The organism is Dolichospermum sp. LEGE 00240, from assembly GCF_015207875.1.
Taxonomy (GTDB): domain Bacteria; phylum Cyanobacteriota; class Cyanobacteriia; order Cyanobacteriales; family Nostocaceae; genus Dolichospermum; species Dolichospermum gracile.
In genome coordinates, this window is sequence record NZ_JADEVZ010000044.1 from 1 (window position 1) to 40,722 (window position 40,722).

The 40,722-nt window shown below is 36.8% G+C and carries 39 protein-coding genes, 1 tRNA gene and 3 pseudogenes; 14 read left to right on the top strand and 29 right to left on the bottom strand.

Translation table 11 applies throughout. From position 1 onward, the window contains the following. The coding region (locus tag IQ226_RS15070) for a transposase (RefSeq protein WP_193896637.1) at positions 1-218 on the bottom strand (218 nt) is incomplete at its 3' end. Positions 219-285: 67 nt separating this feature from the next. Beyond that, positions 286-408, bottom strand: coding sequence for a hypothetical protein (locus tag IQ226_RS25600; protein ID WP_255539970.1), 123 nt, complete (start codon positions 406-408; stop codon positions 286-288). 293 nt (positions 409-701) lie between these two features. Here IQ226_RS25600 and IQ226_RS15080 point away from each other — a divergent pair, with 293 nt between their 5' ends. Then, positions 702-956 carry a type II toxin-antitoxin system Phd/YefM family antitoxin gene (locus tag IQ226_RS15080; RefSeq protein ID WP_193896639.1) on the top strand — a complete coding sequence of 85 codons (255 nt, stop codon included), beginning with the start codon at positions 702-704 and terminating at the stop codon, positions 954-956. Next, positions 949-1,209: a Txe/YoeB family addiction module toxin gene (locus IQ226_RS15085; protein WP_027401524.1), complete on the top strand. Its 261-nt coding sequence runs from the start codon at positions 949-951 to the stop codon at positions 1,207-1,209. The genes IQ226_RS15080 and IQ226_RS15085 overlap by 8 nt, the downstream gene beginning before the upstream one ends. Before the next feature lie 630 nt (positions 1,210-1,839). On the opposite strand, the gene IQ226_RS25970 is transcribed toward IQ226_RS15085, so the two are convergent. Next, positions 1,840-1,935, bottom strand: a complete 96-nt coding sequence (locus tag IQ226_RS25970) for a bluetail domain-containing putative surface protein (RefSeq protein ID WP_370567157.1) — start codon at positions 1,933-1,935, stop codon at positions 1,840-1,842. Next, positions 1,932-2,114: a hypothetical protein gene (locus IQ226_RS15090; protein ID WP_193896641.1), complete on the bottom strand. Its 183-nt coding sequence runs from the start codon at positions 2,112-2,114 to the stop codon at positions 1,932-1,934. Before IQ226_RS15090 ends, IQ226_RS25970 begins: the two co-directional genes overlap by 4 nt. A 287-nt stretch (positions 2,115-2,401) precedes the next feature. On the opposite strand from IQ226_RS15090, the gene IQ226_RS15095 reads away from it, so the two are divergent. The 5 genes and pseudogenes from IQ226_RS15095 to psbM all read left to right on the top strand — a co-directional run bounded on the left by IQ226_RS15095 (position 2,402) and on the right by psbM (position 5,167). After that, positions 2,402-3,352, top strand: a complete 951-nt coding sequence (locus IQ226_RS15095; protein ID WP_193896643.1) for an NB-ARC domain-containing protein — start codon at positions 2,402-2,404, stop codon at positions 3,350-3,352. Positions 3,353-3,355: 3 nt separating this feature from the next. Further along, positions 3,356-3,448, top strand: a pseudogene (locus IQ226_RS25180) (dTMP kinase); the annotation flags it as partial. A 958-nt stretch (positions 3,449-4,406) separates the two neighbouring features. Continuing rightward, positions 4,407-4,544 carry a photosystem II reaction center protein K gene (locus IQ226_RS15100; RefSeq protein ID WP_006195022.1) on the top strand — a complete coding sequence of 46 codons (138 nt, stop codon included), beginning with the start codon at positions 4,407-4,409 and terminating at the stop codon, positions 4,542-4,544. A 134-nt stretch (positions 4,545-4,678) separates the two neighbouring features. Beyond that, entirely contained in the window at positions 4,679-4,975 is a 297-nt protein-coding gene (locus IQ226_RS15105; RefSeq protein ID WP_193896645.1) for a 2Fe-2S iron-sulfur cluster-binding protein, read from the top strand. 87 nt (positions 4,976-5,062) lie between these two features. Further along, on the top strand, positions 5,063-5,167 hold the full coding sequence (gene psbM, locus IQ226_RS15110) for a photosystem II reaction center protein PsbM (protein WP_015079946.1): 105 nt from the start codon (positions 5,063-5,065) through the stop codon (positions 5,165-5,167). 365 nt (positions 5,168-5,532) lie between these two features. Here the strand turns inward: psbM and IQ226_RS15115 are convergent, their stop codons facing one another. Beyond that, positions 5,533-6,384, bottom strand: a complete 852-nt coding sequence (locus IQ226_RS15115; protein ID WP_193896647.1) for a universal stress protein — start codon at positions 6,382-6,384, stop codon at positions 5,533-5,535. Here IQ226_RS15115 and IQ226_RS15120 point away from each other — a divergent pair. Further along, positions 6,376-6,516, top strand: a complete 141-nt coding sequence (locus IQ226_RS15120; protein ID WP_193896648.1) for a hypothetical protein — start codon at positions 6,376-6,378, stop codon at positions 6,514-6,516. The two genes, IQ226_RS15115 and IQ226_RS15120, sit on opposite strands and share 9 nt — an antisense overlap. 478 nt (positions 6,517-6,994) lie before the next feature. Continuing rightward, the gene (locus IQ226_RS15125; protein ID WP_193896650.1) at positions 6,995-7,816 is read left to right on the top strand and encodes a polysaccharide deacetylase family protein; all 822 of its coding nucleotides are present in this window, start codon (positions 6,995-6,997) and stop codon (positions 7,814-7,816) included. 59 nt (positions 7,817-7,875) lie between these two features. Here the strand turns inward: IQ226_RS15125 and IQ226_RS15130 are convergent, their stop codons facing one another. Continuing rightward, complete coding sequence (locus IQ226_RS15130; protein WP_193896652.1) at positions 7,876-8,394, bottom strand: HNH endonuclease; 519 nt, start codon at positions 8,392-8,394, stop codon at positions 7,876-7,878. A 328-nt stretch (positions 8,395-8,722) separates the two neighbouring features. Here IQ226_RS15130 and IQ226_RS15135 point away from each other — a divergent pair, with 328 nt between their 5' ends. Together IQ226_RS15135 and IQ226_RS15140 are read left to right on the top strand one after the other, a co-directional pair. Continuing rightward, a complete protein-coding gene (locus tag IQ226_RS15135; protein ID WP_193896654.1) occupies positions 8,723-9,058 on the top strand; it encodes a ribbon-helix-helix domain-containing protein in 336 nt (111 codons plus the stop codon). Positions 9,059-9,438: 380 nt separating this feature from the next. Then, positions 9,439-10,692, top strand: a pseudogene (locus tag IQ226_RS15140) (ATP-binding protein); the annotation flags it as partial. A 129-nt stretch (positions 10,693-10,821) separates the two neighbouring features. Here the strand turns inward: IQ226_RS15140 and IQ226_RS15145 are convergent. Together IQ226_RS15145 and IQ226_RS15150 are read right to left on the bottom strand one after the other, a co-directional pair. Further along, positions 10,822-12,486 (bottom strand): AarF/ABC1/UbiB kinase family protein, encoded by a 1,665-nt coding sequence (locus IQ226_RS15145; RefSeq protein ID WP_193896656.1) that lies wholly within the window; start codon positions 12,484-12,486, stop codon positions 10,822-10,824. Between the two features lie 492 nt (positions 12,487-12,978). Further along, positions 12,979-13,051, bottom strand: a tRNA-Glu gene (locus IQ226_RS15150). 219 nt (positions 13,052-13,270) lie between these two features. Here IQ226_RS15150 and IQ226_RS15155 point away from each other — a divergent pair. Further along, the gene (locus IQ226_RS15155; RefSeq protein ID WP_193896658.1) at positions 13,271-15,157 is read left to right on the top strand and encodes a sodium:proton antiporter; all 1,887 of its coding nucleotides are present in this window, start codon (positions 13,271-13,273) and stop codon (positions 15,155-15,157) included. A gap of 195 nt (positions 15,158-15,352) precedes the next feature. Here IQ226_RS15155 and IQ226_RS15160 read toward each other — a convergent pair whose 3' ends face one another. The 3 genes from IQ226_RS15160 to IQ226_RS15170 all read right to left on the bottom strand — a co-directional run bounded on the left by IQ226_RS15160 (position 15,353) and on the right by IQ226_RS15170 (position 18,734). Then, a complete protein-coding gene (locus IQ226_RS15160; RefSeq protein WP_193896660.1) occupies positions 15,353-16,501 on the bottom strand; it encodes an aldo/keto reductase in 1,149 nt (382 codons plus the stop codon). Between the two features lie 245 nt (positions 16,502-16,746). Then, positions 16,747-17,097, bottom strand: coding sequence for a histidine triad nucleotide-binding protein (locus IQ226_RS15165; protein ID WP_193896662.1), 351 nt, complete (start codon positions 17,095-17,097; stop codon positions 16,747-16,749). A 353-nt stretch (positions 17,098-17,450) separates the two neighbouring features. Then, entirely contained in the window at positions 17,451-18,734 is a 1,284-nt protein-coding gene (locus IQ226_RS15170) for an aspartate aminotransferase family protein (protein WP_193896664.1), read from the bottom strand. A gap of 241 nt (positions 18,735-18,975) precedes the next feature. Here IQ226_RS15170 and IQ226_RS15175 point away from each other — a divergent pair, with 241 nt between their 5' ends. Continuing rightward, positions 18,976-20,040: a TrkA family potassium uptake protein gene (locus IQ226_RS15175; RefSeq protein ID WP_370567155.1), complete on the top strand. Its 1,065-nt coding sequence runs from the start codon at positions 18,976-18,978 to the stop codon at positions 20,038-20,040. An 89-nt stretch (positions 20,041-20,129) separates the two neighbouring features. On the opposite strand, the gene IQ226_RS15180 is transcribed toward IQ226_RS15175, so the two are convergent. The 17 genes from IQ226_RS15180 to IQ226_RS15260 form a co-directional block, all read right to left on the bottom strand. Beyond that, on the bottom strand, positions 20,130-22,250 hold the full coding sequence (locus IQ226_RS15180) for a serine/threonine-protein kinase (RefSeq protein ID WP_193896665.1): 2,121 nt from the start codon (positions 22,248-22,250) through the stop codon (positions 20,130-20,132). 59 nt (positions 22,251-22,309) lie between these two features. Further along, positions 22,310-24,019 carry a PP2C family serine/threonine-protein phosphatase gene (locus IQ226_RS15185; RefSeq protein ID WP_193896667.1) on the bottom strand — a complete coding sequence of 570 codons (1,710 nt, stop codon included), beginning with the start codon at positions 24,017-24,019 and terminating at the stop codon, positions 22,310-22,312. Between the two features lie 71 nt (positions 24,020-24,090). Further along, a complete protein-coding gene (locus tag IQ226_RS15190) occupies positions 24,091-24,609 on the bottom strand; it encodes an FHA domain-containing protein (RefSeq protein ID WP_096667836.1) in 519 nt (172 codons plus the stop codon). 150 nt (positions 24,610-24,759) lie between these two features. Next, positions 24,760-26,151 carry a VWA domain-containing protein gene (locus IQ226_RS15195; RefSeq protein WP_193896669.1) on the bottom strand — a complete coding sequence of 464 codons (1,392 nt, stop codon included), beginning with the start codon at positions 26,149-26,151 and terminating at the stop codon, positions 24,760-24,762. 118 nt (positions 26,152-26,269) lie between these two features. Beyond that, on the bottom strand, positions 26,270-26,653 hold the full coding sequence (locus IQ226_RS15200) for a hypothetical protein (RefSeq protein ID WP_193896671.1): 384 nt from the start codon (positions 26,651-26,653) through the stop codon (positions 26,270-26,272). Then, on the bottom strand, positions 26,646-28,112 hold the full coding sequence (locus IQ226_RS15205) for a VWA domain-containing protein (RefSeq protein WP_193896672.1): 1,467 nt from the start codon (positions 28,110-28,112) through the stop codon (positions 26,646-26,648). The genes IQ226_RS15200 and IQ226_RS15205 overlap by 8 nt, the downstream gene beginning before the upstream one ends. Before the next feature lie 35 nt (positions 28,113-28,147). Continuing rightward, on the bottom strand, positions 28,148-29,122 hold the full coding sequence (locus IQ226_RS15210; protein ID WP_228039464.1) for an ARC6/PARC6 family protein: 975 nt from the start codon (positions 29,120-29,122) through the stop codon (positions 28,148-28,150). A gap of 92 nt (positions 29,123-29,214) precedes the next feature. Beyond that, a complete protein-coding gene (locus IQ226_RS15215; RefSeq protein ID WP_193896674.1) occupies positions 29,215-30,507 on the bottom strand; it encodes a hypothetical protein in 1,293 nt (430 codons plus the stop codon). A 64-nt stretch (positions 30,508-30,571) separates the two neighbouring features. Next, on the bottom strand, positions 30,572-30,754 hold the full coding sequence (locus tag IQ226_RS15220; RefSeq protein ID WP_193896676.1) for a hypothetical protein: 183 nt from the start codon (positions 30,752-30,754) through the stop codon (positions 30,572-30,574). A 4-nt stretch (positions 30,755-30,758) separates the two neighbouring features. After that, positions 30,759-32,039 (bottom strand): vWA domain-containing protein, encoded by a 1,281-nt coding sequence (locus IQ226_RS15225; protein ID WP_193896678.1) that lies wholly within the window; start codon positions 32,037-32,039, stop codon positions 30,759-30,761. Then, positions 31,981-33,132, bottom strand: coding sequence for a hypothetical protein (locus IQ226_RS15230; RefSeq protein ID WP_193896681.1), 1,152 nt, complete (start codon positions 33,130-33,132; stop codon positions 31,981-31,983). The genes IQ226_RS15225 and IQ226_RS15230 overlap by 59 nt, the downstream gene beginning before the upstream one ends. A 36-nt stretch (positions 33,133-33,168) precedes the next feature. Then, positions 33,169-33,558, bottom strand: a complete 390-nt coding sequence (locus IQ226_RS15235) for a type II toxin-antitoxin system VapC family toxin (protein ID WP_193896682.1) — start codon at positions 33,556-33,558, stop codon at positions 33,169-33,171. A 3-nt stretch (positions 33,559-33,561) separates the two neighbouring features. Further along, positions 33,562-33,783, bottom strand: coding sequence for a hypothetical protein (locus IQ226_RS15240; protein WP_104386678.1), 222 nt, complete (start codon positions 33,781-33,783; stop codon positions 33,562-33,564). Between the two features lie 582 nt (positions 33,784-34,365). Further along, on the bottom strand, positions 34,366-36,777 hold the full coding sequence (locus IQ226_RS15245; RefSeq protein ID WP_193896684.1) for a hypothetical protein: 2,412 nt from the start codon (positions 36,775-36,777) through the stop codon (positions 34,366-34,368). 4 nt (positions 36,778-36,781) lie between these two features. Further along, entirely contained in the window at positions 36,782-37,660 is an 879-nt protein-coding gene (locus IQ226_RS15250; RefSeq protein WP_193896686.1) for a GTPase domain-containing protein, read from the bottom strand. Further along, positions 37,653-38,471 carry a hypothetical protein gene (locus tag IQ226_RS15255; RefSeq protein WP_193896688.1) on the bottom strand — a complete coding sequence of 273 codons (819 nt, stop codon included), beginning with the start codon at positions 38,469-38,471 and terminating at the stop codon, positions 37,653-37,655. The genes IQ226_RS15250 and IQ226_RS15255 overlap by 8 nt, the downstream gene beginning before the upstream one ends. Before the next feature lie 315 nt (positions 38,472-38,786). Next, positions 38,787-39,533, bottom strand: a complete 747-nt coding sequence (locus IQ226_RS15260) for a hypothetical protein (protein ID WP_193896690.1) — start codon at positions 39,531-39,533, stop codon at positions 38,787-38,789. A 122-nt stretch (positions 39,534-39,655) separates the two neighbouring features. On the opposite strand from IQ226_RS15260, the gene IQ226_RS15265 reads away from it, so the two are divergent. After that, a complete protein-coding gene (locus IQ226_RS15265) occupies positions 39,656-40,585 on the top strand; it encodes a leucine-rich repeat domain-containing protein (RefSeq protein ID WP_027400844.1) in 930 nt (309 codons plus the stop codon). A gap of 44 nt (positions 40,586-40,629) precedes the next feature. Here the strand turns inward: IQ226_RS15265 and IQ226_RS15270 are convergent. After that, positions 40,630-40,722: pseudogene (locus IQ226_RS15270) on the bottom strand (IS5/IS1182 family transposase); the annotation flags it as partial.

Consider the following 40,722-nt stretch of genomic DNA (forward strand, 5'->3'; position numbering starts at 1 on the left):
CGCCAATTGCGGAAATATGTATATACAGTTTGCCATGGGGGAAAGTCTCCGGGTAAGTTTCGCCATGTACATCCTTGAGTTAATACATAAAAGATGGCATTAAGTACGCACCAAATATCTACTTCTCGTTTTCTACCACCAGTTTTAGCTCTTGGAATTAAAGGTTCTATTAGTTCCCACTGTTCTTTAGTTAGGTTGCTGGAGTATACTTTACTCATTGCTCTCTACGGTTCTGTATTTTTAGTATTTACAGATTATACCCTGAGAGCTTTTTTTACTCAACTTCTAACTTTTCAAACACCCTCTTAGCGCCGCATCACGAAATAAAGCAGGTCCTAAACCTTGACTTTGATAAGAACTATCTATTGCTAATCTTGCTAAAATTACTACCGGAATAGGGTCAGGCATATTTCGCCGAAATTTACCTAACGCTGATTGTACACTAATCGCTCCAGAAGCAAGGGCATAATACCCAACTACTCTATTGCCAAATAGTCATCGGCATTTCTAACATTTTTCATAAAGCTTGTTCTAATTTATGGATTTTTTGTAAGATATCTTTGCGTAGTAGCGATTTCTAATCGCCGGAAACTTTTCAAACATCCTCTTAGGAAGACAAAATACTACATCCGCGTCTGGGGATTGTACAATTTACCCAAACCCGCTATACTTGTACAATAAACAGTACAGGTTCTCCGCCAATGAAAATTATCTCTTTTAGCGAGGCCAGAAATAGTCTGAAAACGGTTTTAGACCAGGTGACGGAAGATGCCGACTATACAATTATCACTAGACGGGATGCTGATGATACGGTGGTGATGTCCCTGGAGTTTTTTAATAGTCTCATGGAGACTGTGTATTTATTGAAGTCTCCGGCAAATGCAGCCCATTTAGAACGTTCCATTGCTCAATTTAAGCAGGGGAAAGTGGTGCAGCGAGATTTGTTAAATGAGTAGAATGTTGGCTTGGACTGATGAGGCTTGGGGTAATTATCTTTACTGGCAAGGGCAAGACAAAAAGACTCTCAAAAGAATCAATAAGTTGATTGAGGAGACGATGCGGATGCCTTTTGAGGGTATTGGTAAACCAGAGCCTCTCAAGGAAAATTTAGCCGGATTTTGGTCACGGCGAATTGATGATACAAATCGTTTGGTTTATGCTGTTGATGATGTCTATGTAACTATTATTTCTTGCCGATATCATTATTAATTTTGCACTAAGTAGGTTGGCGTTAAAAATTGTCGTTATGACAAGGGAACAGGGGACAGGTTTTGAGAGATTTTACTTTTCTTTACACAGTTTGGTTTTATAATGTTGACCTACTTATATTATTCATAATAGCTGTATGATAAGTTTAAATTATAGAAAATCAATAATGCTTTTGATATTTATAACTTTTAGCAATTTGCCTTTAGATTTTCTTAATAATTAATTGAGAATCTTTTCTATTTATCAACGAGGTTGCAATACTTTCCGGGATTTGCTATAATTTCAGATAATTTCATAATTAGGTTACTATTGTCGATTTTGGATCTTTCAGAAGATGTTAGTCTCAAACCCTTTATTGACAGTAGTTTCAGAAATTAATTTCCCAGGCTAATACAAAACTTTACAAAAATTTTAGCCATAAATTTGCTTAAAAATGATCTAATTTGAGCGATCGCAAAAATTCCCTATTGACAAATTGACGAAGAAGTGATAGATAACTTGTCACCCGTTAAGGGGTTTAGCACTGCTAAACCCTTGCATATCGCATCAATTACAGCATGGTTTAATGCTGATGTAGAGACGTTCCATGAAACATCTCTACAATGTGGTTTCCCTAAAGGATACCAGAAGCTACGCTAAGGTAGTTGTAAAGTTATTGAGTCCCAAAGTGCCGGCTAAACCTGTCACTTCAATGATGGCATCTTTAGTAGGATCAAATCCAGCTATAGTATCGAGCGATTAAAATCATTACCAAAAGTGGTTTCCAGCTTCTGGGTGTACCCCGCATCAAATCGGAACTGACGGAGATATTCAGATGTATTCTGTAACGCTTGATTGAGAATGCTATCTAAATTAGGAAAACGGATTTCAAATGAATTGTTCAGTAAAATGTTGAAGTTTTTCATGATACACCCCTTTAAAATTGCAGATATTGTTTTCGTGATATTTTTACGCGCTGCTAATTAGCATTTCCCCAATCTACCCAACCCTGTACCAACTTCCGTACTGAGAAATACTGACTTATTCTGACTTATCCTGACTTATGAATGACTTTTGTTAATACATAGTCTGTAGTTAAAAATATAATCTTCATGCCACATCTTTAACCGGCACAGAGATGAGAATCTACGTAAGATATAATTGGATAATCCAATATATACTAATTAAGTTATACATTAATCCAGGATCAGCAATGTCAAGATCACTATGCGTTCATAATGACCACATTGACAAAGTTAAAATAGCACTCACACAAAGTGGCTATCTCCACCAAAGAGCCTTAGTTTATGATACCGGATTGTCTTTAACTACAATTAGCAACTTCCTGACTGGTAAACCTGTTAGTTATGCAACCTTTGAAGAACTATGTCGGCGATTAAATCTAGATTGGCAAGAAATTACTACCAGCGCTGAAGTAATATTCCCCCCCCGCATACGCACAAATACGCAAAAAAAACCAAATTTAAATCAATTCCCAGACTGGGGAACTGCAATTGATATTTCAGCATTTTACGGATATAGTCAAGAACTGACACAATTGCAGTCATGGATTTTACAAGATGGTTGTCGCTTACTAGGATTATTCGGTATAGGTGGAGTTGGGAAAACAACCTTAGCTACTCAACTTGTAAAACAAATTCAGGATCAATTTGATTACGTTTTTTGGCGTTCAGTACCGACAGTTCCATGTTTTGATAGTATGATGACTGACTTGCTATCTTTGTTCTCCCATCACAAAGAAAACAAACTCAATATCAATCAAATTATCTATTATTTGCGTACCCATCGTTGTCTGATTATTTTGGATCATGTAGATATTGATCATCTAAAATATATGCAATTCATCAAAATAATTGCTGAAACAAATCATCAAAGTTGTGTGATTTTCACCAGTCGAGAACAATATCCAGAATTCACTTTTTTAGAATATTGGCTATCATCAGTACGGTGTTTAAAGTTGTCTAATTCCTCAGAAATAGCTTTGTCTCTGATAGAATCACAACCACTATGGGGAACTGATCAAGAAAAGTATGATTTATGTAATTTCTGTAATAATAATCCTTTGAAAGTTAAACAAATGATTGTTTCTATAATTCATTTATATAATGGGGATATTGGTAAGTTTTTAGAACGAAATACATAATAGATTGAAGAGGAATTAAAACCGAATTTAGCTACAGGTAAATCTACCATTGCTTATCAAGGTTATGGTAGAGGTTTAGATATGAGTCTAATTAATACAGGACTTACGCAACTGGCACATTGGTAGGGTGCGTCAGATATCAACAATCTGTTTATTTGCAGGATTTATGCAGTAGTAAAGCACCCTACAACAGATTTTTGGTGTGACACTTGCGTAAGTCCTATAATAATCTAGTATTAGAACAAGCAGAAACTATTGTATAATAATATGCTCTTAGTTTTATCCCAGATGCTATTTATCAGATATATTATTCATAATGGCTGTATGATAAGCTTGAATTATAGAAAATCAATAATACTTTTGATATTTATAACTTTTAGCAATTTGCCTTTAGATTTTCTTAATAATTAATTGAGAATCTTTTCTATTTATCAACGAGGTTGCTATACTTTCAGCGATTTGCTATAATTTCAGAGAATTTCATAATTGGTTTATTATTGTCAATTTTGGATTTTTCAGAAGATGTTAGTCTCAAACCCTTTATTGACAGTAGTTTCAGAAATTGATTTCCCAGGCTAATACAAAACTTTACAAAAATTTTAGCCATAAATTTGCTCAGAAATGATCTAATTTGAGCGATAGTAGAAATTTACTATTGACAAATTGACAAATAAGTGGTCATTAACCTTTCAACGTTATTAATTTTAGTGATATGAAGTCAATATGAATCACCTTAACTTCGATATATGGTAGGGGTAAAGCAAAAGCTCATTGGTGCCAACTTAACGTAAAACCCTTAATAAATAAGGAGGAGAACAAGAGCGATGGCGAGGAATGAACTGCCATAGGCGATTCCTAGGTCGCCCTTCGCGATCGCATTTGTGGTGCGGGCATCTTGCCCGCTAGAATTTACAAACTAAATGCACAACAGCTTACCCCCACCTGAATCCTTGCCAATCCAAAATCCAAAATCCAAAATTGGATGACCAAACCATGTTAAAATACATCTCGCATATAAAAGCTGTATTTGATTATTAGGTGGATTTAAACAAACATGGAAGCAGCACTATTACTAGCAAAATTGCCTGAAGCTTACCAAATCTTCGACCCCTTGGTAGATGTATTACCTGTGATTCCCGTCTTCTTCTTGTTACTTGCTTTTGTTTGGCAAGCAGCAGTGGGCTTCAGATAAATTACCCATCTCCAACTTTTTGGACAGGTAACATCCACCTGTCCTATTTTTTTGGTAAAATTAATATTTCTTAATATTCTGCAATAAATCAATATAATTAATCCAGTCACATCCTCAATCACCAGCAATCTACTATGGGAAACATCAAATTTGTCAAAGAGAATCGAGAAATAGTCGTCGCCAAAGGTGCTAATCTTCGACTAAAAGCCGTAGAAAATGGCATTGATATTTATAAATTTTTCAGCAAAATCACCAATTGCGGAGGCGCTGGACAATGTACCACTTGTGTTGTCCAAATTGTCGAAGGACTAGAAAACCTATCTCCCCGCACGGACCTAGAAAACCGCAAATTCAAAAACAAGCCTGACAACTACCGTCTAGCTTGTCAAACCCTAGTGAACGGACCTGTTAGCGTCATCACCAAACCTTAAAGCCAATAAAAAATTTGGCTTCACTCTGTCATCTATGATGCTATTCTGGAATAGTTGACTCGAAATTACACAAAAGGCTATCTTGCTATGCAAGTTAATGATTTGGGTTTCGTAGCGAGCATTTTGTTCGTATTAGTACCCGCGGTGTTTTTGATCATGCTTTACATCCAAACCTCCAAGACTGAAGGTTAATTGACAGCTTTGCGAACAGCTATTAGCTTTTGTGAGCAATTTAAAATCGGTGGAAAAGACAGTTAATATCTGGTCTATAAAATAAAAACCCCCCTAAACTAAATATAGTGCAGGGGTTTTTATTTAGGGGTTGGTGATAGCGTAGCGTGGCGTTAGCAATATAAACCTAGAACTGAGATATATCAAGAGTTTGAAAGTAAAAAAGGTGAAACAAGTGCCAGGAATAAGCGTTGAAACTACCAAAACCCTATCACTTGACCAAATTCAAGAGTATTCTTCTCTTCTTCTAATTCTGACTCCTGACTCCTAGCTCTCACAGACAAATTTTTCAGCAAACCCTATTATGGCTTGCTAATACGAAGACACTACCCAGTGGTACGTGCCAAAAGCACCGGGCAGGTAGCATTAACACGAACATAATCAGATAAAGATGAGCCAATTAGCCGATCTATATCAACAAAACTCTTAGCAATAGATGGGCGACGGTCCGGAGAACCAATCAATAATAAGTCTATATTCAACTCATTGGTTAAACGACAAATTTCTTCTCCTGGTTTACCACTGCTAGTAACACAACGCACAGCTACAGATTGTCTCTCAGCTTCTGCTAAAGCCATTCCCAAAACAGAATTCTTCTCTGGTTTGAGGTCAGTAATACCTGATAATTTACCACCTAAATCTGCATTAACATTAGCTAAAACCAATTGTCCACCCGTAACACCCCGGAGTAAGAACAAAGCTAAATTTAAGCAATTTTTAGCAGCATCAGAATTATCCATTGCCACCATAACGCGCTTAATGTTCTTGACATAAATGTCATCTTTCACCAGCAACATGGGACGGGAAGACAATTGGAAAACGTACTGACTGACAGAATTGGAGAAAATTGATTGTAGTCGCTTCATCCCCCGTGAACCCATAATAATCAAATCAGCTGCCATTTCGTCAGCGACTTGACAAACCACATCCTTGGGATCACCTTGACGTAAAATCGAAGAAACTTGGCTGGGGTCTAAGTTTAAATACTGAATAGCCTTAGCCAGAATTTTGCCCCCTTCTTCCCATTTGTCCGTCATTACAGATGCGGTGCTTTGTGGAGTAACAACGTGGAGAACGGTGACTTTTGCGCCTCGAAATGAAGGGAGTTCTTTCAAGTTCTTGAGCATTTCTTCCGCGTGTCCCAAACCGGAGACAGCCAACAAAATTTTTTGGATCATTTTTCCGTCTTTGTCGTGAAGGTTTTTGTGGTTTTTGCTGCTAGTATTGAGCTATGGCTGCGTCAGGCAAGCGATCAGAATATTCTTCATGATGTGCTAAATAACCAAGTTGAGTATTTAGGCATAAATTAACTGATTATCAGCAAAACTAATACCAACAAGCAAAAGAGTTATTAATATTAAGTTTTTGTATGCCTAATTACGTGAAGTGACAACTAGGTTGCCTATCATTAAGCATACAGCTAATTGTGTCCGATAAAATTAATAAAATCTGATGTTGGTTATCATTTGTAATCTATATTAATTTTTTTTAATTTAAGTTAAGTAGGTGGACATTAAAAATTATTGTGATGACAAGGGAACAGGGAACAGAAAAAACTCATGTTTTTAAACTTGAGATATAAATAATAACACTGTTTTTCCGATCTACGCATCTTTGAAAAACATCTTTTTTTTGACTGAAACTCTAAACAATACAAGTAGGTGAACACAATAAAACCAATCTGTGTAAAGAAAAGTAAAATCGCCCAAACCCTCTTCAATCTTGCCTCTTGCATGATTGCCTCTTGCCTTGCCATAACGACGATTTTCCGTAGAGAGCTTTAACTTTATGTCCCCAAATTATAATTCCATAAAAATAATTAGCATTGCCACAATAGTATTATCTTTAAACGCTTGTAGCAGCAACCAAAATACACCTCAACTAAAAATCAATAGCGAGTCTTTAAAAGTTGCCATTCCTAACAATCAAGTGAATCTCAAATCACAACTACCAGCTAAAGTTGAAACCCTGAATTTTACCGTTCCTGCTAAATATCAGGCAAAAACCGTTTCTAAAGTCGCGCCTAGCAACAAAGAGAAAGTCATTGCTTTAACAATTGATGATGGTCCCTGGCCAAAAACCACCGCAGAAATGTTAGATATCCTCAAACAAAATCAGGTAAAAGCTACATTCTTTTGGGTAGGAAGTGCTTTACAAGAAAACCCCGAAATTGGTAAACGAGTTGTCGCTGAAGGTCACGCTATTGGTAATCATACTTGGCATCATTGGTATCGAAAGATGGATGAAGCTACAGCCAAAAGTGAAATTGAAAAAACAAATGAATTAATTTATCAAACTACAGGTGTCAAAACATCTTTTTTTCGTCCCCCAGGAGGCTATTTAAACAACGGATTAGCTGCTTATGCTAAAAGCCAAAAAAACTCCGTTGTCTTATGGTCAGTGACTTCGGCAGACACCGATCCGCGGGCAAAATATCAAGTATTTGTGAAAAATGTTCTCAGAGATGCTAAACCAGGGGCTATTGTCTTAATGCACGATGGTGGCGGGAATCGTGAAAGAACCGTGAAAGCCTTGCCAGAAATCATCAGCGGACTCAAACAGCAAGGCTACCGATTGGTTACAGTTCCTGAACTTTTAGAAATGCATTAATGACGGGGAATTTTGGATTTTAGATGAAAAAAATTTGGCATAAGTCCCCGTCCTTCCTCTTATTCCAGGGTTGCTTGCATATCCATCCAAAACCTCTCAGCAAATGTCACGGTCGGGTGAACAGGTGCTTTAGGTAATTTCCGTAAAAGCATCCCAGCTTCAGCCGGGATTTTATCACCTTTGCGAGAATTACATTTTTCGCAAGCTATGACTACGTTATCCCAAGTATGTCGGCCGCCTTTGGATCGGGGAATGACATGATCTAGGGTGAGATGTTTGTTAGTACCGCAATATTGACAACTACTATGATCTCGTCGTAAAACCTCCCGACGATTGACTGGGGGGATTTTCCACATTCGTTCCGTTGCCGCAACTTTTAAGCGAATGTGTTTGGGTACAGAGAGGACGAATCTGGATGAGTGAATTAACCAACCGCCTTCTGTAGAAAATTCCAATGGTTCAGCTTTATTGCTGACCAGCAACACTATCGCCCGCTTGACATTTACCCGACACAGTGGCAAGTAATTCTGGGAAAACACGACCACAGATTGCTCTAATACTTGGATTGCGCTTGTCACAGCCTGACTCCTTATAAAAAAACCCCCACTTTTTGTCGGAAACATTGCGGGGGTTAACAATTGACCTGATGGTTTTTCGTCTTATTTTGGTACAGCATTTTTCTGCTTGTACCTTTTATTTTTTGCCCTTGATATTGGCTATCCTCGCCCATAAATAAATTCTCCACGTCCCCAGCAGCAAATTCCCAACTGCCGAGGCATTGGGTTGCTTGTGAAGACGTGGAGATGGGATAAATGGATTTCACAGAAAATTTCACTTATTGAACATTCCTTTAAACATACTACACTTGTATTACTATCCTGTCTATACCTATAAGGAGAAAAAATCATGCAGATCATTACACGCACCCCAACAACTGATATGGAAGTTACCAGTATCCGTCTAGAACGGGAACTAAAGGAGAAACTCAAAGATATAGCTGGCAATCAGGGATATCAGTCTTTAATTCGAGATATCCTTTGGAATTATATCCAGCAAAAATCAGGTGAATGGAAACCCCGTTTTTCTAAATCTGATATTCGCGCTAGTATTGCTGCTGTAGCACAACAAGATGACCGCTGTGTACTTACAGGTAAATTAATTGAATCGCAACAGTCAATGTTATTAGGACTGACTAGGAATGGTGATATAGTTCCTCTGAGTCTGAAGAGTTTGGTTGATTAGTCGGCAGTTTTAGTTAATTTTGCCCAGCCGCTACCTTAGTAACTGGGTAAAATACTAATTTTTAGATTTATTTAAGACAATTGTACGGATCAGGTCAGGTTTCCCGTGTTAATTCGGATGTAAAAGTTGATATTTCTAGGTTAATTATAGAGTAATTACGGTTTATATCTAGTTAGAGGCAGGATAAGCTAAATGCCAGACTCGCACAAGATCAAATTTTCAAATATTATTTTCACTATCACTAAGTAGGTTAGCGTTGAAAATCGTCGTTATGGCAAGGCAAAAGGCAAGAGGCAAGAGTGAAGATGGGTTGGGCGATTTGGCTTTTCTTTACACAGATTGGTTTGATTGTGTTCACCTACTTATTAGTTAGTTTGTGAGATCCATTATTTAGAAAACCTCCTCAGCAGCAAATACCCAAGGTTAAGGCAAATTTAGTAGGAGCATGGACAAAAAAACTTCTGTTTACATATCCAGGAAAGCCAATCATGACTAATAATTGTGAAGATGAAAATACTAGTAATTCTGCTTCTTTATCTGCCATTAAGGAGTTTCCTCATGCGATATTAATGCCCTTAGAAAGTCAAGGTAAGGTTTTAGGATTTGTAGTTTTACAGCAAGCAACTACTCGTAATTGGGAAACAGCAGACTTAAATTTAATAGAAATGCTTTGCGCTCAACTAAGTGATGCTGTTATTCAACCCCAAACATTGCCACAAGTGCAAACTTTAGCAGATGAATGGACTGAAGAACTCAAGCGTAGTTTGGAAGTTCAAGCGAAATTGTATGAAAGAACTAGGCAATACGTAGAACAACTACAACAATTAAATGAACTTAAAGATGAATTTGTCAGCAATATTAGCGATCGCTTGCGCTGTCCTCTGACAAATATGCTGATGTCTATCCATAATTTACGTTTACCAGGAATATCCCCAGAACGTCAAGACCGATATTTAAACATCTTGGAGTCAGAATGTACTAAAGAAATTAACTTAATCAACGACCTGTTAACCCTGCAAAAACTAGAATCTCATCAAGAATCACCGCAATTTGAAGGTCTAGACTTAAATGCTAAAATTCACACCCTCCTCATGTCCTTTGATCAGCAACTTACAGATAAAGAATTAAGTATTGCCGTAGAATTACCGAGTCAGCCGATAAAGTTGCCAACAGAAGTCGAGAGTTTCGACCGAATTATACAAGAATTATTAACCAATGCCTGTAAATACTCGGAGCATGATACAATCGTCCGCGTACAAGTCACTCCCCAAATTACAGGGAAACTCGATCAGGTCATTATTAAGGTAACAAATACCGGACAGGGAATATCTGGAGAAGAAGCGGCTTATATATTCGATAAATTTCGGCGTGGTAAAGGGCGCTGGATTCCCGGAACTGGTTTAGGACTGGCTTTGGTGAAGTCTTTAGTGCAACATCTCAATGGTGTAATTACTGTGGAGAGCATTCCTATCCTCAATTCTCAACTCAGTGAAATTACTTTTACGCTCACGTTTCCTTTATCCTTCCCCCAGTTAACTGATATGGGAGGAGTCAGGAGTCAGGAGTCAGGAGTCAGGAGTCGGAAAAAAGAAAAAGAAGAAGGAGAAGGGAAGAAGGAAGAGGGAGGACATTAGACCTAAATCTTTACCTAGTACAACACGGCGTAAATAAATCAACCATTATCAATCGCCAAAAAGCTTGCTCAGTATTAGTTTTGACTTTTGACTTTTGACTTTTGACTTCCGCCTTGCGGTACTAGCTACTTACTTTTTGCCTATTTTCTCGATAATTGTTAATTTTATGAGGGATTTTACCAACAAAAATAGACAAAAAGCACATAGACAAAAAATGGCGATCGCCCAACTATGATACTTGGCGATAATTAAGATTAATCCCGTCAAGAGACTAAATCCTGTTAAACAAGCATAAATTAAGGTTTTGATGGCCAGATAAATTCGTCCTAATAGGCGATCGCTTTCAACATTTTTAACTCTTAGTTGTAACTCTCCCCTTTCAACTCTTTCCTCTAATTTTTTGACTAAAACTGCGGTTTTATTCGGTTTTGTCAGTTGATATTGAATAAAATCCCTAGCTTGATGGCTTAATTGAGCGATAGTGTTTCCTTTACTTTTTGTGACTGCTAGACTTTTGATAAATGTTTGGGATAATACTGTAGGATTATATTCAGGCTCTAAAGTTCTCGCAATACCGTCCAATGTAGTTATGGCTTTTAAAATAAATGTCATTTGAGCAGGTAAGCGAAATGGTTGCTGTTCAAACATTTCATAAAGCTCAATTTTTACCTGACTCAATGCTTTAACATCTAAAGGTTTATCGGTGAATTTATCTAATAAAAATGTGACTAATCTTTTGACTGGAGTCATATCTGGGATCGGTTCAAGTAATCCCATCCTCATTAAAGTATTTACTACTTCACTACTATCCTTTTTTAAAATAGCAAAAAAAGTTTTAATCATCTCCTCCTTATTCAAAGTTCCGACTTCTGCCATCATGCCAAAATCATAGAAGATAATACTCCCATCTGAATTGACAGCCATATTGCCTGGATGGGGATCAACTTGAAAAAAACCATCTTGTAATAGTTGCTTTAGATAACAACAAATCCCCGTTTCATTTACCTGGTGAATATTGATTCCACAAGCTTCTAAAGCCGCCTTATCATTGATTTTAATTCCTGGTTTATATTCTAAAGTTAATATTTTGGTCGTTGTATACTGCCAATAGACTTTAGGAACAATAATTCGCGGATATCCACGAAAATTTTCTCTAAATTTATCAGAATTTTTCCCCTCTTGAATATAATCAATTTCTTGAAACAGCAAATCAAAGAACTCATTGTAAATTGATTGTAAATTATACTTTCTTACTCCAGCAAAATATTTATTGCCAAACTTAATTAACTGTAATAATATTTTAAAATCTAAATTAAATAAAGCATCTAAACCGGGACGTTGGACTTTAACAACCACCTCTTCATTAGAGTATAATGTCGCCTTATGAACTTGACCTAAACTAGCAGCAGCCAAGGGATTAAAATCAAATTCTTTATAGATAAATTGGACAGGTTTACCTAATTCTAATTCAATCATCTTAATTGCTTCTTGACTACTAAAAGCCGGAACCTGATCCTGTAAAGTTCCCAAAGCTTCTATATATTCTAAGGGCAATAAATCGGCACGAGTGGACAAAGTTTGACCAATTTTAATAAAAGTAGGACCTAAATCAATTAAAGTATTCACCAACCAAGTAGCGCGGTTTTTCTTATGTTCTAAAGAATCTTGAGGAAAAATACTATCCCACCACAGAAATAACATAAATTTAGCCGCAGCCCTGAAAATGTCTGTTTTTCGGGCTAAGGTAGAATACTTAGTTTTTTGCCAACGAAACTTTTTAGACCTTGCCATCATAAATATAAACAAAAATTGATGTCTGCATGATTGATTTCCTATAATAACTTTTTTTAAACCGTAGGGACTTCCATTCCATATCACTTAATTTATTCTTATAAGAGTAGGGTGTGTCAGATAGAGGAAATTTGTTTTTTGTCAAATTATCGGGTCTGACGCACCCCCCAACAGATAAAATCCACATTACATATTTGGTAAACTTGGTCAATGCGTAAGCCTATAGTTTAACTATAGTTATTGAATTGTGACATTAGTAGCGATCGCCAAACAAATTTGAATATAATCCTTAATTTTCCCAGACAGCCCGCATGGCAAAGCCATATTCAGTATAAAATTTTCCTAGTTTAATGTTTAAACTCCTTACCTTTGCGTGAGGATAAATTTATTAAGATTGGAAATATTTATTCCTGCGTTTGTATCACTATAAAAGAACTACAGAAATGTTAAAAGGGACAGAAAAAGAATTTTACTCTTTTTCTATCCCTTTGATAGTACCCCCAAGGGAATTCGAATCCCTGTTACCTCCGTGAAAGGGAGGTGTCCTAGGCCTCTAGACGATGGGGGCTTGTTTCTTTTCACTTTCAACAATATAGCGGGTTTTTTTGAGAATGTCAAGAGGTTTTGGAAAGATTTTTTTTAGCCGTAGGATCAAGGGGTAGGACGAATATCTAGCTGTTGCCCCTTGCCTTTTGCCAAAAAAAATAATCAGACTACAATTTTTGTAAACTTAATGTTTATGATTCTTTAGAGAGGATTTTGAAATCAATGGCTCAAAATCTACAACATGGAAGCACCTTTTGAAATCACCCTCCAGATGGTGATCACTGTTTTTGCAGGCATTAGCGCCCAGGTAATGGCTGCATATTTCAAATTACCTAGTATCGTGTTACTACTCCTATTAGGCATCCTGTTAGGGAAAGACGGGCTGGGAATATTACAACCCCATTTACTAGGAACAGGATTAGAAGTGATTGTTTCCCTAGCAACAGCAATCATTTTGTTTGAAGGAGGACTCAAATTAGATCGACAGGAGTTGGGCAAAGTTTCCCTCAGTCTCCAGTTACTCGTCACCTTGGGAACTCTAATCACCCTACTAGGGGGAAGTCTGGCCGCGCACTGGCTAGGGGAGTTTCCCTGGAATATAGCAGTGCTTTATGCGTCCATTGTTGTTGTCACCGGACCGACCGTAATTGGTCCATTAATTCAACAAATTAACGTAGATAGACAAGTCGCAACGCTATTAGAAGGTGAAGGAGTTTTAATAGATCCCGTGGGAGCTATCCTGGCTTACGTTGTCCTGGATACGATTTTAAACGGCGATAGGGACCCAATTAATGCCATTATTGGTCTAATTTTACGTTTCGCTGTGGGTGCGGGCATTGGTGGCGTTGGTGGATACTTGATGAGTTGGATGTTCAAACGCGCCAATTTCATCTCTTTTGAACTGAAAAATTTGGTTGTACTGGCGGTTTTATGGGTGTTGTTTGCCCTAGCGCAAATGATTCGCTCTGAATCAGGAATTATGACCACAGTAGTAGCAGGTGCGGTGTTTGCTAACTCTTCAGTTCCCGAAGAGCGGTTATTGCGAAGCTTTAAAAATCAACTGACAATTCTCAGCGTTTCTGTATTATTCATCCTCCTAGCGGCTGATTTATCCATTGCCAGTGTCTTCGCTTTAGGTTGGGGGAGTTTATTCACGGTTTTGGTGTTAATGTTTGTGGTTCGCCCCATTAACATTATTTTGTGTACTTGGAATAGTGATCTCAATTGGCGACAGAAACTATTTTTAAGTTGGGTTGCACCCAGAGGTATAGTTTCCGCATCTGTAGCGTCTTTATTTGCGATTTTACTGACCCAGCGGGGCGTGAATGGTGGTGATTCGATTAAAGCTTTGGTGTTTTTGACAATTATTATGACGGTTTTTTGTCAAGGTTTAACCGCTGGCTGGTTGGTTAAATGTTTGCGAATTACTTCTAAAGATGCAACTGGGGCGGTAATTGTCGGCTGTAACCCCCTGGGTTTATTAATTGCCCGCTTTTTTCAAGAACGGGGAGAAAGTGTGGTGATGATTGATACTGACCCGGAACGGTTGGCTCGGGCTGAAGCCCAAAATTTGCGGGTGATTGCTAGTAGTGCTTTAGATGGGGAAATACTGGAAGAAGCTGGTATTGGTTCAATGGGGACTTTTTTAGCCATTACCAGTAATGGTGAGGTGAATTTTGTCTTAGCTCAACGGGCTGCTGAGGAATTTAATCCTCCCCGGGTTTTAGCTATATTTCCCCATCATCCCCAAGGTTCTCCTTTGGTTAATAGTAAGGTTGATCAAGCTTTTGTCTCTGATTTACCGGTAAAAACTTGGAATGAATATTTGATGAATGGACAGGTGAAATTAGGAACAACGACACTAAATGCGGCGGAATTTGACTCTCAACAAGAACATATCCAAGAAAAAGTTCGAGAGGGGATTTTAGTACCACTATTGTTAGAACGAGAAGAACGGTTACAGGTGATGTCTGCAAGCCAACAGTGGGAAATAGGCGATCGCATTATCTATCTATTATATGATGCCCGTCCTAATTTGTTAAAACTTCTCTCTGGCGCTAGTCAATCTACACCGTTAACTATGGAAACTTTGGCAGAGGTTGAGGAAGTAAAAGTTAAACAAGCTTAGATTTTTGGCAAATATGAATATGTCAGGCTTCGCCCCGCTTCGCTAACACGCAAAGGCGCAAAGAATCAAGGTTAAATTTTCAATTTATACTCAAAACGGCTAGAAGCTGGACTTTTTTATCATACAAAGAACAAGGTTCAAAGCCTCTCCCCGTTGCGGGGAGAGGTTTGGAGAGGGGTTTCATATTTGGTTAAACTATGAACCGTTTGCAGTACACCCCCATAATCTTCTTCCTGCTTTCCCTTGTAATCTTTCATGGGTATCTTTTAGCAAAGTAGGAATATCTAAATTTTCTGGACATTTGGGTAAACAATCACCACATTCTGTACAACGGTTGGCTTTCATTCCGGGAAACCAATGTCCGGCATTTTCAAACATTCCATAACGATATTTACCATAATCTATCATATCATAAGCTACCGCTAAATTTCGTAATCTTAAAACTTCGGGAATGTGAATATTTTCCGGGCAAGGTAAACAAGCATAACATTGACTACATTTATCAGTTAATAAAACATGATTTTGCTGATTTTCTAATTTTTCAAAAATATCAATTTCGGCTTTTGTTAATTCATTTTCATGATCAAAAAGTTCTGGAGATATTACTAACTCTTCTGGTTTTGCTGGTCCTATACTCAAAGTATGAATGCGGTTATCACTCAGCAAAAACCGATAATTTAAATCTAATGGTGTCAAGGGGTGACAGAGTGCTTTTAAAGTTTGGGGTGGAGTATATAATTTTCCGCCTTTATCCGCAGGAGAAATAATAAAAACGCCCATATCTTTCTCTTTCGCTAACTGAATAGCAGGGGCATTATGTTGAAAAAAATAGTAATAATGGAGATTAACAAATTCAAAAAGATTTGTATTTATAGCTGCTAAAATTACATCTAGTGAACCGTGAGTAGAAAACCCAATATGTCGCACTCTCCCATCATTAATAGCTTCCTCAACAGCTTGCATACAGCCATTTTTAGCTTGTACCCATTCTAAATGTTGCCAAGTATTTAATCCATGAATTCCTAAAAAATCCAGATAATCTAAATTCAAGCGATTTAAAGATTCATCAATATCCCGACCCATAGAATCAGCATCAGGTGTCGGGGGAATTTTGGTAGTAATGTGAATTTGACTGCGAGGTACTGATAAACCAGCTTTTATTGCTTTACCTAAATATGCTTCACTCTCACCGTAACCTCTAGCAGTTTCTAAATGATTAATTCCTAAAGATAAAGCTTTTTCTAGAAGTTTTTGGACATTCTCGCTATCAGTTAAACAGCGCATTGTTCCCAAAGAAAAAACAGAAAGATATAAATTAGTTTTACCAAAACGACGATATTGCATATACTACAGTAAATTGTCATCAAACCTGGAATAAGAACCCCACCCCCAACCCCCTCCAGTATCAAAAGCTTATCCTTTTCTTCCCCCCGCAGCGGGGGGATTTAGGGGGGTGCGATGAGGGGGCTAGGATGTACCTTATATGATTGGAAATCGCTGTAACTAACAAAGCAACAATAATTTGTGTTTATAATCCGTAAAAATAGCACAGAAATCAACTTTCTGTGCATGACTGGAAAACGCTATAATTAACCTGGAGGCCAGGACATAGGACGACGACCAAGGATGTGTATATGCAAATGATATACTGTTTGACCACCATCAGCGCCAGTATTCATAACGACGCGATAACCGTTTTCTAGTCCTGCTGCTGCTGCAACTTTCTGAACTGTTAATAATAGATGTCCTAAAAGTGCTGCGTCTTCTGGTTCAGCGGTAGCGAGACTGACTATGGGTTTTTTGGGAATAACGAGGATATGAACTGGTGCTTGGGGGTTAACATCTGTAAAGGCTAGGGCTAAATCGTCTTCATAAACAATATTCGCGGGAATTTCTTTACGAATGATTTTGCTGAAAATGGTTTCTGTATTTGGACTCATGCAGTTTTACTTACTCATTTGTTAAAGAGTTTCATAGAAAGTTACCACACAATCAAAGAAACCCCTATGAACTAGATTAACCTATTAAGAGACACACTAAAACCACACTAGGAATGGCATGGAGCGCGTCTAAGCTTTCTAGCGTTTTTTTAAAATGAACTACATTTTTTTATCTCACGCAGAGGCGCAAAGGAAGAGAGAAACAAGAGTGTGGTTTAGAGGATGTTTGAAAAGGCAATGCTACAACTGATAAACTTTTTCCTAATTGATATGTTTAAATTTGTCAAGATAAAAAATTCGTAATTGATAATCCTAAAATTACGAATTACGAATTACGAATTACGAATTATGAATTAAGCTGTCAGTTTAGCTAATGCCTTTTCTACAGCTTTTAATGCTTGTTTGATTTCTGCATCTGTGACAATGAGAGGGGGAACAAACCGCACGACTTTAGGACCTGCGGGAACAAGTAATAAACCTGCGTCCATAGCAGCTTTGACGACTTCAGGGGCTGTTAAAGGAATATCGGCTTTGATTTCCATGCCGTTGATTAAACCCCAACCGCGCACTTCTGAGATATGCTGAGGATATTGACGAGCGATCGCTCTTAATCCTTCTCGTAAATGTGCGCCCTGTTCTCTGACATTCTCTAAAATATTCTCTTTTTCCAAAGTCTCACACACACTCAGCGCCACACCACAGACAAAGGGATTACCACCAAATGTACTTGCGTGTTCTCCTGGTTGGAAAATATCGCAGAATTTCTTACTCATCATCGCACCGATGGGAATACCACCGCCCAAACCTTTTGCACTGGTGAAAATATCTGGTTCTACTCCCAAATGTTCATAACCCCATAATTTGCCACTGCGTCCCATTCCAACCTGTACTTCATCAAAAATCAACAAAATACCGGTTTCGTCGCAAATCTCCCGTAACCGCTTAAAGTAGGCAATATCCCCAGGACGAACGCCACCTTCCCCTTGCAATGGTTCAATTAAAATTGCCCCTACCCGATAATTACCTTCATCTAATTCAGTAACAGCGGCTTCCACTGCTCTAATATCGTTGTAATTTATATAGTGGAAACCAGGAACTAAAGGATCAAAATGCTTTTGATACTTTGGTTGTCCAGTGGCAGTCACGGTGGCTAAAGTCCGTCCGTGAAAACTGGCATGGGCAGTTAAAATGATCGGGTGGGCAATTTCTAGGACGGTGTGGGCATATTTCCGCGCTAGTTTAATGGCTGCTTCGTTGGCTTCAGCACCAGAATTGCAGAAAAATACTCTATCCGCACAGGAATGATTAACAATCCATTTCGCTAACTCACCCTGTTCAGGAATATAGTACAAATTAGAAACATGATGCAATTTCTGGATTTGTCTAGTTACAGCCTCTACCATTGCTGGATGGGCGTGTCCTAGAGTACAAGTGGCAATACCCGCGACAAAATCCAGATATTCGTTGCCCTGACTATCCCAAACACGGCAACCAGCACCCCGTTCTAAAGCCAAAGGAAACCGTCCATAAGTAGACATGACAGCCCCATCAAAGCTATCAACATCAAAAGGTGTAGATGGCATAATACCTGACTCCGGGGGGTTCGTGGCTTGTTCAATTAGAGTTTGCACGCTCACTACCGCTACTCCTGAAAAGCTTGTATCGTAATACTCTACTAGATTCTGGGAAATATGAACAAAATTTTTGATGATTTTAAGAGAAGTCACCGAGTCAGGAGTCACCGAGTCAGAAAGAAAGAAGAAAGCCTATTCCCTATTCCCTATTCCTTGACTTGAAAGATTCTATATTCTGAATCTTGATATTAGAAGTTTTTCAATTCTAAATTCTAAATTCTAAATTCTAAATTCTTAATTGCCTGTGTATTCTACCCTTGAACAAAAATATCAACGTATTCAAAAGGAGTTAATGGCTGGGGCGCTTGCTTTAGCTGGTATTTTCCTAATCGGGACTCTATGGTATTCCCTGGTTGAGGGCTGGAGATGGGAAGATGCAGCTTATATGACTGTGATTACTTTGGCAACTGTCGGTTATGGAGAAACTCATCCATTGGGTAGTCGGGGGCGGTTGTTTACGATTGCTTTGATTTTAATGGGTGTGGTCAATCTTGGTTATATTGTCAATAGATTTACAGCCGCAGTCATTGAAGGTTATTTTCTAGAAGGAATTCGACTCCGACAACAAAGGCGTTTAATGGAATCATTATCAGGACATTATATTATCTGTGGATTTAGTCGCACTGGGCGACAAATTGCTAAGGAGTTTCAGGCTGAAGCTGTTTCTTTTGTGGTGATTGATTCGGAACTAGAATCTGTCCAAAAAGCCCAGGAAATTGGTTATACTGTTTTTCAAGGTGATGCGACATTAGATGATACTTTGTTAAAAGTTGGCGTTACTAAAGCAATTTGTATTGTGGCGGCTTTACCTTCAGATGCGGAAAATTTATATACTGTTCTCTCAGCAAAAACTCTGAATCCAGATATTCGGGCGATCGCTCGCGCTAGTACGGAAGAAGCGGTACAAAAGTTACAACGTGGTGGCGCAGATGCCGTAATTTCACCGTATATTACCGGCGGCAAACGCATGGCAGCAGCAGCCCTCAGACCGCAGATTTTAGACTTTGTGGATGGGATTCTCTCTGGTACAGACCGCCAGTTATATATGGAAGAATTTTTACTAGATCCAGGTAGGTGTCCCTTCGTTGGTCAAACTTTACAAAAAGCCAAATTGCGATCGCAATCAGGCGCATTAGTTCTAGCAATTCGTCGCCTTGATGGTAAACTCATTGGTGGTCCCACTGGTGACACTGTTTTAATGTCGGGAGATACCCTAATTTGTATGGGTACGGCTGAACAATTACGGGATTTAAATCAAATTCTTGGTCCGATTAATTCTACTCCCCTAAAACGTCCGAAAAATAGCTAAAAGCAGACTTATTTTGCAAGTTGGAATATCTATTCTCCCAAAGATCCCCGACTTCTTTTTTAAACTTATAAATAAATGATGAATTCATATTAGAAGTCGGGGATCTGGAGTCCTACCAATTGAAAAGCCTGTTTAATACCTACATTCATTGGTAATTTTTGTTCTTTTGCATATAATTCTGTAGCTTTACTATAAGCAGATAACATTTCTCGGCAGTTTTCTACCTGTCCATCTTGACCTTTAATATTCAGCAATACCCAACCTAAATTATGATAGGCCTCAGCATAAATAGGATGATACTTAATTGCTTTTTCAAGATATAACTTCGCCTTCTGCCATTCTCCTATTTGGGCATATAAAGTACCGAGACGAAATAAAATAAAGGCTTGAGGCGTAAATTTTTGTAGATAATTGTCATAGATTTGAATAGCACTTTGATAATTTTGTAAATTTTCCTGAGTAATAGCGTGATTAATTAATACCCAATCTATAATTGATGCTTGATGACTGGCTTTTTCAAAACTGCTGATAGCATCTTGCCATAAATATTTAGTGGCTTGTTTCCAACCTTTTAAACCCCAAGCTATAGCACTATCAGGCACTTGATTAATGAATTCTTCAATTCTTCTATCTACATCATTAGCTTGTTTAGTGACAACGGCTTTTTCTAAAGCTATAATTAAATAAGGATATAGGCTAGATTGTAACTCTTTTTCAGGACTATTTTTCTGATTCTGTAATTTAAATATTGCTTGTGTAGCTGCACGAATAGTTAATTTCCATTCTTGTTGCTGTACATATATCCAAGCTTGCAAACCCAAAGCAAAGGTACAATCAGGCTGTAATTGTAATGCTTTATTTGCTGTATTCTCTGCATCTTTCCATTTACCAGATTTACCTAATGCCCAAGCAAAATTAGCTTGTATCCAAGCCTCATGAGGAGCTATTTGAACTGCTTTCTGTAAGTTCTTAACTGCTTCTTCCCAATTTTTTTGCCGGCAATTAATCAGTCCTAAAACTCCATAACCTCTGCCGTCATTGGGTTGTAATCGAATGGCTATTTCTGCGGCTGCTTCTGCTTGTTGATCATCAAGATATATTTGTAATAATGCTAGTTCTACGGCTGCTTCTCCATGATCTGGTGCTAGTTGCAAATATTTTTGATATGCTTGAACGGCATCAGCTAGTTGACCTTGTTTGACTAATTCTTTGGCGCGTTGATGTTGAGGAGAAATAAATTTACCTTGAAGTGCATTAATTAATTCATCAGCCGTTTGAAATCTGTCCTCTACTCTAAATTGCATTCCTGTGAGAATAACTTTTTCTATTAAAGAACTTAAATCAGGGCGTAGTTGTTGGGGTGAAACTAATTTATCCACTGAACTACCTTGTAAAAAAGCACTGGCTCTATCTGTGGCTTCTATTGGTAATTTTCCCGTTAATAATTCATACATTGATGCACATAAAGCATAAAGGTCTGTACTAGGAAAACGCTTACTTTTTTGAATATATTGTTCATAAGGTGCATATCCAGGGGTTAATATTCGGGTCATATCCCCAGTTTGACCGGCAATAAATTCCCTAGCTGCGCCAAAATCAATTAATACAGCTTTATCGGGAGGGACAATAATAATATTCTCTGGTTTGATGTCTCTATGCAGTAAATTATGACCATGAATAACCTTTAAAGCCTCAGCAATTTGCACAAAATAATTTTTAACTCGATTTTCTGCTAGTGGTCCTGTTTCTAGCAATATTTTATCTAATGATTTACCAACAAGTAATTCCATTACCATGTATGCGGTATCATTTTCTGTAAACCATTCATAAATTTTAGCGATATGAGGATGAACACATTTTTGTAAATAGTTAGCCTCTAATTGAAATTGTTGCAGTTGTTGTTGACGCTGCACAGGGGTAATGGACATTGGCCACAGAACTGTATTACCTTGTCTAGCAGCATTTTCTGGCCATAATTCTTTAATGGCAACTTTGGTAGAGTTGGAGATATAAGTGGCTGCATAAGTAATACCAAACCCACCTTGTCCTAATATGTTATCTATTCTATATCTGCCATTCCCTAATAATGTTCCTGGGGATAAATGCAGATTTGATGTAGTGGAAGAGGAGGTTAAAGGTGTACCGCAAGCGATACAGCTAGTTTCATAATCGTAGTTATCTGTGAGACAGGTTGGACATTGAATAGACATAATTGATAATTGGTAATTAATGAGAATAAGATTCCCGACTTCTTAAAGAAGTCGGGGATCTATGAATTGATTAAAAATTGTAATGCTAAAAGGGTGGCGTTATCAGATGCACCACGTTCTAAAACTTTATTAATAGTCAAATTAACTGATATTTGTAGGTTTTGATCAGGGGTGAAAATCTCCGCTATTTCATTTTTAGGCACTAAGTCCCAAACCCCATCAGAACATAGTAAAATAATATCTTCATGTTCTAATTTCATCGATAATTCTGGAGTAGTTTGTTTTAAATTTTGGACGTAACCATCACTTAATCTGCGTTTTGTACCGATGGATTTTGTGAGAATATTTCTATCTGGGTGATCTAAACTTTCAGCTTCTGTAATCTGTTCACTGGCTACTAACATAGCAACAAGAGAATGATCTTGACTGAGTTGTTTTATTTCTCCTTGTCGTAGTAAGTAAATGCGACTATCACCAACATGACTAATTATTAATTGTTGGGATACAGCTAAAATGATGCTGAGGGTTGTTCCCCCATCTTTAAGTTGATTTGATACTGTTTCGTTGGCTTGAATAAATAGGTTTTCTAGCCATTCCTGGTATTGTTTTATGGTTTGATTTTGGAAGAAGATGGGTGTTTCTAAAACTGTTTTTATTGCTAATTGACTGGCTAATTCGCCTTGAGACATTCCTCCCATACCATCAGCGATCGCCGCTAAGAGGATGGTTTCTCTATCACTGATTTTCTGTTTTTTAATGCCATAGTTATCTTCATTTTGTAACCGGTTTATTGATAGTCCAACGGTAGAAAGACTGGCTATTTGCCAGTTAATTTTGGGTGTGCTAATGTTTTGGCGGGTGCGAACTAATATTTTTAATAGTTGTTCTAGAGGAAATCTTTCTTCTGGCAGGGAAGATAAACAAATTTTGAGAATTTGATAAATAATAGGAATGGGATTAATTTGTATTTCTATGGTTTGATCTGTTGATAGGGTTTTGTTGTGAATTATCTGATATAATAATGCTGCAACTGTATAACTACTCATTGTTTCATGAATGGGGTTTTTACAGTATGCTAATTCGGGGGCGCAATAAGTTCCTATTAACCCAGAATTGAGAGTTTCACCCAAAGGATAGGCACTGGTAATATCGAAAAATTGTATAGGTGTTCCCATTTGAATAAATTGGGGAAGGATATTGATAAAACACCATTCTCTTTGATAAAGATAGCGACATAGTTGACATATTTGGCTGGTTAAAAATATTGATTCTTCTAAAGAATGTTCGGTTTTTAGCCAAGTTTCTAGGGTCTGATTTTCCTTGGGAAGGTAGGTAAGAAGGATAAGTTTTTGATTTGATATATTGGTGCTAATTTCTGTTTCTGGATAATATTCGTCTTCTAAATATTCTTTTTCTAAAGATTCTGAGGCTGCATCTATTTCTGGGATAGGAGAAAAGATAGTTGCAATTTCTGGTATATTTTGGGGTTTAATCTCAATAGTTATATTGTCCTGGCTATGTGCAAGTAGTTCGGTAACGAGTTTGTAATCACCTAGTCTTTTTCTCAGTTCTAGTTCTCGGTTGAGTGCGCTGTTAGTTGCACCTATTCTCAGTAAACCTGGTTTTTCAGATATGATATTGACTTGAAAGTAATAAATATCAGGTGTGAGTTGTCCTAAATAGGAGATGATTTCTATTTGCAGGTTATCTATTTGAAAACAGATGTTTTCTTTAATTATTAGTGGGTTTTGATTTGTCATTTCATTCATGGAATTTGCAAGAAATATAGGAGTGGTTGGCAGGCAAGATGCCCACCCCACAAGAGAATTTTTTTGATTTTTTAGATAGTTTGAAAGAGAAATCTAACTTTACCAAATGCTATTTCATCACCTGAGTTTAAGGGGGTGGGTATGGTAATTCTGGCACTAAAGCGAGTTTGTCCTGGTGGTTTGATAAATACTCCGTTGGTAGAACCTAAATCTTTGACTTTCCATGTTCCTAGTTCTTGATAAATTTCGGCATGATTACGAGATACTGTTTCTCCGCCAAAAAATGTTTCTAAATCAATTTCTACTGGTCCTGTGTCTGGATCAAATATGCCAACAATGGCGTTATTATCTAGGATAAATTCTGGTATGGGGGCGTTTGTTTGTTTAGATGTTAGTTTGGCTTTTGTAAATGTGTTGATAATTGGGGGATAATTGAGTTGTGGTGTAGTTGGTTGAATGACTGTAGGCGCTAAGGTGGGTTCTATTTTTGGTGGTGGTGTGGCTATGGCTTGTAGTTCTGAACCGCAAGCGTTACAAAATTCTGCGTAGTCTAAATTTTGATCATAGCCGCAAACTGTACAAGTAATCATGGTGTTTTCTCCTCATTTTTAATGATTAATTTTTTTTCGCCCAAAGACACAAAGGGGCAAAGTTTTATAGTTGGAGTTTTGCAATTTAAGATTCTATATTGTGTCAATTATTGATGTTTGAATCATTCTCACTCCTGAATTCTGCTGTATTTATGTTCCTGTGAGTTTTCGCATTTCTGCTTCTGAAAGCATTTCGTTAATATCGTTGCCCATTTTTACCGTTTTACCTTTTGCACCCATTTTCACGGTTTTCCGAGTTCCATCGGAGATTTTTTTGGTTTTTCGGAGTTCTTCTTGGGCGTTGGTTAAGGATTCTGTCATGTCCTTATTGCCGATTTTCATGGTCATGCGTCGGGCTGTTTCTAATATTTGTTCGGCTTTTTGTGGATCATGTTCGGCTATTTTTGTGGCTTGGTTGACGAGGTTGGCTATGTTGCATTGTTGGACATAATCCATGACTTCTTGATTGACTTGGGCTGCATTTTCCTGTCCGGGAACGAATTGAATAATTAGGTTTTGTGGTGGAAGTTCACCACGTATTTTTTGTCCGGGTATGTCGTAAGTGATCCCAAGTTGGGCGATACGCACACGAGTAGCGGGGCGATTATTAATAGTAAATTCGAGGATAAATATGGTTTCGTCGTTAGCGATCGCATTCCCTAAAGGATGAGGATCTTGATTAATGGGAAATTCGGCTTGGGTGGGGTAAGCGCGAACAATTCTAGTCAGTTCTACTCCTTTAACTGTTTTCACTGTTAGGGCTAGATTGGTGATAACTTCTTGTTGGGCTTGGCTATATTCGTCTATAATTTTATTGGGTAAATCAAGGATGGAAATTTGTGTACCTATGGCTGTTCCTGGGACAATATAAAGTAATTTTCCTCCTGTAGAATCGCTAAGATGGGTAAGTAGGTCTTCGTTAAATTCTCCTACTCCTAATGCGGTAATGGGGATATTATTGGTGGCGAAATTACTAGAAATTGACCGACATTGATCTTCATCAAATGTTTGTCCATCAGTAAATAATAGGGCGCGTCTGACTGTCATTTGTTGTTCACTTAAGATATCAAATGCCTGACGTAATCCTAAACCCATGCGTGTACCACCGGAAAAGTTTCTCAGGTTGTTAATAGCATTTTCTAGTTGATTAATTTCTGTAGCACTGGTTAAACCGATAGTTTGGGAAGCGTTATCATCAAATTGGACTATAGCAATGCGATCGCTGGTGGTCAATTTTCCCGAACGGACTAATGCTAATAAGGATTCAATGACTATATCTATTTTGGATTTTCCTCCTGTAACCTGTTGATATGCTTGTCCGTCTTGTTGATAAGTAATCCCCGTTGGTTTTGACTCTCCTGATACTACTTCATACATTGAACCACTGGTATCAATAACAAAGGTAAATGTGGTATGTGGGGAACTTTTGGCGACATCTTTAGTAGGACGTAATTTCAACATCACAAACAATTTTTGTGCTGCTGTATCTGCTGGCATAAATTCCCGATGGGGAGTAATACTAATGTTAAGATTGTTCTGCATTTTTCTTTCCTAATTAAATATAGCAGGGAACAGGGAACAGAGTTGAAAGTCCTTTGGTGTATAGTTTTTTAGGTAAATTTTGTATCTCATTCAAGTGCATACCGCTATAATTAAATAATTAAATAAAATTTAAGGGGGGAAGCATACCAAATTCAGGTTCTATATTTGATAAATCTGGATCAATTATTTTCGGTATTTCTTGATTTCCTGTCTCATGGAGTTTATCAATATTTTCCTCTATTAATAACCGCAAATTAAGAGTCAGAGAACTAAATCTATAGCCTTCTTTAATATCCTCTACCCAAGTTTGAATAATGTTGTTGAGTTGATGATCTTTAATTGCTGATAGGCTGAGATTTTGTAAGGTTGTGCGGATATCTTCTTTGATAGCGGGGGTAAAAATCTGTTCTGGCATATCTTCTTGATTTGGGGTTAAATCTAAGGTGTAAGTATATTGATCTGGTGAATCTTTAAGTTTGAGATTAAATGTATATTTAACCATTTTTGGTAACAGTTTTATCTTTAACTTCTATAGTGATTTGTCCTAATTTGCGGGTATCACCGACTTTTAGATCTTGACTGGTTTTTTTCATGTTTTTTATAGCTGCATACTCTTGATCAAATTGCATAATAATGTTTTCTCCTTCTTTAAAAATTTTAGCAGTAATCGGTGTAAATCCATCGGAGGCATTTAAGGGAATTTCTACATTTAAGGAACTACCAATTAAAATTGGCTTTGTCCCTAATAAATATGTGGTTTGTTCCGTTGGAGTCCAATTTACTAATAAATACGGTTGTGATTCTAACTGCTTTTGTTCTATCCAAGCTATCATTAAACCAGTGAAAAATCCTATAATAGACGTACCGGATAAACGCCCCAAAACATCGCCGAAAATACTGGCTGTAATTAAGAAACCACTACCACCAATTCCTCCCCCAATTGTTCCACCTAATAAAGCATTTTTTAGTTTTAAATTGGGAACAAAAAACCTAGTTCCTACTCCTACTAATGCACCAACAATTACCCAGCCGGCAATTCTGCCAATTATTTCTAAAACAGCTATATTAGAGAGAGGTAAAAATACAATTTGTCCGGTTGCACCTGCTATCATTCCCGCAGCCAGACTACCACAAATACTAATAATACCTTTATTTGTTGTTAATAAGGGAAGGCGCATATAGCGGTTTTGTCCCATAATTAAAGCTAGGTATATTCCCATAGCTAAAAATGCTGTCCAACCACCCATGCGTAATACTGAATAGGTGATGCTGTAGTTTTCGCTGGAATCAGATTCAACTAATTGTTTATAAATTGCAGCTTCTGCGTTGCGAAAGGCTTGCTCAAATTGACCGGAATTAGCATAAAATACTAATAAGCGATCGCCTGTAATTTGAGTTAAATAATTTATGTCAGCATCCCCGGTAGCAACTGAAATTAGTTTGACTCCCATGTTTCTGGCAGCTAGGGCTGAATTATAAGCAAAATCCGGATCATCTGGGACACCGTCAGTAAATAAAATGATGTTTTTATCTAATGCGGTTGTTTGTAATTCTCCAATGGCTGCGTTGATACCTTCAGCCATTGGTGTACTCCCATTTTCTGATAGAGTATCAATGGCATTTTTTAAGGTGTTAGCGTCCTTTGTGAGTGGGGTAGCGGTTTTAATTTCTAGTCCAAAACTGACTACTGCTAGTTGATCTTTTTGTAAGTCACGACGTTCTATAAATTTGCTGGCTGCTGTTTTGACTTCTGTTAATTTTCCATCACTCATACTTGAGGATGCGTCAACTAATAAAACTATGGCTTGGGGAGTGACGGGGGCGGATGGGTTTGGTTTAGCTTTGGTTAAGGCTAAAAATGGTTCTCCTAATAGGATTGCGGCTGTCAGACATCCACTAGCACCGTATAATCCAAATAGTAGGGGTTTGTTATTTTTAAAGCGGTTAAATAGGTTAAGCATACTGTTTATTAAAGATTGTTTTTTAATAGAAATTATTAATCGGCATCAGATATTTTTTCATTACTATATATTTTCCATGTACCATTTTCTTTTGCAAAAAAATAGATATAATCAATTTGATATTCACCAGAATTTGTTTTATCAAGTCCTTTTTCACCTTGTAAATATAATTCTTCTATAATTCTAACTTTAATATATGGTCTGCTTCCAGAACTAGAAAAACCGATAACATTGGTAATTTCTGATTTATTATATGTATAGTAACGATTATATTTTTGTAACCAATCTATTGAACCATCTTCACCTCCCACTCTTTGATAAAGTTTTCCTGTAGCTAGTTCATTTAATAAATCTCTATCAAAAGGTGGCGCAAATATGCGGGGTTTTGCTGCGTACCATTTCTGGACTAATTCTAATGCTTGTTCTTGAGAAATATCATTTTCTGGTTGGAGATTATCCGTTTGGATATTATTATTTTCTGAACTAGATTGATAATTATTATTTTCATGACTATTTTCAGAAGTATTTTTAGAAGTATTTACAGAAGTCCCTTCAGGGGTATCAGTGGTTGATACAGTAGGGGTACTAGCAGCAGTTTCTAAAACTCCTAAACTCATTTTTAAATCAAAGGTTTTTGCCCCTTGAGGTGCAGCAACTTGAATAATATATTTACCATTTTTAGATAACTCTCCACCTTTGAGAATTTCATTATCTGGACTAAATACCCAAAGACAAACATCTGCATCAGTGCTATAACTTAATTTCTGTCCTGTTGTTGCTGTAAAGGTATAGCCAATATTTTTACTAGCACTAACTTGACCAGATTTAGTAATTGTACTTTCATTTAATGCAACTGTTTCTACATCTTTTTCACTCAAGGATACCACAGGTTTCTCAGCACAACCGGAGGAACTGATAGCATTAGAGGAAACATTGGTTAGAGGATTTTCTATGGTTTGACAACCGATAATTGATAGACAGCTAGAGTAGACAATTAACTTTTTCAACATATTAAATCATCTCAGGTTTCCTAAACAAGAATTAATTTTCATCATGGTTCAGATTTATCATTAATTAACGGGTTTTCATGTTTTTTGATCAATTATTTATGTTTAATTTTAGTAACATACCATCTTTGATATTCTTTGTTCCAAGCTAGATAAAACTTGAGTTTAATAGGTGAAACTTTACCATTTTTCATTTTATAACGAGTGCTAATATTGACGATAGCATTATCAGAATTTTCTTCTTCAATCTTAACTCTGTTAAGATTTACATGATCAACCTGTGTCCACCATTCAATAAAAGAGTTGTAACCATCTGGATGTAATTCTTTATTTTCTTTGACTGTGGTTGGATAAATATCCCAAGCTGTTTGATAATCTTGATTATTAATTTTAGTATAGTAATCTTCTATAGCTTTCGCAGGTGATAGTCTATTAACATTATCTGATACTGAAGGAGTAGGTTGAGACTCATTTACAGATAAATTAGATGTTGTTGTTGAAGAAGAGATTGGTTGAATATTAATAATTCGCCAATTATTATCCGTTTCATGCCATCTCAGATAGTATAGAATATCTGCATAAATTTTACTCCCATTTTTTAAATCATTTTTACATCTTACTTTGACTTTTGCAGTTTTATTTTGAGAAGAAGAACTAATTATTTCCACATCAATATTATTAACTTGTTCCCACCATTCTATATAGGATTGATAACCGTTAGGATGAGATGTAGAATTTTCCTGTAATTCAGTTGCTAAAAAACTCCAAGCCTCTGTATAATTGTTTTCATTTAGCTTTGTATAGTAATTGTTGATAAATATTTCCGGTGATGGTCTATTATCTATATCTGTTGCTAATACAGTGGATAAATTTCTTTTTTCTCTTGTTAGTATGGTTTTAGATTTGGGAATTATAGCAACCTGATTTGTTTCCACAGGTGTGGGAATAGGAGAAGATGATAAACTAGCAGTTTGTGTATTATTCTCCAATCGCAATACTAAATCAAAGGTTTTTGCCCCTTTAGGTGCAGCAACTTGAATAATATATTTACCATTTTTAGATAACTCTCCACCTTTGAGAATTTCATTATCTGGACTAAATACCCAAAGACAAACATCCGCATCAGTGCTATAACTTAATTTCTGTCCTGTTGTTGCTGTAAAGGTATAGCCAATATTTTTACTAGCACTAACTTGACCAGATTTAGTAATTGTACTTTCATTTAATGCAACAGTTTCTACATCTTTTCCACTCAGCGAAACTGTAGGTTTTTCCGCACAACCAGAGGAACTGATAGCATTAGAGGAAACATTAGCTAGAGGATTTTCTATTGTTTGACAACCGATAATTGATAGACAGGTAGAGTAGACAATTATTTTTTTAAACATATTAAATTATCTCAGATTTGCTAAACAAGAATTAATTTTCATCATGGTTCAGATTTATCATTAATTAACCATGTATTATCATTAGAGAAATAGGTTTAACATTGTTGGTTTCTAAAACTGCTATTGGTTGAGTAGGACATTGGGAAGTAATTACTTGATTTACTGGCTGATTTTGAGAACAAGCAGTGAGAAGATAAAGACTCAAAGAAAATAAAAATATTCGCCCAGGTTTTCCAAATATCCTCATAGAATTAATCCCTTTGTGCTTCTGCTTTTAAATGTTTTCCCCAGTAGTGAAAAGGGACTATTCCAAAAATTATGACTATAAATAACACTGATATGACCATGATCAGACGTACTCCCAAAGGCAGCGATCGCCCAAATACAGGCATAATATATTCTATGGTTTGCGACTCCTTGGCTTTACCATCTTGAGAACTTACTTTCACCTGAACTTTGTGCTTAGAACCCCTTTCTGCATTAGGTTGAGTAAAGGTAATTTCATACTCTCCTAACAACGCATTCAGAAATAATTGTAAATTCTCCGCTATCCTTTCCGCATTACCAGAAAACTCCGCAATTCCCCCTGTTAATTTGGCAATTTCCGCTAATCTTTGTTGGTCTACAAATTCTGCTTCGGGTACTTTACGTTTATTCAAATCAGCACGAGTAGCAGGTCTGCCTAATCTATATTTTACACCTAATTCCTGTGGTGTCAACCCATAACCTAAAGTATGTACTGTAATATTTTCATTGTTTTTAAGCAACTTAGTTAAAGCTGCAAAATCAGTCGCTTCATTAAGTGCATTGTGATATCCGTCAGACAGGAGAATTATTGATAGTCTAGGTTGTGGTTGGGAAGAATTTTCTGGTAAGTAAAATCGGGAGTCCTTAGTATTCGCTAAAAACTTGACTGCTTTGGTTAAAGGTTCATATAAATCTGTAGACGCACAGGGACTTAAACTTGATAAATAATCCAGATTATTTTGCAGTTTAAAATCATTGGCCGCTAGAAACTTATCCAGAGTTTCTTTATTTACAATAGATTCAGGACACTTACTACCAGCTTTTCCAAAAGGAACTATAGAAATTTGGGTATTTCCACCCCGTTCACCAGAAATTTTCGTAAATTGACGAATCGCATTAATAGCACCTGCTATTTTTTTAGTTCCTCCACTATCTACTTGATTCATACTGCCACTAAAATCTAGTAAAACTATAATCCAAGCTGGAGGAGGTACAGTTTCTTCTGGACTTTTCCAATCTTTAGGTTTAAACTTAACCTCCTTTTTATCAACGGTCAATTTAAAATTAGTATCTTCTAAACCCATTAAGGGTCTATCTTCTTGATTGTTGACCTTAATTCTAATTGTTACTTTCTCATCTTTGAATGTGGGACTACCAATAACTTCTGTCTTTTTTACCTGGGCTAAACCGGGATAAGCTAGAGTCAGAAGCAACAATAAAGATAGACTAAGCCTGGGGGTCCAAAAAGCGGTTGTAGTAGACAAAGCGATAATATTTTTCTTCATTGATGTCATCTCCCTTAATGGTGTAGAAGGTCAATACATAATTATGCTTCAAAGGGATAATCTTCCGTGATTTTATACGGACACTATTTATTTCTATGGTATGAAAGAACTGTTTATCAGGAATGAGAAGGGTTGTCCGGTTCTGTAATTGAATATCAGCAACATGGGGAGGTAGACCAGGAATAGAAATAGTATTGTCAACTCTAGAACCGATGGTAATTGTCTGATTTCCGGGTAATGAGATAGATAAACCTTCTTCTATTTCATCCTCATTCAGACTATCATGTAGTGTGACAAAGGAAAGCACCGATTTATTAATGTAGGGATAAGATTGGTTAAGGGTGGGTGAGTCTGTGAGGGAGTCTGTGGATAGTTCCGAGTCTTGAACATGATCTTTAATTTCTGGGTTAATGTCTGGTTTGATTTCTGGTTTAATTTCCCTATACTCAAAACCACTACCAGCCCGCAAAGCCGCGAGATAACTGGGAGAATTAGTGAGACTAAAAACGCCACCTAGTAATAAACCTAAAATAGAAAAACCAATAGGATCTTCTATACCTTTAAATTCTGCCGGCATTGTTCCCAACATTAAGCGAATGATTTCAAATATAATTGCTGCTGCAAAACTCGCCCCACTTGCAGCAATGATGCTGGTTTTTAATCTTTGTTGAAAGCGTTTTTTACTCCCCGCTTCCATACTATACCAACGCCAACTTAAACCTTCTGCAATACCCACAGAACTACCAATTAATAACCATCCTAATGTTCTCACAATGGGAGTAGGTACACGAATAATTGGTAAAAACAGGATTTGGGACATAATACCAGCAATTAACCCAGAAAGTATTCCTAATCCCAAAGCTATTAATAGGGGCTTTTGTGCGGTTTGAAAACTGCGTTTTGGTCTGGTGGGGTTGCTGATAAATATTTCATTCATCACCATACCAAAAGCTAGGGAAACTGCTATACAGGGAAATAAAGTAATTTCGGGAAACTGTTTAAATAACCCCAAGTCTGTGAGGAAAAATTGACCTATATTCCAGCCTATTAAGGCTGATGTGATGCCGGCTAGTATGTAAAGGTAGATTCTCATATTTGGTATATCTTTTGATTGCTTAAATATTAAGTTTTAGGGATAAGGGTGTAAATTGAGTTCGTTAATAAAGCGATAATCACTTTGATTTTTGCTTAGTAAATAACCATTAATACTAATTACTGTTGCTGCAATAAAAGCGTCAGGAATTAATAGACCATGACTCAATTTATAGTTAATTAATAGTTGAACAGCTTTATGAGAGATATTTTCATTGACAGCTATCAAAGTGTAGTTTCGCAAAAACTTCTCCAGGTTTTGTAATTCGTTTTTATTGCGACAACCAACGATTAGCTCCATCTTTGTAATTATACTAATTGCTATGGAATAATCGTTGGTTAATGATTCAAGTTTATCAATAGCAACTTGAATACTTCTAGCAGAGTCAATTAAAATATCGGTATCTACAACAATAATGTTATTCATCTCCTATTTCCACTCATTTTGTCTTAACTGACGTAACCATTGATTACTATCTTCCATATCTTTTCTATCTTTCCACATTCCAATAAATGGTTCATTTTCTAAATTTATAGAATTATTTTGCTGCACAGGAAACGATGTAGTTATATTTTGAGAGATGATCTTTTTTTCTTCATCGCTTAAAGAGTTAATAATTTGAATTAGGGAATCAAGTAATTTAGTATTCATTTTCTTATCCTCTTATTGTCCGTAAGGAAAGGAAACCCATAAATTTACAAACTTCTGTTTCCAGATCCCCGACTTCTTTGATTGATTGTATTCGGAAAGCATAAATCTATCAAAGAAGTCGGGGATCTTATCACCTCACCTGAATCCTTACGTTTTTGCAATTTATCATTTTTCAATGCAGTATTTATATTTTACAACAATTCAGTAATTTTTAGGAAGTATTTAACGTTGAGTTAATCACGAACAAATCAGTCAATCAGTCAATTGGACAGGGAATCAATTCCCTGTCTAATAGCTCAAGTCGGTTAAAACCGACTAATTTTTGGGATTTGCTGGTTCTATGTTACCAGGTTGTGGTTATGGGTTGGGGAATTTATTTTCTGGTGTTTTCGGGGTTGAAGGAGATTTTTTATTTGTCAATCAGACAGGGAATCAATTCCCTGTCTAATAGCTCAAGTCGGTTAAAACCGACTAATTTTTGAGATTTGCTGGCTCTATGTTACCAGGTTGTGGTTATGGGTTGGGGAATTTATTTTCTGGTGTTTTCGGGTTTGAAGGAGATTTTTTACCAAATACTGTAAATCAATTTTCACCTCCTCCCTTTAAATTCCCAGTCGGTTTTAACCGACTTGAGCTTTGAGACGGGGAATTGATTCCCCGGCTTTGTTCTGATTTCATGGCTCTTAAAATATCTCCTTTCAATTTTTTGTAAAGCTCAGAATCTTTTTCATTAACACCATTACTAGTATTATTGTCTTCTCCAGATTTCGATAAACATACCCATAATATTCGTTGGTTACATTCATCGCTTTTATTCCCATTATCTGCAATTTTTTGATATCTTACATTCTTTTTAATTTGATAATTATAAATTGCTGTCACCCATTGCTTTTGAGTCTTTAAATCTGTCGCCTCTTTACCAGGATATAAATCCTCATATTTAAGTGCTGTATTGTTTGGATATAAAATATTTCCCAGATTGTCTATGACTTCTTTTCTTATATTTTCTTCTGTTTTTTCTTGCGGTGGTGTTGCTGATTTTCCTCGACTCATTTCCTTATCATATTTTTCATTTGCCTTTTGATATTTATTATCTTCTTCTTGTCTTTTCTGCTTAGTAACACCCTCTACAACCGCTGGAATTAATTGCTTGATTTCACCAAAACTATAACCTGGATTTAAAACTATAACCTGACAGTTTTTATCATCTTGGAAAGTCTTGCTACACAAAGATTTTTCAATTTCAGTTGCACTGGTATGAGATTCCCAAGTTTTTGTACCGATAAACCAACCACTTACTAAGATTAATAGTGAAAGAGGAATAACAAATTGAATTGGCACAATATACTCCTGGGTGATAAAATCAAGGACATGATCAATTAAATTCTTTTTTGGTTCAATTTCTACACCAAAAACAACAGGTGAGCGACGATGCTGTTGATTAGCTACTTCATAATATAAATCTTTGTCAACTATTCCATCACTCACTTGATAAAAATATGCAGCTAACTCATATTGTCTGAAATTTTCAAATAATTCAGCAAAAGGTTGATATTCTTCAATTTTATAGTATCCTTGTTGAATACCTTGCCAACTATTTATTAAATTTGCCCAAATTTGCTTCTGGTATTTGAAATTATTTTGCCATGAATCTTTTTTAATTTGTGGTTGAACATGATGGAATTGTGAATCATTTTGAGGCGGAAAAGAGGAACTGCTAGTTAATACTAAATTAGGATCAGTAGAAAAACTGCTTTTGTATGAAGTTCTGGGGCTAGAAAAATGATCATAAATTAATTGTAAATCATCCTGAATATCAGTAATAAATTGTCTTTGTGCATAAACCCAAGCACTACCATCTATCATTAATAACCAACAAAGACTATCTACCGATATTTTCTTATTTAATAAATTTAATAGTAGATATCTAATTCCTTTTGTTAGTTGTTCTTTAGGGAATGAAGCCCGAATAGCTTTTTGAAAATCTAAAGACACAGTTTGATTTTCATCAGGTTTTTTAGCAGCTTGAACATTCAACCATGCCAAAAACTGCGGTAAACTCTCTGGAATTACCATTGCTCTCAACGTTATTAGTCGTACCATTTGGGAGCTATAAATCTTTTGCTTAATCGCTTTATCCGCACCTTGAGCATTAAATAAACTCTCCCAATAATCAGCGGTGACATCCTTATTTTCTAAACCTTTAACAATTTCTTCTACTGCTTCCGGTTTGACAGTAGAACTATTCATTAAACTGCGAATAGCAGATTTTAACGCCGCTTCATCAATATTTATTGCTGAAACAACCTGAGCAGCATTAGCAATGGCTCGTTTTAATACATCATAGGCTCTTTGTGATGCTGGTTGAATTACTTGAAACCGTTCTGGTTTTTCCAATGCTTCTACATTAAAAGCCCACGCAACAGGTAAACCATTTTTACACTCTTTCATTTTTTTCATTGCTAAAATGTTGAGAGTAAATAAATCACTTTGATTTTCTGGTAGTAACACTATCGGTTCTAATTGGTGAAGTGGTAAAGATTCATTCTCTGGATTCACTTCCGGTTGACGAGGTTCTCTTATATAAGAATGAGGAGTACCTTTAAAATCTAAGGGGTTAAATCTTGGTTTTTGGTTTTGTTCCCACCAAGATAATATAGACCGTAAGTTATGATCTCCCTGACACAAAAAATAACGATAAAAAGCCGCACTGCGTCCCACTTCATCCTGTCCTCGTGTGACAACAGCCATTACAGACCAAACATCATCACCACTTCCTACTATCCGGCCAATAATTGCTGGTTTTTCTGTAGAAGATCCTTCTGTTAAAGCAAATTCCTGATTAGCAATAGACCTTTCTACAACTTGAGGAATAGGGTTAATAGTAGCGTTCATGTATTGTCCTGTAAAACCCAGAGACACCCAACCATTAACCCTTTGTTGAAAGTGAATACCTGTACTAAATTCGTGAATTTCAATATTTGGTGAACTCATGTTTTTAACCTTTATCTAATTCTGGATGACGTGAACCTGTACAAAGCCAATAAATGGGAGCAACCAAACCAAAAGGCCGCCAAAGTTTGGGATTTTTAATTACTGCTGTTACCCCTCCCCTACTTCTACTTAATAAGTTAACATTTGGTTCTGGATATTTACTACCCAACATCCCAAAAGCTGAAGCCGCAAAAAATTCTATATCACCCCCTCCCATTTGTTGCCATGATTGTAATTTCCTGCAAACTTGGGGAAACCTTGCTGATGCTAAGAACGCTGGTTTATCTCGATTTACCCACAAATCAGATTGTTCACATTTATTCAATACTAAGGCAATTCGCCGCTTACTTCCACCCAGATCATTCCGGTCAAGTGCTAACAGCAATTTATCTAAACCATTGGCATATTCTAAATCTTTGCGCCGACTACTACCATCAACCAAAAACAGAATACCATTACACTGTAAACAGTCTTCTAAATATTCATCTAATTGGGTATTTTTGCTTTGATGTAATAAACCATCGAAAAATTCACCAGAATAATCTTTAGAACTGATATTTAAATTCAGTAATTTAGAACCTAATTTTTTTTCTTTCAGAGTTATTTGTAAAGTGCAATCATTGACATCTGATACAGTTAAAGCTAATGGAGTTCTTTCTAGTTCTAGCCCTTGTTCTAAGATATTTTGAGCCTGACTAAGTAACTTCTCTCCCCCTTCATTCACAGCCGTTATAGCCTGAACTGGACTATCAGGATCAGCATTTGGCCATCGGGCTAAGGAAGCCATATATGTAGTTTTTCCAGAAGAGCGATCGCCTATAACTCGTAATACTGCACTACTTTGTAATGGGGGCTGATTTTTATTCTTAAATAAATTAAACATCTTCTTTCATCCTCTTACCCGTACTTAACCAATAGAGAGGTGAAATCATCCCATAGGGCGACCAGTTATCAGTTTCTCGTAACACAGAATATCTGCCCCCTTGTCCTAATTCTTGTTTACGATTGGGGCGCGGATCTTTACTTCCTAAAACCCCAAAAGTAGATATAGCATAAAACTGTAAATTTTTATGAGAAATATTGTCTTTTAAAAATGACAGTGTTTCCGGGAAATGAATAGCAAATAAATAATTTTCAGGATCTAAACGACCAGGCCACAGTTCCCCCCGTTCACATTTACTCATGGCTACAGCTAACCGTAAATCATGCAATCTTCCCTGTTTATCCATTAAATTTATAAACCTTTTAAAGACTCGTTTATAAAATTTATCTGTTCCTTGTCTCCACTCTGTTAATAAAATTAAACACCCTTGAGAATCTTTACTTAAACACTCATTCATAAATTCTTCATGTAATGGATCGGTAGAGACTGATTCTAACTCTTCAAAAACCTCTCCTGGATAGTCTCGCACAGCTAAATTTAGCTGCTCTAGTTTTCGCCATTTTTTCTGAATTTCAATCATAAATGAATAGACTTTCAAATCATCAATTGATTTCACATATTTCTGATTAGGTTCTAAGGATGCACCCTCTAAAATAATGTTTTCCGCCTTGTCTGCTAATTCTCTAGTTTCTTCATTCAACGCTTGCACTTTAAAATTTTTCTGCTTTGCTCTTGATGGTTGATAAGCCAAAGCTGCTAAATAAGTAGTTTTGCCAGAAGCCCGTGGTCCGATTATATGAATGTTGCCCATGTTACACCCTTTTCATTATTTAAAGAACAGAGAATGATGAATAAGCCCCGGCGAATGGAATTCGCGGCTACACAAACAAAGTCCACCTTCGTGGACTAATAAAGGATAAATTCCCAACCCGCGAAGGCGGGTTTTGCCTGTGTAGATGCGTTCGCGCCAGCGTGCCGGAGGCATCTTTCTAATCGCCCCTACCATCTCAACTAATAAAGGATAAATTCCCAACCCGCGAAGGCGGGTTTCGCCTGTGTAGACGGGATTTCTGATTACCGGAGATGGTTTCAATCCATGAAAAAATTTGTCTAACACAATTCAAACCTATTTCGCTAAAAAACTACCCAAATAAATCCAAGGTAATTCTAATAAACCTCGATGATGAATAGATGTGATAAAACACCGCAGCGAGCCACCGGAAAGACCATTATTCAATTGTTCTAATTGGGAATAAATCGGACGAAAATATCTTTGTAAAACATAAGTATGCCGCTGCTGCCAGTTCAGGGAACTACCATAAGGCTTGTAAGCCAGTTTACCACCTTCCTGGGATAAATCACAAAATAAATCAGCTTTATTGATACAAATAGCTAAATGTCTAACATTGGGACATTGGTGATGGAAAAATTTCACCCATCTGTCAAAGCGATTACACCATTGTTTTTGCGTGACAAACTGCTCCACATCTATACCTGGTTGTAAACTCATGCCCCGGTGGGGTGGAAGAATAAGCAACACTCCCTCACTGTTGCGAATGAGAGGTAAAAATTGATTCCATTGTTCAGGACTATCCTTTTGCAAATTCCTGTCCCACACATCCCCCGCTGTATCAATCCAATCTACTACCATTTGCTTATTACCAGACGGTAGCCGCACCTCCATCTCTAAATACCGTTCGTAGGGCATTTGTCGAGGTGTCGCGTAGGGTTGTGAGTTTTCATCCAACAATTGCACTCTCAGATTGTCATAATCGAGATTGGCAACTTTGACATATTCACCTTTGGGGTTGACTAACTCTAGTGCTAAGTGAGTCTTACCTGTTGCGCGATCGCCTATATATATTACTCCCACATTGATTATTTTTGTGACATTACGTATATCCAAACGTCATCATACAATAATTAAACCTAAAATAGGCTGTAAGTTTGTCATCAATGGTATAATTACTGTGGATTCTGTGTAATTTAAAAATTATGAAACTAATTTTAGCTGCGGCTACTGTTTTTACATTCACGTTAGGACTTTACACATTGCCAGTCTCATCTGCACCTGTAAAAAAACCTGCTAAAAACCCTGTGACAACGGCAAAAACACCAAACAACTTTCAACAATGGTGTGAGCAAAAAGCCAAGCTACCTCAACAGACGAGATACACGGTTGAAGTATTATTAAAAACTGCTGGTACGACAAACTGTACTCAAGCTCATCAAAAACTGATTAAGTTGACTACTCTTAACCTGTGGAAAAGTCAAATTAGTGATATCCAACCTTTATCAAGTTTGACTAATTTAACTTTTATCTCTTTATGGGAAAATAAAATTAGTGATATCAAACCTTTAGCAAATTTGACTAATTTAACTTCTCTTGACCTGGGTGGAAATCAAATTATTGATATCCAACCCTTATCAAAATTAACTAAGTTAACTACCCTGAATTTGTGGGAAAATCAAATCAGGGATATCCAACCCTTGACAAATTTGCATAATTTAACTTTTATCTCGTTGTGGAAAAATCAAATCAGGGATATCCAACCCTTGACAAATTTGCATAATTTAACTTTTATCTCCTTGTGGAAGAATCAAATCAGCGATATCAAACCTTTAGCAAATTTGCATAATTTAACTTTTCTCGACTTGAAAGAAAATCGAGTTAGTGACATTGAAAGTTTGTCAAATTTAACTAAATTGACTGCTGTTTATCTGGGAGAAAATCAAATCCAAAATATTCAATCTTTGTCAAATCTGACTAAATTAACTGCTGTTTACTTAGAAAAAAATCAAGTCCAAAATATTCAATCTTTATCCGCTTTGGAAAATTTACAGACTCTTAAAGTTCAGGATAACCCGCTTATTTCTAAACAATGTCCCATCCAACCAGAGTCTATTTGTCGTTTTAGTTTTTAGCAAATCACTAAGAGGATGTTTGAAAAGTTTTGAGGAGTCAAAATTTATGCCAATCGCCTGAGCATGATACGGATCATAGCTAGATAGATAAAAGTCTCAGAGGTTTCAGGTAATAACTCGTAGTCTCTGACTAACCG

Excerpts from the sequence above, each read along its gene's own strand:
- IQ226_RS25600 (WP_255539970.1), bottom strand. The coding sequence starts at position 408 with ATGCCTGACCCTATTCCGGTAGTAATTTTAGCAAGATTAGCAATAGAT.
- IQ226_RS15080 (WP_193896639.1), top strand. The coding sequence starts at position 702 with ATGAAAATTATCTCTTTTAGCGAGGCCAGAAATAGTCTGAAAACGGTT.
- IQ226_RS15085 (WP_027401524.1), top strand. The coding sequence starts at position 949 with ATGAGTAGAATGTTGGCTTGGACTGATGAGGCTTGGGGTAATTATCTT.
- IQ226_RS15090 (WP_193896641.1), bottom strand. The coding sequence starts at position 2,114 with ATGAAAAACTTCAACATTTTACTGAACAATTCATTTGAAATCCGTTTT.
- IQ226_RS15095 (WP_193896643.1), top strand. The coding sequence starts at position 2,402 with ATGTCAAGATCACTATGCGTTCATAATGACCACATTGACAAAGTTAAA.
- IQ226_RS15100 (WP_006195022.1), top strand. The coding sequence starts at position 4,407 with ATGGAAGCAGCACTATTACTAGCAAAATTGCCTGAAGCTTACCAAATC.
- IQ226_RS15105 (WP_193896645.1), top strand. The coding sequence starts at position 4,679 with ATGGGAAACATCAAATTTGTCAAAGAGAATCGAGAAATAGTCGTCGCC.
- psbM (WP_015079946.1), top strand. The coding sequence starts at position 5,063 with ATGCAAGTTAATGATTTGGGTTTCGTAGCGAGCATTTTGTTCGTATTA.
- IQ226_RS15115 (WP_193896647.1), bottom strand. The coding sequence starts at position 6,384 with ATGATCCAAAAAATTTTGTTGGCTGTCTCCGGTTTGGGACACGCGGAA.
- IQ226_RS15125 (WP_193896650.1), top strand. The coding sequence starts at position 6,995 with ATGTCCCCAAATTATAATTCCATAAAAATAATTAGCATTGCCACAATA.
- IQ226_RS15135 (WP_193896654.1), top strand. The coding sequence starts at position 8,723 with ATGCAGATCATTACACGCACCCCAACAACTGATATGGAAGTTACCAGT.
- IQ226_RS15145 (WP_193896656.1), bottom strand. The coding sequence starts at position 12,486 with ATGATGGCAAGGTCTAAAAAGTTTCGTTGGCAAAAAACTAAGTATTCT.
- IQ226_RS15155 (WP_193896658.1), top strand. The coding sequence starts at position 13,271 with ATGGAAGCACCTTTTGAAATCACCCTCCAGATGGTGATCACTGTTTTT.
- IQ226_RS15160 (WP_193896660.1), bottom strand. The coding sequence starts at position 16,501 with ATGCAATATCGTCGTTTTGGTAAAACTAATTTATATCTTTCTGTTTTT.
- IQ226_RS15165 (WP_193896662.1), bottom strand. The coding sequence starts at position 17,097 with ATGAGTCCAAATACAGAAACCATTTTCAGCAAAATCATTCGTAAAGAA.
- IQ226_RS15180 (WP_193896665.1), bottom strand. The coding sequence starts at position 22,250 with ATGTCTATTCAATGTCCAACCTGTCTCACAGATAACTACGATTATGAA.
- IQ226_RS15185 (WP_193896667.1), bottom strand. The coding sequence starts at position 24,019 with ATGAATGAAATGACAAATCAAAACCCACTAATAATTAAAGAAAACATC.
- IQ226_RS15190 (WP_096667836.1), bottom strand. The coding sequence starts at position 24,609 with ATGATTACTTGTACAGTTTGCGGCTATGATCAAAATTTAGACTACGCA.
- IQ226_RS15195 (WP_193896669.1), bottom strand. The coding sequence starts at position 26,151 with ATGCAGAACAATCTTAACATTAGTATTACTCCCCATCGGGAATTTATG.
- IQ226_RS15200 (WP_193896671.1), bottom strand. The coding sequence starts at position 26,653 with ATGGTTAAATATACATTTAATCTCAAACTTAAAGATTCACCAGATCAA.
- IQ226_RS15205 (WP_193896672.1), bottom strand. The coding sequence starts at position 28,112 with ATGCTTAACCTATTTAACCGCTTTAAAAATAACAAACCCCTACTATTT.
- IQ226_RS15210 (WP_228039464.1), bottom strand. The coding sequence starts at position 29,122 with ATGTTGAAAAAGTTAATTGTCTACTCTAGCTGTCTATCAATTATCGGT.
- IQ226_RS15215 (WP_193896674.1), bottom strand. The coding sequence starts at position 30,507 with ATGTTTAAAAAAATAATTGTCTACTCTACCTGTCTATCAATTATCGGT.
- IQ226_RS15220 (WP_193896676.1), bottom strand. The coding sequence starts at position 30,754 with ATGAGGATATTTGGAAAACCTGGGCGAATATTTTTATTTTCTTTGAGT.
- IQ226_RS15225 (WP_193896678.1), bottom strand. The coding sequence starts at position 32,039 with ATGAAGAAAAATATTATCGCTTTGTCTACTACAACCGCTTTTTGGACC.
- IQ226_RS15230 (WP_193896681.1), bottom strand. The coding sequence starts at position 33,132 with ATGAGAATCTACCTTTACATACTAGCCGGCATCACATCAGCCTTAATA.
- IQ226_RS15235 (WP_193896682.1), bottom strand. The coding sequence starts at position 33,558 with ATGAATAACATTATTGTTGTAGATACCGATATTTTAATTGACTCTGCT.
- IQ226_RS15240 (WP_104386678.1), bottom strand. The coding sequence starts at position 33,783 with ATGAATACTAAATTACTTGATTCCCTAATTCAAATTATTAACTCTTTA.
- IQ226_RS15245 (WP_193896684.1), bottom strand. The coding sequence starts at position 36,777 with ATGAGTTCACCAAATATTGAAATTCACGAATTTAGTACAGGTATTCAC.
- IQ226_RS15250 (WP_193896686.1), bottom strand. The coding sequence starts at position 37,660 with ATGTTTAATTTATTTAAGAATAAAAATCAGCCCCCATTACAAAGTAGT.
- IQ226_RS15255 (WP_193896688.1), bottom strand. The coding sequence starts at position 38,471 with ATGGGCAACATTCATATAATCGGACCACGGGCTTCTGGCAAAACTACT.
- IQ226_RS15265 (WP_027400844.1), top strand. The coding sequence starts at position 39,656 with ATGAAACTAATTTTAGCTGCGGCTACTGTTTTTACATTCACGTTAGGA.